The following is a 57671-nucleotide window of genomic DNA, read 5'->3' on the forward strand; positions in this document are numbered from 1 at the left end:
ACGCATAAACATCCTTAGGAACCTTCTTCTTCATAGCCAGCTTCACACAGGACTGGATCCCCTCCATCCCCCGCTTAGCCGCCGCCACATTCCCCAGCGTCAGATTAGAATACCCATACAAAATACACGCCGAAAGCTTCAGCTCAATAACCCTGCTGGACAGATACCCCCTCGTGATCTCACAACACTCCTCCGCCTGCCCCGTAAAATAAAAAAGCTCAGCCCGCGCAATATTCCTCAAATCCACATCCACAAACCCCTCAACAACCTCCCGAGCCCTCCCAGGCTCAAAAGACGAATTCAAAAGCGGCAAAACCACATAATCACACATAAAACCCTCTCCCCTCCAAAACCCAGGCAGCCCTCAAAAAAAAGACCACCCTCAAAACCAGACCAACCCAAACCTCCGAAGCCCTTCACCCAAGCCACACATCAACACACAGCCAAAATCCTTCTCTCAAGTCACACATCAACACACAGCCAAAATCCCTCTCTCAAGTCACGCATCAACACACAGCCGGAGTCCCTCTCTCAAGTCACACATCAAAACACAGCCGGAGTCCTTCTCTCAAGTCACCCAAAAAAGTCACCAGAACTCCGGATATCAATAAATAAATAAATCAGGCCAACCATCTTTTTCCATAATTATAATCCAAAATCCTCCAAAAATAAATTTAAATATTACACAAAAACACTACAATATATCCAAACCAGCCTCTATTCCCCAATCCCCTCACGACAAACCGCAAAAAAACTCACCCCACCCACATCCAGCGCAGCGCCGATGCCACACCATCTCCCAACACACCACAAAGAAACTCAGCCCCTGCAGCCATCCAGTGCAGCACTGATGGCTCACCCCCTCCCGGCAAACCACCACACCTCACACTCCCAAAAACCAGAACGGACAGACTGCCAGCGGGGCGGCTGCATGGTCGAGACCCGGTGCGTCGGAGTAAGCCGCTGGTCATACTTAGCGCCTGGGGCTTCTGACGGGAAGGTACTCTGCGGCCACAAGCCGCAGAGTAAGCCCCATCTGTCTGAGCCAGGTACGCATCAGCGTACATGGCGAGTTATGGGGCGCCCTGCACGGCAGAAGACTCAGGCGCTTAGTATGACCCGGCGAAACGACCGCACCAGGCACGACCATGCAGCCGCCCCGCTGGCAGTCTGTCCGTTCGTCCCTCCCTCCATTCATCCCTCCCACCCACACAAAAAAAGAGCCCCCAGGCCCAAACACCCGGGAACTCTCCCAAAACCAAACAACATCATCTCCCCCTCCGCAGCTTCCTCAGTTCCCTCTCCAACCGATCCGCACGCGCCTTCTCCCTCAACGTATTCACCCTCTCTTCACTCCGCCCCTGTTCAATCCCTTGGCTAATTCCCTGCTCAATCCCTTGAGCGATTCCTTGACTAATCCCCTGTTCGATTCCCTTATTAATCCACATCTGCTCAATCTCAAAACTCTTCATATATGCCACCGTAACCTTTCCATCCTCTTTAACAACCCTGACCATCTCCAGCAACTCCCTCAAAACATCATTTACCGCATTCACCTCCCTGGTATCCTCCAAAAAACGAAGCAGCGCCACCAGCTCCTCAGGCACACCCGCACCATCTCCCTTCGTATTCAGAAAAACCGTCCTCAGCCCATCATCATACTCCATCTCCGGAATCTCCTCACACATATTCCGGATCGTATACACCATCCTCCCCCGATCAAACGGATCATACGAACAGACAAAAATAACAAAAACCCTCTTAAGCTTCCCGAAACCCTCACCCTTCTTCAAACATCGGCTGTCAATGATCGCATGATAAAACCGCACCCGCTTCGGCAGATCCTTCAGACTCACAACATCACCATTATTATCCGGCTCAATATCAAAAACAGAAGGATCCGCCAAAACATCCATCAGCTCCTCCTCAGCCAGAACATCAAGCCGCGCCCCGCGAAAACCCTCATCCCGGCCACCAAAAGCCCTCTGCGCAACAACCCGCAGCCTCCCGATCTCACGCCCCAGCACCACCTGCAGCAGCAACCTGCAAAACCTCTCACCAATACCAGGAAACGTCATCACCGCGTTAAACAAAAAATCATCCAGAAGATTCATATCCTCAAGCCGCTTCCTCTGCATAAGACTCCTCCCTTCACTATAATGGCAAAAGAAAAAACCTCACACAACCAACCGGCTCCTCCCCGCCATATTTATACAACCAACCATATGGGGATCAGATAGCCGAACGGCCCAGAATGTTCCCAGATATGTACCTTCAGTATAACCATCCCACTAGCAAAAGTCAACAAAAACCCTTCGACAAAAACCGCCAATCCCCACACCACCAATACCACATCCCATTGCATCCACCACAGCGCCGATGCCAACTCCCCCCACAACACATCCAGCGCAGCGCCGATGCCACACCACCTCCCGGCAAACCACAAGGAAACTCAGCCTTTGCAGCCATCCAGCGCAGCGCTGATGGCTCACCCCCTTCCGGCAAACCACCACCCCCTCACACCCCCAAAAAACAGAACGGACAGACTGCCAGCGGGGCGGCTGCATGGTCGGGACCCGGTGCGTCGGAGTAAGCCGCTGGTCATACTTGGCGCCTGGGGCTTCTGACGGGAAGGTACTCTGCGGCCACAAGCCGCAGAGTAAGCCCCATCTGTCTGAGCCAGGTACGCATCAGCGTACATGGCGAGTTATGGGGCGCCCTGCACGGCAGAAGACTCAGACGCTTAGTATGACCCGGCGAAACGACCGCACCAGGCACGACCATGCAGCCGCCCCGCTGGCAGACTGTCCGTTCGTCCCTCCCTCCATTCATCCCTCCCACCCACACAAAAAAAGAGCTCCCAGGCCCAAACACCCGGGAACTCTCCCCAAAACGCAAAACTCAAATTTCCAATTATCATCAATCGTTACCAGTTGTCACCAACCATCACCCAACACGCAGCCGAAACTTCTGAATCTCCTTCTCACTGGAAACCCTCTCAATCTCAGCCCCAAGACTCCTGAGCTTCTCCTCAAAATTCTCATACCCACGCTGGATATAAACAATATCATCAACAACCGTAACACCCTCAGCAGCCAGCCCCGCAATAACAAGCGCAGCCCCCGCACGAAGATCCGGCGCACTCACACGCGCCCCCGTAAGCTTCCTTACACCATCAATAATAGCAGAGTTCCCCTCCACCTTAATATTGGCACCCATCCGGGAAAGCTCATCCGCATACTTAAACCGGTTCTCAAAAATACTCTCAGTAACAATACTCGTACCCTCAGCCAAAGCCAAAGTAACCGCGATCTGCGGCTGCATATCCGTAGGATAACCAGGATAAGGCAACGTCTTCACATGCGTACGATGAAGCACATGCGGCGCACGGACACGAACCGCATCATCAAACTCCTCAACCTCACACCCGATCTCCTCAAGCTTAGCCGTAGTAGCCTCAAGATGCTTAGGAATAACATTACGAACAGTAACATCACCACGAGTAGCCGCAGCAGCAAACATAAACGTACCAGCCTCGATCTGGTCCGGAATGATCGAATACTCCGTACGATGAAGCGTCTCAACACCACGGATACGGATCACATCCGTACCGGCACCCTTGATATTCGCCCCCATACTGTTCAGGAAATTCGCCACATCAACAACATGCGGCTCCCTCGCAGCATTCTCAATGATCGTACGACCAGCCGCCATAGAAGCAGCCATCATAATATTAATAGTAGCACCAACAGAAACCACATCCAGGAAAATATGGCTGCCATGCAGATTCTCCGCCTTGGCAACAATAGCCCCATGACAGATATCAACATCCGCACCAAGAGCACGGAAACCCTTCAGATGCTGGTCGATCGGCCTGCTGCCGATATTACATCCACCCGGAAGCGGAACCTCCGCATGCTTATACTTACCAAGCAAAGCACCAAGAAGATAATAAGAAGCACGGATCTTCTTGATAAACTCATAATCCACGCTGAGATTGCCGATAGTAGAACCGTTGATCTTTACAGTAGACTTATCAATACGCTCAACCTGAGCCCCGATCTCGGAGATCGCCTCAAGCAGAACATTGATGTCCCTAACATCTGGCAGATTCTCGATCAATATAGTTTCATCAGTCATAATGGCTGCTGACAATATCGCAAGCGCCGCATTCTTCGCACCCGCAATATCCACTTCTCCAACCAGAGGATTGCCGCCTTTAATCACATACTGTTCCATAACACACCTCTATTATTTACTCCTCTATGAGCAGAAACTTTCTCTGAATTTACTGCAGGAACAAACGTTCCGCAATACCGTTTTTTAGGTCAGTTGTATATTATAACACATATTTCAGATTTGTAAACAATTTATGACGAAAACCTGTCACAACCCATGACCCGAAACACTCCAGCAAACCGTTTCCACAAGCCAACAGTTACGCCTTATCTCCCCTGTTCTTCAGTGCCTCAAGCACAACCTGGAGACTCCCCTCCAGATCCTTATCCTCTTCATCCACCACAATGTCCGCATATTTCTCATACAAAGGAACACGCTCATCATAAAGACTCGCCAGCGTCTGCCCCTCCTTGAGCACAACACCACGCCCCTTAAGATTACCAAGACGCCTGGAAAGAAGCTCCAGCGAGATCTTGAGATACACCACAACACCCTCAGACTTCAGATGCTGCATAGCCTCATCGCAGTAAACCACACTTCCACCGGTAGCGATCACCGTATTCTCCACCTGGATCGAAGCATTCACACGATTCTCGATCGCCTTGAAGCCCTCCGTACCCTCATCCTCGATGATCTTACTCAAAGTCCTCTTCTCCGCCTTCTGGATCAGAAGATCTGAGTCAATAAACTGGTACCCAAGTACCTTCGCAAGTACGACACCGATGCTGCTCTTCCCCGCACCAGGCATTCCTATCAGTGTAATATTATTCATACTGTATCCTTTCATTTTAGCATAACAGCTGCCAAACCTCAACAAACCTTACGGCTCCGCAGAACCTACCGTTTCTCTCTCCCTGCCTTCCCCGACGTCTTCAACTTCCCTGACATCCCTGGCTTTCCTGACATCTTCAATTTCCCTGACATCCCTGGCTTTCCTGACATCTTCAACTTCCCCGCCATCTCTGCCATCTCTGATTCCCTGTCTGATTTCTTATCCAACTTCTTCTGCTTCTTCTGCTGCTTCTTCTTTACACTGTAGCCGAAGGTTCCCACCTTCCGGCCACCCGCCAGATACTCCCCATGGGAATAAACCAGAAGACCCGCATCATTGAGACGAAACCTGTTGTTTTTATCCATATAAGCTTCATCCGCATGGACCGCAAGCACATCAGCAAGAAACATATCATGAGACCCCAGCTCCTTCACCTCACGCACCCTGCACTCAATCGAAACCGGAGCCTCCCCGATCATCGGTGCAGAAACAAACTGCGCTTTCTCTTTCGTAAGGTTCAGCTTCCGGAACTTGTCCACATCACGTCCCGAACGGACCCCGCAGAAATCCGTTGCAAACGCCAGCTTCTCCGTTGTCAGATTGATCACAAATTCACCCGTTTTCCGGATCATATCATAGGAATAACGGGAAGGTCGGACAGAAATATAAGCCATCGCCGGATTGGTACACACCGTACCCGTCCACGCAACCGTTATGATATTATCGTTACCCTCACCATCGGTAACACTCACCATTACAGCCGGCAGCGGATAGATCATGTTCCCCGGCTTCCATAACTGTTTCGCCATTTTCCGTCACCTCTTATGCATAATCGCTGTTCATCAGCTGAGCAGCCTCCATCATAGCCGGGATCAGCTGCTTCTTTCTGGAAACCACACCCGGCAGACTGAAGGTATCTCCATCCGGTTTCCGCTCAAAAGCGATCTCCGCCATCTGCTGGCTGCCCTCCCCGTAAAACAGAAGCTCTGTAGACTCCTCCAGGATATTCGTCAGCATAAAATAAACTCTCGTGATATCATGACGGCCACACTCACTCACCATAAACGGCATCAGCTTCTCCTTGATCTCCTTAAGCTCCTCGCTGTCCATGGAACTGATCTGACCAACACCAAAGGAAACATTACCCTCACCGATAAACTTCTTGTAATCCTGATAAAAAATCTCCTCCGGAGACTTATCCTTCAGATTACTTCCCGCAGAAAACATCTCCCGGGCAAACTCCTCGATCTTGATCCCCGCGATCAGCGCAAGAGCACTGGCAGCGATCTTATCCGTCTGCGTACAGGTCGGTGAACGAAACATCAATGTATCCGAAATAATAGCAGCACAGAGAAGCCCCGCGATCTTTTCCGGGATCTCCAGTCTCTGCTCTCCGTAGATCTCATAAAGGATCGTGCCCGTACATCCCACCGGCTCATTACGAAAAGCAACCGGCGTCATGGTCTGCAAGGTACCCAGCTTATGATGATCGATGATCTCAAGGATCTCCGCCTTCTCGATATTATCAACAGCCTGATCCACCTCATTATGATCCACAAGAACCACTTTCTTTTTATGCATATCCAGAAAATTACGTCTGGAGATCGTACCGATACACTTACCATGAGGATTGATCACCGGAAACGCTCTGTGACGGTTTTTGATCATAACATCCTGGATGTCATCCGTAAAATCCTCGGTATTAAACGTAACCATGTTATCCCGCTTCATAACAAAGCTGACCGGGATACTCTGATTGATCAGACGCGCAATATTAAACGTATCATACGGAGACCGGATGATCACGATATTCTTCTCATGAGCAAGCTTTACAACCTTCTCGGAAACCACGATATTCATCCCCACGATGATACAGCTGACATTCTGGCTGATCGCCTGAAGATGATCCTCCTCACGGTCACCCATAATGATCATATCATTCTCCTCAACGTAGCCCTCCAGCATCTTCGGGTTGGCAGTACCGACAAGCACACGCCCCTTCACAAAATATCCGTGTCCGTTACCTTCCACCACTTCACCGCCAACAGTCTCGGCAATTCTCTGATACTGCGTCCTCGCATTGGAAAGAAGATAACTGTCTGTAGTATCCATATAGGTCTTTGCGATATCACCAATCGTCACAAGCCCCTCCAGACACCCATCCTTATCCCGGATCGGAAGAGAAACGATCCCGTTCTCCTGCATCAGATCCCAGGTATTCTTCAGCGACATATTCTTATCCGCCTGCGGACTGGTCCGGATATCCATATCCTTGACCTGCGTACCGATATTCCCCAGATAAGCCGGCGGCTGTACGCCAAAACGATTCAGCACATACCTGGTCTCCTCATTGATCTGCCCCGCTCTCTTCGGGATATATTTTTTATTCTGCGTAGTTCTGTTTTTAATATCCGCATAAGCAATAGCCGAACAGATGGAATCCGTATCCGGATTCTTATGTCCGATTACAAATATTCTCTCCGGTTTTTTCATACACATCCATCCTTTTTCATCCAAAATAATCATAATTTAATATTTGCAAACAAAGCACCCAGGGAAGTAGTAGCCTCTTCCCCCGACTCCGGAAGCTCAAAAGACTCCTCCTCAACCTCCTTGGCCATCAGATCCGATGCCTCTTTAATACTCAGGCTCAGCTTACCATCCTTGATCGCGATAACCTTCACCTTAACCTTATCCCCAACACTCAAAACCTCAGAAGGCTTCCGGATCCTCCTCTCACAGATCTGAGAAATATGCACCAGCCCGGAAACCCCGTTCCCAAGCTCCACAAAAGCACCATACGGCTGCAAACTCTCAACCGTACCCTCCGTCACAAAGCCAACCTGGATATTGGAAATCTTATTCCTTTTCTCCACCTCAGCCCTCTCACGAAGAATCTCCCTCGCCGAAAGCACCAGCCTCTTCTTCGCCTTATCAGCCTCGATCACCCGCACCTGGATCGGCTTATTCAGAAACACCTCAGTATCCTCAACAAACTCCAAAGCAAGCCTGGATGCCGGAATAAAACCACGGACACCCTCAACGTAAGCAATGGCACCCCCGTTAACGATCCCCTTCACAACAACATCCAGCACCTCACCCGAATTCTGAAGCTCCTTCAGCCTGTCCCAGGCAAGCACATCCGCAGCATCCGCTCTGGAAAGAAGAATATTCCCCTGACCATCATCCCTGCGAAGAACCATCGCCTGAACCTCATCCCCCGGCTGAACAGCCTCTTTAATATTAAACCCCGGCACCCGGGAAAACTCCTCCACCGGAATAAAACCCTCAGCATAAAACTTAAGGTCAAGAACAACCCCCGACTCATCCACACTCACAACAGTCCCTGAGATAATATCCCCCTCATCGATTCTCTTAAAAGAAGCCTCCAGCTCCCTCTCAAAATCCTTCATAGACTCCGCCATATCCAGACCTCCCATTCAAACAAAAACCCAACCACCGCCGCCCCAAACCAGACGACAGCACTATAATCCTAATCATTATAGCATGCACACCCCACCCGCGCTATATTTTTTGCACTGGAAATTTCTTAACCCCTTTGTTTCTCTCCAACACACAGGACGGACCCAGATCAGCCCATTTATCACAACCTTGATGCTTTCTTTGTTTCTCTCCAACGCACAGGACGGACTCAGATCAGCCCATTTATCACAACCTTGATGCTTTCTTTATTTCTCTCCAATGTACAGGACGGACTTAGTACGATTCCAGAATTTCTTTGTAGTGCATCCTTTTTGTTTCTCTCCAACGCACAGGACGGACTGCCGGAGGGGCGGCTGCATGGTCGGGACCCGGTGCGTCGGAGTAAGCCGCTGGTCATACTTAGCGCCTGAGACTTCTGACGGGAAGGTACTCTGCGGCCACAAGCCGCAGAGTAAGCCCCATCTGTCTGAGTCAGGTACGCATCAGCGTACATGGCGAGTTATGGGGCGCCCTGCACGGCAGAAGACTCAGACGCTTAGTATGACCCGGCGAAACGACCGCACCAGGCACGACCATGCAGCCGCCCCTCCGGCAGTCCGTCCGTCCCTCCCCCCATCCATCCCCACCCACAAAAAAAAGAGCCCAAAAAAGGCCCAAAAACGAGGAGTGCCCCGGTAGTGGCTTACCGGGGCGATTATTATGAAAAAAATTGTATGTGTAATGATAATGATACAAATACACACCATTACAGCGTCTTTCGTAACGTTCTTTCGAACTATCCCTATACTACCAGACAAATATGAACAAACAATGAACATCTCGTAAACAATTAGCGCATTTGCACAATTTTTTCCAAAACACCCTCCACTAATTTATAAAAACACCACATTCACAAACAAAACCAAAACCCTAAACATTGTACATATTGTACATCTCAGCCAAACAAACCAACAACAACCCCAACAAAAGAGCCACAACCCTCACCCTCTAACTCAAACTCCATCTAAAACATCATCAAAAACACCAGCCATCACAAACCATCACCGCCGTGAAAGCATCCCCTTAATAAACTCAACCGCCTTCTCAAAAATATTCTTCACATCAGACTTCGTAACACCCATATCCTTCAAAGTACTATAAGCATCACTCACATACCCCTTGATCTGATCATCACTCATCTCGATTCCACGGAACTTACTGATAATATTAACCAGCGAACTCTTATCATCCTCATTAAGACTCACCCCAAAATGATCCGCAGCCTCATCGATCCCCTGAGAAATCTCATCATCCGTGATCTGGTTAGAATCAAAAAGCCCCTTCACATAAACAATGATATCCCCAACCTTATCCGGATCAGAAGCAAGAGACCCAACCTCATTATCCTTCAGGATCTCCTCCGCCTGACTCATAACAGAACTGGAATCAGACGCCATAACCATCATCGGAGATGTACATGAAATAACACCTGCAACAATCAAAGCTGTAAACTTGTTCAATCTTCTCATAATATTCAACCTCCATACGGGCACCCGCCCTTATTAAAAATTGCCTTTTACTATTTTTAACTGTCTTTTACTGCCTTTTTATTACCTCATCATTACCTTTTAACGCCCCTCAGTATACCACACACACCCACCCCTCTGTAAACCGTAATTTTCCCCATTCCCACCCACGCCATTCAGACTTTATGTATATCACCAAAAATATATTCACAATATTTTCATATTTTAAACAAACTTTCCTAACATCTCATCAGTAAAATAAAAAATGTAAATTTTCATTACTTACTTATGTCTGACACCTCAGACATAACCTCCTTTCTATAACAAATATATAGGTCCGGACAGGAACCCTCTCCAACATTCCCGTCCGGAAACGCAAAAAGAACCCGGAACAGCTGCCCGGGCTCTTTTTGCGTTTATCATATATTAATTTTTCTCATCATAAATACAGTTTGCAAGCATCGCAAACTGCTCCAGTGTCAGCGCCTCACCCCTGATATTCAGCGGAAGATCACACCTGTTGAACACATCCTCGATTTCCTCCTTACTCAGGGAAAAATCTCCGGAATTTCTGATCCCGTTCACAAGTGTCTTTCTCCTCTGGTTAAAAGATGCACGGATCAGACGGAACATAAGCCCCTCATCCTTCACATCCACCGGCGGCTTCTCATAACGCGTCAGCTTGATCACCGCACTTCCAACCTTCGGCCGCGGCATAAAACAGTTCGGCGGTACATTCGCAACGATCTCCGGCTTCGCATAATACTGCACAGCCAGGGAAAGCGCACCGTAATCCTTGGTACCGGGACCAACCTGCATACGGTCTGCAACCTCCTTCTGCACCATGACAGTGATCGAATCCACAGGAACATTCTTCTCAAAAAGCCCCATGATGATCGGAGTCGTAATGTAATACGGCAGATTCGCAACCACCTTCACAGGCTTGCCGCCGTTTTTCTCATCCGCGATCCTTTTGATATCCGTTTTCAGGATATCGTTATTGATCACAGAAACATTATCCCAGTCCTTCAACGTATCCTTAAGGATCGGGATCAGTGAACTGTCGATCTCCACAGCAGCCACCTCTCTGGCAGCCTCCGCAAGATACTGGGTCATAGTTCCGATACCCGGACCGATCTCCAGTATAAAATCATCCTTCGTGATACCCGAAGACTCAATGATCTTTTCCAGAACATGCTCGTCGATCAGAAAATTCTGACCAAACCTTTTCTGGAAAACAAAATGATACTTTTGAAGGACTTCAATGGTATATTTCGGGTTACCAAGATAAGGTCTGGCCATATTTTTTACCTCTGCTTTTTCTTATTTTCAGCTGAAATCCTTTTCAAAAAGTACCGTGTAGCCATCACGGTCCACACGCTTCTTGGAACGCTTGAACAATCCGCTCTGAGCTCTCTCCATAGCCTTATCCAGCATGGTCTTCACAGTACCGATGCACATCGGCTGATCCTCCTTCTGGTTGATCCCGATCAGATTATACAGAGCAAGCATGCCCATCTGGTCGATACGGAATCCATTCTCCATGGTATAGACCTTGGCGAAATTAACAAGTTCATCGTTTGTAAATACAGGAATGTTGATCATGGATGTAAACTTCTTCGCAAGCTTCGGATATCTTGCGATAAGCTTACGCATACCGATCTTTTCATCCTCCAGGATCACGATCATTCCCTTTGTGTTTCCGGTCATAGCTTCCTCAAGCTCATCTGCTGTTTCCTGGGAAAGCTGGTTTGCATCCTCGATAACAAGGAAACCGCCGGCAAGCTTGGATACGATCTCCGGAATATCCTTTCCGTTGAGATCATCCGCAAATATATAGGCAACCTTGGAAGCCTCGATATTCAGCTCTTTACAGATTGCCGGGATCAGACTTGAGATCAGTCTCGTCTTACCTGTTTCTCTGCCGCCCATAACGATCACATTTCCGGTCTGGGAGGTCTTGTCTGCTGCGCCCATCTGCACATCGCAGAGTACATCAAGCAGCTGTTCCTTCATTCCGGGAACTGTAACAAAATAGGTGAAAAGCTGCTTCTCTTCATCTGTGAGCTCTTTCTTTCTGGAAACGATCTTTGTAGGATCCTTTTCCGGATGGACCGTAGCGATAAATTTCTCAAGCTGCTCTTCCTCGCTGAGCTCCTCTTCCTCATCGTCCTCTTCCATGGCTTCATCAGAATCATCACCGATGAGACTGCTGATAAAGTCATCCTCGTCATTCTCATCCTGGAAGTCAAAGGCGTCATCACTGTATTCTTCTTCCTCATCAAGAAGATTTTCCTCTTCCGCTGAAGCCACCGGTTCCTCATGATGAAGCTTCGCAGAAGGCTCTGCTGCCGCCTTCTGCACCTGCTCTTCAGATTCCAGTGAAGGAATCTCCGGAAGCACATCCTCTTCTTCCACCGGCTTCTGTACTCCTGACGGACCATTCAGAAACTCTGCTTCTGCAGCCTGAAGATCCTCCTCAGTAACCGGCTCCTCATCTTCATCAAATACGATATCCGGAAGTCTGGTATCGGAAGTCTCCGTTACCTCTTCCTCCTGCTGAGCGGAGATCTGTGCCATGATATCCTCGATATCTGCCGCATCCGGCTCCTCCGGAACAAATTCATCAGCCACAATATCCAGATCCTCAATACCTGCCGGCTCTTCCGTTACGTCGGACTGCTGGACATCCGGAGATTTCTCTTCCTCCGGGATATCGATTCCCTGCTGTGTAGCTGCTGCCAGAATAGTATCCTCCAGGTTGAAGTCCTTATCTTTATCCTTCCCGGACCTGTCACCTACAGATGCCGCAATATCCTCGATACTTCCGAAAATTCCGGACGCATCCGGGATCTCCGCGGAACTGCTTGCATTCTCCGGGTCCACATTGATCATGGACTTCGGGATCTTCAGCTCCGGCATACGGATCGTTGCGGAAAAATCAGGCTTGCCTTCCTCATTGAGCGGAACCCCTGCAGGCTTCTCCTCACTTTCCTCATTTCCGGCAGACTTCTCCTTCATGATCTCTGCAACACTCTGGGACAAAGACATCTCTGTAGCTTTCTCAGCCTCAGCTTCTTCCGCTTCCTGATAAGCCTCTTCTTCCTCTTTATCCTGCTGTTCCTGAGTCTTCAGCTTCATACTTCCGGATGACAGGTTCTCAACACCGGATGCCAGCGGGATCTCATCCGCTTCCTTTCCGGAAAACTCTTCCTGCTCTTCAGAAGGCTCATCCGAAGCTTCCTCACTTCCTTCTGCTGCTTCGATCTCCTCAGAATCTGTAAACTCCTCTGACGGTTCTGCTGCCGCAGCAGTCTCAGCCTCCGGCTCTTCATCCTGCGCAGCTTCTTTTTCCTCCATATCCTCTTCCGCAGATTTCTTATGTCCGCCAAAGATATCACGGAATCCCTTGGAAAGCTTCTCCTGGAATGTCTCCGCACTGTTCAGATCCCGCTCATCATCTACCTGGATAGTATCTGTGACCGGTTTTGCCTCCTCATACTCGCCGGATGCTTCCTTGCTCTCCCTGATCTCCTGCGCCTTTTCCGGCGGGATCAGCTTCGGGATAAAACGCTGTTCGTATTTCTCTTTCTCTTCGCCAGTGAGAACACCCATCCGCTGTTTCAGGTCAAGGGCCTTCATCACATAAGTTCCGTCATTGAACCAAAGGATCATCTCATTGCAGAGATCCAGGCACTTCTGCTTGTCTCCTGCCTTGTAATAGAGCTTGGCCAGCTCATAGGACCAGCGCTCCGTAAATTCCTTCTCCTTATATTCCTCAAGAATACGGATCTGTTCATTCAGAGATGCATTCTTCGCTCTGGCGATCTTATATTTCAGTATATACTGGCTGTTATCATTACCTGCCACTTCTCTGTATTCATCAAAGAATTCTGTGGCTTCACTGATCTGTCCCATTTTCAGGGAAACCTCGATCAGACGGTAAAGTATGTTCTTGCCGATCGGCGCTCTGTGGTAGGCAAGAAGAAAAATTTCCTTGCTCTCTTCATAGCGCTTGTTGGCCGCGTAGATCTCGCCCACTACACAAAGGGTACGGACGTTTTTCACACGACGCCAGTCAATGCTGTCCACAATCTGCATGGCGCCTTTGTAATCCTGGGTCTCGACCAGCTTATTGATCTGTCCCAGCTTAACGCGAAACTCCTCTTTATCCAAAATATTCACCAACTTTCCATAATCAGAATCAGTTTACCATATGCATACGGGCTTGTCAAAACCCTTTAGGCATATAAACATGCCCCTTTACCACCTGAAAAACCCTGTTGATCTTGAACTGATGGCTGACAAAATCATCCAGTCCTGTACAGGTGATCAGAGTCTGTATATCGTGGATGCTTTCCAGCAGATATGTCTGCCTGCTGCTATCCAGCTCCGAAAGAACATCATCCAGCAGAAGCACCGGTGTATCCCGGATCTTTTTCTTCACCAGATAGATCTCCGAAAGCTTCAGGGAAAGGGCCGCAGTCCTCTGCTGCCCCTGGGAACCATACCTCCGGATGTCGATCCCGTTGACCTTTACGCAGAAATCATCTCTGTGCGGTCCCACGGAGGTCAGCTTCATCCGAAGATCTCGCTCCCGGTTCCTGGAAAGCTTATCCTCAAACTCCGCCGCCGTCACACTTGGCTCGTACAGGATCTCCAGCTCCTCGATCCCGCCGGTAAGGCCTTTATGAAGCCCCCTTGCGATCTCGTTAAGCTCCTCCACAAAGGCTTCCCGCTTCCTGATGATCTTCTTTCCGTAATCGACCATCTGCATATCCCAGACATCCAGGGTACCTTTCAGCCCGGGGTTCATACAACAGTCTTTGAGAAGACGGTTTCTCTGGTTCACGATGTGATTGTAGCCGGCCAGCTCCGTGATATAAACACCATCCAGCTGACAAAGCTCCGAATCCAGAAAACGTCTTCTCTCTCCCGGTCCATTCTTGATGATATTAAGATCCTCCGGAGAAAAAAACACCAGATTCACCACCCCCATCAGCTCCCTTGCCTTGCGGATCGGCAGCCCGTTGATGGCAACTCCCTTTGCTTTGTTTTTCCGGAGGTGCATGTCTATTTTGTATGAAAGATCGCCCTTCTTCACCATCATTCGGATATGGGATTCCTCATTCTCAAAGCGGATCATCTCCCGGTCCTTGCTTCCCTTGTGGGATTTGCTGGTACCTGCCAGATAAACCGCCTCCAGGATATTGGTCTTTCCCTGGGCATTGTCACCGTAGAGAATATTGGTGCCCTGATCAAAATTCATCTCCAGCGACTCATAATTCCTGAAATTATTCAGTCTGATGGATTCAATGTACATTCCTTCACCCGATCACATAAATATCTTTTCCATCGTAGGAAATGGTATCTCCAGGATGGATCTTGCGGCCACGGCGGTTCTCCACCTCGCCGTTCACCAGTACCAGACCATCATTGATGGCATATTTCGCCTCAACGCCGTCCTCCACAACACCGGCCAGCTTCAGCGCCTGACCAAGCTTGATAAATTCGTCTTTAATTCTGATCTCCAATTTTTTCTCCTCTTATCTCCGGGGTATTTTCTCCGTCAGATCGATCTTTTCTGATCTCCTGGCGGTATTTAAAATCCCCCCAAAATACAAATTTCACCGGAAGGCGGTAATTTAAATCCCCCCTTCCAGCAGTTTACGCATGAAACAATTCTCAGAACGCAACCGCATTCCTGCACATAATCGGTCAAAAACAGTCACATTACCCCAGGTTTTATCTGGTCTGATTCTGGTTGATGTTTACAGGAAGGATCAGGTAAGTATAGTTCTCCTCATCGTCACGGATAAAGCACGGGGCCTTCGGATTTACAAGATAGATTGTCACGGTTTCATCATCAATAACGCGAAGCGCATCGATCAGGAATTTCGGGTTGAAGCCGATCATGATATCCTTACCCTCTTTTTCAATATCGATTTCTTCATTCATGGAACCCATTGCAGAATCAATGCGCAGCTCCATATCATCGTCTGTGATGTTGATGATGATCGGTTTTTTATCAACCTCACGTACCAGAAGTGTGGCACGGTCAATACAATCCAGGAATTCTTTTTTGTTGATCTTCAGTTTTGTCTCATAATCACTGGAAAGCATCTGGTCAATTCTGAAATATTCTCCCTCGATCAGTCTGGAAACTACCATAGTCTGATCAAATTCAAATAAAATATGGTTTTTTGTAAAGTAAATGCTGACCTGATCATCCACTTCTCCGGAAAGGATCTTGCTGATCTCGCTTAAAGTTTTGCCCGGAACTACCACCTTACGGTCAGAATAATCTTTCTTAAGGGACATTTTGCGGATAGAGATACGATGTCCGTCCAGAGAAACTACCTTCAGACAGTTATTTTTGATCTCAAAAAGTTCACCGGTCATAAGCTTATTGTTTTCATTTACAGCAATCGAAAAAATAGTCTGGCGGATCATTTCTTTCAGTGTGTACTGAGAGATCGTCAGCGGTTCATCCTTCTCGATCATCGGTAAATAAGCAAAATCTTCTCCTGATTTTCCGGGGATATTGAATTTTGCTTTTTCACAGGTAATGGTTGCTGCATATTTATCATCGGTCTTAATGGTAACATCATTATCCGGAAGTCGTCTGATGATTTCATAGAAGATTTTTGCATCAAGAGCAACTTTACCTTTTTCTTCAATAGTACCCTCAACGATCGTTTCAATTCCCAGCTCCATATCGTTGGTGGTAAATTTGATCTGGTTTGTGGTTGCATCCATGAGAATACATTCCAGGATTGGCATTGTGGTTTTTGATGGAACTGCTTTGAGTGCGATACTTACACTTTTTAACAGACTTGATTTGGAGCAGATGATTTTCATAGTGTGTATAACTCCCTTTCTGAACAATTTGTGGTTTTTATAAATATATTTATAGAAAAAATCCGCAGTAACCGCCGTAGGGGGCCAGATTTTGTGAAAAACTCCCGCAGGCCTGATGTTTTCAGGGGTTTTCCGCTGGGACAACTTTGTGTAAAAGTGGTAGTTTCGCATGTGAATAATCCGGGGATAAAATTACCGCCGCGTTTTGGCAAAAAAGTTGTACACATCTCTCCACATACAATCAACACGTTATACACCAGTAATGTGGAAAACTCCACTAACCTTGTGGATTAATCTTCTTTTTCAATATATCAATGGTATTTTTTAAGTTATCGTCGTTCTGCAATTCGTTTTCGATCTTTTCGATACCGTGCATAACGGTGGTATGGTCACGGTTTCCGAGCGCTTTTCCGATATTTTTCAAAGGTGTGGATATGATCTCACGGCAGAGATACATGGAAACCTGGCGGGGCATGACGATCTTGGAGTTTCGTTTGTTTCCGCTTAAGTCCGCAGGTGTGACTCCGTAATGCTCTGCAACAACGGAGATGATGTATTCCGGTGTGATCACTTTTTTCTCATCCGGAGAAATAATATCCTTCAGTGCCTGCTCTGCCAGCTCCAGAGTTACTTCCTTTTTCTCAAGCTTGGCTCCGGCCATGACCTTGTTGAAGGCACCTTCCAGCTCACGGATATTGGATTTGATATTGGTAGCGATATATTTGATAACATCTTCACTGATGTTGTAGCCGTTCATTTCTTCATTTTTATGAAGGATCGCCATTCGGGTTTCGTAATCAGGCAGCGTGATATCCGCAATCAGACCCCACTCGAACCGGGAACGGAAGCGCTCTTCCAGGATTTCCATATCCTTCGGTGGTTTATCAGAGGATATGATGATCTGCTTTTTGGCACTGTGAAGACTGTTAAATGTATGGAAAAATTCCTCCTGTGTGGATTCTTTTCCTATAATAAACTGAATATCATCGACAAGAAGAACGTCGATATTTCTGTATTTTTCACGGAATTTGCTCATTGCCGTGTTATTTCCGTTTCGGATGGTTTCGATCAGCTCGTTGGTAAATTCCTCACTGGTTACATACAAAACATGGCTGTTTTCGTCGTGTTCCAGAATGAAATGAGCGATGGAATGCATAAGATGCGTCTTACCAAGACCGGCTCCGCCATAGATAAACAGTGGATTGTAGGTATCTCCCGGTGATTCGGCAACTGCAAGAGCTGCTGCCTGGGCGAATTTGTTATTACTTCCTACAACGAAGGTGTCGAAGGTGTATTTTGGATTTAAATGCGCCTCTTCGTAACGTGTATCCTGAACCTGTTTATCATAAGAAGTGTTTTTTTCTGTTTTTTTGGGGAGATCTTTTTCCAGAACGAAGCGAACCTCGCATTCTTCCATGCCTGTCAGTACACAGATAGTAACCTGGAGGGGTATTTTGTAGCGTTTACTGATATAATTGACTCCGATCGCTGCCTGCTCAGAGGGAACAACCACTGTTATCAGCTTTCCGTCAACCTCATAAACTTTCAGCGGCTTAAGCCAGGTATTAAAAGGGACATCAGTCACCTCATATTCAGATTTGACAGTTTGCAGGATCTCCTCCCATTTTTCAATAACAGCGTCCATTTTTTCCTCCCATGAGTATTATAATAACCCCAGTCTGCGACTGGAGATAGATATCCTTTTATATATTACAATGAAAAAGGGGTTTTCGCAATGGAAAATCCTTGAGATTTTGGGGAAAAGAATGTGGATACTGTGGGGAAATTACTGTGGATTAGGGTGGATTATTGTGGATAAGAGTCCTGGAGGTTTCCATAAGTCGAGAATTGGTGGAAAATGTGGAAGAATTATGTGTATAAAAAAATCCACCTTAAAAATACCGCAAATAAAGGGTTTTTTTGAAAACGATGTGAACAAACCCTCCGAAAAAGTGGATAGATTTCCGGTCAATCCACAAGTTATCCACAAGTTATCCACAAAATGTGGATAATGTTACGTAAACCATAAGCGCTTTCCACATAAGAGAAAAAAATAAATACCGTAAGATGGGGGTATTTTACAGAACCCTTGATTTTATCGGGTTTTTTGCAATTTTTACTTGACGAAAAGGAGGTTTATTTATATAATTGAAACGATGTTCTGAATGATAAGTTATTTCATAACAATTAAAAATAGATAAAGGAGGTGCTTTACCTATGAAGATGACATTTCAGCCAAAAAAGAGATCCAGAGCTAAAGTTCACGGCTTCAGAGCTCGCATGAGCACAAAGGGCGGACGTAAAGTATTAGCTGCAAGAAGATTAAAAGGAAGAAAACAGTTATCAGCATAAGCTGCAAGACCGCATTTATGTGGTCTTTTCTTCTATCCGGAGAAATATCCGCGCAGACGGAATCTAATTAAGGAGGATTCGTTTGATCAGATCAGAGTCCTTAAAGAAAAATCAAGATTTTAAAGTTGTATATCAGAACGGAACATCGTACGCAAATCGGCTTCTGGTGATGTACGTGCTGAAGAATCAGCACATGAAGAATCGTCTGGGAATATCAGTAAGCAAAAAAGTAGGGAACAGTGTGGTTCGCCACAGACTCACCAGATTGATCAGAGAAAGCTATCGTCTCAACGAAACAGATTTTGACAGTAACCTTGATATTGTAGTAGTAGCGAGAGCCGCAGCCAAGGGCAAGAGCTTTCACGAGATCGAGAGTGCTTTTCTGCATCTTGCAAGAAAGCATCATATAACAGGGAATGAACATGATAAAGAAATTTCTGATTAAGATGATAAGGCTCTATCAAAAATATATATCGCCGATGAAGAGGACGAAATGTCCTTATATTCCCACATGTTCTCAATATGGTTTGGAAGCAATCGAAAAATATGGCGCATTTAAGGGCAGTCTTCTTGCGGCATGGAGGATATTGCGATGCAATCCTTTTTCCCACGGAGGCTATGACCCTGTGCCATGAATTATTTTGTGACTGTTCAGCCTTTTCCCGGGCAGAGCAGTTATCGGAATTTGTAACTGTTCAGTACCTCCGCAGTTAGTGGACGAATGAATAGTTACCGGACTTTTACAATTGAATAAGAAGTCTAGGAGGAAATGAATTTGGAACTGTTTTTAGCAACAAAAACCGGAACTCCTATTATCGGACAGATCGCGTCTGTGATGGGATGGATCATGGATGGCATATATAAGATGCTTGACGGCCTGTTCGGAATCCAGAACATTGGTCTTTGTATCATTATCTTCAGTATTCTTATCTTTGCCTTTATGACACCGCTGCAGATCAAGCAGCAGAAATTCTCCAAGTTAAGTGCGATCATGCAGCCTGAGATCCAGAAGATCCAGAAGAAATATCAGGGTAAAAAGGATCAGGCTTCCATGATGAAAATGAACGAAGAAACCCAGGCTGTTTATCAGAAATATGGTGTTTCTCCAACCGGTAGCTGTGTACAGTTAGCCATTCAGATGCCTATTCTGTTTGCTCTGTATCAGGTTATCTACCGGATTCCTGCTTACGTTGGAAGTGTAAAGAACATTTTTACTGGTGTAGTTGACAACCTGCTAGCTGTAAACGGATACACAGATATCCTGCAGCAGTTTATCAAAGACCATTCCATGACACGAGTGCGTCTCGTTATGGACAGTGCCGGAAATGCTACAAGTAACTCTATTGTTGATTTTCTGTATGCACTTTCTCCTTCCCAGTGGAAAGAGCTGGCAAAGATGGATCAGTTTTCAGGATTTTCTGATGCGATCACAAAAGCATCCGGCAATATTTCCAAGATGCAGGGCTTCTGTGGCCTGAATATCGCAGACCAGCCGCTGTACTATATCATGGAATTCTTCAAAAATCATGGTTCTCTGTTACTTGCGATCGTAGCACTTCTGATCCCGGTTCTTGCATGGGCAACTCAGATGCTGAACCTGAAGCTTATGCCACAGGCTGCAACACAGCCGGCAGACGGAAATGATCAGGCCAGCGCAATGGCAAACTCCATGAAAACCATGAACATGGTCATGCCTCTGATGTCTGCATTCTTCTGTTTCACATTCCCGGTTGGTCTTGGTATCTACTGGATCGCCAGTGCTGTCGTTCGAAGTGCCCAGCAGTTTGCAATCAATCGTCATCTTGATAAGATGAACATTGATGATCTGGTTAATGAGAATATGAAGAAGATCGAAGCGAAGCGTGCGAAGGAAGGACTTCCGCCGCAGAAGATCACCAATCAGGCTCATCAGTCCGCCAAGAATATCAATAAACCTGTGATCAATAAGGGGAACAGCGGAAACAACGGTGCTTCAGACAGAACACAGAAGGTTGATACTGCTTATGAGAAGGCAAGAAGTGCAAAACCGGGCAGCATCACAGCCAAAGCAAATCTCGTAAGAGACTTTGATGAGAGAAATAAGAAGAAATAATCAGGAACGGAGGGGTTCGTAATGGAGGATTACATTCAGTTTTCAGCAAAAACAAAGAATGAAGCTATCACAAAAGCGTGTCTTGAGCTTGGAACTTCCAGTGACCAGCTTGATATTCAGGTTATCAGTGAAGGCAGCTCCGGATTCTTCGGAATCGGCAGCAAACCTGCCGTGATCAAAGTTCGCAGAATCGAGCCAGTTTCTGATATGCAGGAGATCGATGAACTGGTAGAGTCCGTGAGACTGGACGCTATCAAAGAAGAGAAGAAATTAGAAAAGCCTTTTACTCCGGATGTAAAGAAAGAATCTGCACCGAAAGCAGCTCCTGCAGAGGAGAAGAAGCCGGTGAAGAAAGAAGCTGTACAGGTGGAGAAGGCATCCGAAGAAGCACCTGCAAAGGCAGCAGCACCAAAGGAAAGACCTGCAAGGGATTTCCAGGGCAAAGCAAAGCCTGCACGTGAGAAACAGCCAAGAGCTCCAAAGGAGCGTCAGCCGAAGGAAACACGTGAGAGAGCACCGAAGCAGGGCAGACCGATAGAGATCCTCAGCGATCCGGAGAAGATCAGAGAGGTTGAGGAGAGAGCAGTCGTATTTCTTCGTGACGTATTCGGCTCCATGGATCTTGGAGAAGTGGAGATCACATCGAAATACAACACTGCAGACGGTTCTCTGGATGTGGATTTTGAAGGTGAGGATATGGGTATCCTCATCGGAAAAAGAGGCCAGACACTGGATTCTCTTCAGTATCTGACAAGCCTTGTGGTAAACAAAGGCGAGTCTACCTATATTCGTGTAAAACTCGATACCGAGGACTACAGACGCCGTCGTAAGGAAACTCTGGAGAACCTTGCAAGAGGAATCGCCTTCAAGGTAAAGAAAACCAGAAAACCGGTAGTTCTGGAACCGATGAATCCGTACGAAAGAAGGATCATCCATGCATCTCTGCAGGGCAACCGCTATGTAGAGACAGTCAGTGAGGGAGAAGAACCTTACAGACATGTAGTAGTAAAACTGAAACGCAATAATTGATGATCCACCGGTAAAGCTATAAGCCGTATCCCGGAGCGTAAGCTCCGTGGGTACGGCTTTTTTGTATGGAACTGAAAATTAAAAATTATCATTGCAATCTCCGCAACAATTCTTTATAATCATTGAAGAGCAAATAACAAAAGATATTTCTGCAGCGGACATCCGGAATGCAGAGATTAGAGCGTATTTGAAAAATCATTCCCGCAATCTGCACGCCCCACTTTGCGGTATATTTTGCCCGAATTCAGTTGCCGTAGCCCGCTACGGCGCCTTCATCCGGACAAAATCTCCCACAAATTGTGACGCACATCTTGCAGAAAGCCTTTTTCAAACACGCTCTAGCATTATAAATATGGAAACTGACAGAAGATGTTATTCTAGGTGAAAGCGTGAATAACACGTGTTTTTTGCGTGTAAAAAGCTTTTCCGGAGTAACATTTTTGCGTTTAACCGGATGCTTTTATCCGCTGGACCAGGATAAACGGCATGACAGCGATCAGCTGCAGTGTGATATAGCGGATGCTTTTATCCGTTTGACAAAGGAGAGTGAAAAATGGAAGAGACAACGATTGCTGCGATTTCCACAGCCATGAGCGCATCTGGAATTGGGATCGTCAGGATCAGTGGCCCGGAGGCTTTTGAGATCGCATCCGGAGTATACCGTTCCAAGGGTGGAAAAAAATCTCTGAAAAACGTCCCAAGCCACACCATCCATTATGGATATATTTATGATAACGAAGAAATGGTAGACGAAGTGCTGGTCATGGCCATGCGCGGACCACGGACATACACAGGAGAAGATACCATAGAAATCGACTGCCACGGCGGCGTTTTAGCCATGAAAAAGGTACTGGAAACTGTGTTGAAAAACGGAGCCATTATTGCCGAGCCGGGAGAATTTACCAAGCGTGCATTCCTCAATGGAAGGATCGATCTTTCCCAGGCAGAGGCCGTTATGGATGTGATACAGTCCAAAAATGAGTACTCATTAAAGAATTCTGTAGGACAATTAAAAGGCTCAGTCCGAAAAAACGTACAGCAGATCAGAGAAAAACTGCTGTACCATATAGCGTACATTGAATCGGCATTAGACGACCCGGAGCACTATGATCTGACAGGATATTCGGAAGAATTAGAGCAGATCGTAGCAGAAGAAAAAGAAAAAATACAGAACCTGTTAAAAACAGCCGGAGACGGAAAGATCATACAGGAAGGTATCCGGACCGTGATCCTGGGCAAGCCGAACGCAGGGAAATCTTCTCTGCTGAACCTGCTTCTGGGAGAGGACAGAGCCATCGTGACCGATATCGCAGGAACCACCAGAGACGTACTGGAAGAGTATATCAATCTGCATGGGATCACATTAAAGATCGCTGACACAGCCGGAATCCGCCAGACAGAAGACATCGTAGAGAAAATCGGCGTATCCAAAGCCAAGGAAATGGCAGCAGACGCAGACCTGATCCTCTATGTCGTAGATTCCTCCGTACCGTTAGATGAAAACGACGAAGAAATCATAAAAATTTTGCAAGAGAAAAAGACAATTGTCCTCTACAGCAAGACAGACCTTGAATCTGCTATAGATATAGAGGATTTAAAGAGCAGAATAAACCAGCCGGTGATCCCAATCTCCGCAAAAGAAGAAACCGGGATCACAGACCTGGAAGAAAAAATCCGGGAAATGTTCTTCAGTGGGGAGATTGACTTCAATGATGAAGTCTACATCACCAATGAACGCCACAGACAGGAGCTTTTAAAAGCACAGGAAAGTCTTTCTCTGGTAGAAAATAGCATAGAAAGCGGAATGCCGGAGGATTTTTATTCCATAGACCTGACAGATGCATACGAAAGTCTGGGACGGATTCTGGGAGAATCACTTGGGGAAGACCTTGTTAATGAGATATTTTCTAAATTTTGTATGGGGAAATAATAACCGCATGGGCTGCGGAGACCCCGGCCGAATGCCCGCATGGATTGCGGAACTCCGGCCGTATATGCCGCATGGATTGCGGAACTCCGGTCGTATAACCGCATAGATTGCGGCTCCCTGCTGTATGCCACATGGACTGCGGAAGCCCGCAGAGGGTAGATCACATTGGAATGTGAGAAAACCGCAAAGGGGCACAAGGCCGCGCCCCTCTGCACACCCCTGGGCCTTTTTTATATAGTGCAGCGATTGTGGAATGCTGAAAGAAACTAACTTGTGCCTGTATGCTTCTGTACTGGCAATTCAACACTGAGCCGAAATATGGCAGACGGAAGCAGGAATAACCCCGCAGACGTGCATCGCACGTCGAGAACCTCATTACAGTTCCATTGCAACCCCCTCGGCACAACGTTCCGCATCCAATACCGAAGCATACAGACAAAAGTCAACACCGTATCCCACACCACAACGCAAGAACTCCAAAAAAAAAGCCCGAGGGGTGTGCAGAGGGGCCGTGGCTTTACGGCCCCTTTGCGGTTTTCCACAGCTTCCCAAAGCAAAAAAACCAGGCCCTCTGCCAAGAAAGTAAAAATAAAACCAAAAACCAACCACACAATAAACAAAGAAAAAGAAAATCACAAAGAAAAATAAAGAAAAAGAATAAGAGAAAAATAAGAGAAAAATAAAGGAGAAAAAGCATGAAAAATCTGGAACAGTTTTTCGACATCATAGTAGTAGGCGCCGGCCACGCAGGCTGCGAAGCATCACTGGCATGCGCCCGCTTAGGGCTCAACACAGTCATGTTCACAGTCAGCGTAGACAGCATCGCCCTTATGCCCTGCAACCCCAATGTAGGCGGCAGCTCCAAGGGGCATCTCGTCCGTGAGCTGGATGCTCTCGGTGGGGAAATGGGTAAAAACATAGACAAAACCTTCATCCAGTCCAAAATGCTCAACCAGTCCAAAGGCCCTGCAGTCCATTCCCTTCGTGCACAGGCCGATAAACAGGCCTACAGCACAGAAATGAGAAAGACACTGGAAAATACAGAGAACTTAACCATCCGCCAGGGTGAAGTGACCGAGCTTCTGGTAGAAGACGGGCACATCACCGGTGTAAAAACCTTCTCAGGAGCCACCTACCACGCAAAAGCTGTAGTCCTCTGTACAGGAACCTACCTCAAGGCCCGCTGCATTTACGGCGACGTCAGCAACTATACAGGACCGAACGGCCTTCAGGCAGCCAATTACCTTACGGATTCCCTGAAAAAGCTGGGGATCGAAATGTTCCGCTTCAAAACAGGAACTCCGGCCAGAATCGCCGGAAACACCATTGATTATTCTAAGATGGAAGAGCAGTTCGGAGATGAAAGAGTCGTACCGTTCTCTTTTTCCACAGACCCGGAATCTGTACAGATCGAGCAGAAATCCTGCTGGCTGACCTATACAAACGAAAAAACACACGAGATCATCCGTGCAAATCTGGACAGATCCCCCCTTTATTCCGGAATGATCGAAGGAACCGGACCACGTTACTGTCCGTCCATTGAGGATAAAGTAGTCCGTTTTGCAGACAAAAAACGCCATCAGGTATTTATTGAACCGGAAGGTCTTTACACAAATGAAATGTACATCGGCGGAATGTCCAGCTCCCTGCCGGAGGATGTTCAGTACGAGATGTACCATTCCGTACCGGGTCTGGAGAACGCCAGGATTGTAAAAAATGCTTACGCTATTGAGTATGACTGCATCAATCCGCGCCAGCTCTATCCCACACTGGAATTCAAAAAGATCAAGGGCCTTTTCAGCGGCGGACAGTTTAACGGAAGCTCCGGATATGAGGAAGCAGCCGCTCAGGGCCTCATAGCGGGAATTAATGCAGCTATGGAGGTAAAAGGCCGGGAACAGCTGATTTTGGACCGCTCAGAGGCATATATTGGCGTTCTCATCGATGATCTGGTAACAAAGGAGAACCATGAGCCGTACCGAATGATGACAAGCCGTGCTGAGTACCGTCTGCTCCTCCGCCAGGACAACGCAGATCTTCGTCTTCGCAAAAAAGGCTGGGAGGTTGGCCTGATCGATGATGAGACATACCATAAATTACAGGAAAAAGAACGCCGGATACAGGAAGAGATCGAGAGAGTGGAACATGCAACCGTAGGTGGTTCTGCAGAGGTACAGAGCCTTCTGGAATCTCTGAACAGTACCCTTCTGAAATCCGGAACCACCATTGCAGAGCTGATCCGTCGGCCGGAGCTTAACTATAAGGTGCTTGCACCCATCGATAAAGAAAGACCGGAGCTTCCGGAAGATGTATGTGAGCAGGTAGAGATCAACATCAAATATGATGGCTACATCCGCCGCCAGATGAAGCAGGTAGAGCAGTTTAAGAAACTGGAGCAGAAAAAGCTTCCGGAAGACATTGATTACGAAGATGTAGGAAGCCTCCGCATTGAGGCACGCCAGAAGCTGGAAGCCTACAGACCGGTGTCCATCGGCCAGGCGTCCCGTATCTCCGGTGTATCCCCGGCTGACATTTCCGTGCTTCTTGTATATCTGGAAAGCAGATCCGGACATAAACACGGATAATACAAAGAATAACAATAAAACACAGAAAATAAGAGAGGAAGCTGCATGTACAATTTAGAAATCCTGGAAAAAGGCTGCGAGGAGCTTGGGATCACACTCAGTGACACGCAGAAAAACCAGTTTATCCGGTTCTACGAATATCTTGTAGAAAAAAACAAAGTCATGAACCTCACCGGTATCACAGAATTTGACGAGGTTCTCGTGAAACATTTCCTGGACAGCCTCTGCTGCGTCAAGGCTGTAGATATGGGTAAGATAAAAACCGTTATGGACATCGGAACCGGCGCCGGATTCCCGGGTGTTCCCCTGAAAATAGCCTTCCCGGAGGTGGAAGCCTGCCTTCTGGACTCACTCAATAAAAGAGTAAAATTCCTGGAAGAAACTTTTGCGCTCCTGGACCTGGAGGGGATTTCCGCCATTCACGGAAGAGCTGAAGAATATGCAAAAAACAAAGCCTACAGAGAAAAATATGATCTCTGCGTATCCAGAGCAGTATCCGGACTTGCAACCCTGTCTGAATACTGTCTCCCGTATGTAAAAGTCGGAGGGCTTTTTGTGTCCTATAAATCCGGTTCTGTAAAGGAAGAAGCAGAAGCAGCAGAGAAAGCGGTAAAGATCCTTGGTGGAAAGATCAGGGATATTCAGTACTTTGACCTTCCGGGCTCTGAGATCGGCCGCTCCCTGGTCATTATCGAGAAGGTAAAAAATACCCCGGGCAAATATCCGAGAAAAGCCGGAACACCGCTCAGAGAGCCACTGGCATAAGATACCTCCTGTCGAACAAAGTCAAATCTGTCCGACAGGAGATTTTTTTGTCCGGGAGTTTCACAAAATTATCACAAATTTATCCTACTTTTATCACAAATTGCTTTTACACTATAATCCGATAGAGATGCCCCTGGATTCCCCCATTCTCTGTTTCATCCAGGGGCATTTTCTATTGGTATTGAAAAGACGCCAGAGTCAAGGGCTTCAGTTTCAGGACCTTTTGCCTCTGGCATCTTATAAAATGGGAAATCGATAATTAAAAAAAGTATTTCCCTGAGAATAAAAGGAGGAGAGTAAAGTGATCGAAGTAAGTAATCTGGTCAAAAAGTATGGCGATCATACTGCGGTTGACCATCTTTCCTTTCAGATCGAAAAGGGGAAAATTTACGGATTCCTGGGCCCCAACGGTGCAGGAAAATCAACAACTATGAACATGATCACAGGATACATTGCTTCCACAGAAGGAAAAGTGATGATCGATGGTTATGATATTCTGGAGGAACCGGAGGCAGCCAAGAAATGTATCGGCTATCTGCCGGAAATGCCGCCGCTCTATTTTGATATGACTGTTCTTGAGTACATGAAATTTGCGGCTGATCTGAAAAAAATCCCAAGAAACCAAAAAGACAAGCAGATAAAAGAAGTCATGGATATGGTAAAGATCACAGACATGAAAGACCGTCTGATCAAAAACCTTTCCAAAGGTTATCGCCAGAGGGTGGGCCTTGCACAGGCGATTCTGGGATATCCGGAGGTGATCATCCTGGATGAGCCGACAGTAGGACTTGACCCGAAGCAGATCATCGAGATCCGTGACCTGATCAAAGGCCTGAAGCAGAAGCACACGGTTATCCTAAGCTCCCATATCCTTTCCGAGGTAAGAGCAGTATGTGATTATGTTCTGATCATTTCCCATGGAAAGCTGGTAGCCAGCGATACACCGGATAATCTGGAACGTCTGGCAGCAGGCTCCAACAGCCTCCTTATGAAGGTAAAAGGCGAGAAAGACACGATTCGAAAAGCTCTGGAAACGATCGAAGGCGTAACCGGGGTGGAAATGTCCTATGACAGCGATGAAAAATTGTGGAAAACAAAACTTTCCATTCAGGAAAATGTGGATATCCGTGAAAAAGTCTTCTACGCTATGGCAAAAGCGAACTGTCCGATCTACGAGATGCAGGTTAAGAGAGTTTCCCTTGAGGATGTATTCCTTGAGCTTACCGAAGGAGAGAAAAAATCCGCCGGAAAACCGGAAAGCTCACAGTGGAAACCGGTAGAAGACAGATCATTGGAAGAAGAACAAACGCAGGAAGAAAAAAACGGGGAACCAGAGAAGGCTTCTGATGAGAAAGAGGGGGATCAGTCATGACAGCGATTTTTAAAAGAGAACTGAAAAGCTATCTGACCTCCATGGTTGGATATCTCTTCATATTTTTTGTCCTGGTGCTGACCGGAATTTATTTTTCCGCATATCAGCTTTCAGGCGGCTATTCAAAATTTGAAACTACCTTAAGCGCACTGACCTTTGTGTTCCTGATCGGTGTGCCGATCCTTTCCATGCGTGTACTTGCAGAAGAGCGCAAGCAGAAAACGGATCAGCTTCTTCTGACCGCACCGGTATCTGTATGGGATATCGTATTTGGAAAATATCTTGCACTGGTAGCTGTGTTTGTCATTCCGGTCGTGATCATGTGCGTTTATCCTCTGATCATGAGTAAGTTCGGAACGATTTCCTATGCTTCCGCATACACCGGGATCCTGGGATTTTTCCTTCTGGGATGCGCGAATCTGGCGATCGGTGTATTTATGTCAGCGCTTACAGAAAGTCAGGTAATTGCAGCAGTACTTACGTTTGTATTCCTGTTCGCCTTCTATATGATGAACGGAATTTCCTCATTCTTTTCACAGACCTCCATGTCAACCGCAGTGGCATTCGGACTTCTGATCGTGGCGATCGCTATCATCATTTATACAATGATCAAAAATGTCCTGATCTCTGTAGTGATCGGAGCTGTGGGAGAGATTGCCCTTGTGATCGTATACGTTGTAAAATCCAGTATTTTCCAGGGCGGTATCCAGAAGGTACTGAACGTATTTAACCTGAGCGGACATTATGATAATTTTACAAACGGCGTGTTTGACGTGACAGGAATCGTTTATTTTATTTCTGTTATTGCGATCTGCCTGTTCCTTACCATGCAGTCCATTCAGAAGAGACGTTGGAACTAGGGGGTGAAGGGAAATGAAATTCAGTGAGAAATTTAAGAAAAATAAAGGCGAGGCAGCCGTACCGGAGACAGCACAGGACTCCGGCAAAAAGAAACATAAACCGGATCCGAAAAAGCTGGTAGGCACCATCAGCAAAAAACATATCAAAAATGGTTCCTACAGCATGGCTATGGCAGCTGTCTTTATCGTGATCGTGGTTGTGATCAACATGATCGTCGGTGCGATCCCATCCAAATATTCACAGCTGGATGTAAGCTCATCCAAGCTTTACACCATTGGTGATGAAACAAAGAAGGTACTGAAGGCACTGGATAAGGATGTTACCATTTATCAGATCGCGGCAAGCGGTTCTGAGGACGACACGATCTCCAATCTGCTTTCACGTTATAAAGATGAGTCCAAGCATATTAAAGTTGAGGTGAAAGACCCGGTTGTAAATCCGAAATTTGCATCGGAATATACAACCGATGATCTTGCGTCAAACAGCCTGATTGTAGTCTGCGGCGACAGAAACAAGGTTATCAATTACAACGATATGTATTCCTCTTCAGTAGACTATAATACCTGGCAGCAGACTACTACCGGATTTGATGGAGAAGGACAGATCACAAGTGCGATCGGCTATGTGACATCCGAGGATCTTCCGATCATGTACACCTTATCCGGACACGGAGAAAAAGATCTGGATTCCAGCTTTAAAGAAGATATCCAGAAAGCAAATATTGATATCAAGGAGCTGAACCTTCTCACAGAGGGAAAGGTTCCGGATGATGCAGACTGCCTGATGATCGTATCTCCGACCAGCGATATTTCCGAGGAAGAAAAAATAGAGCTCCTGGATTATCTGGAGGCAGGCGGAAAAGCTATGATCTTCTCGGATTATACACAGGATGATCTGCCGAACTTTGATGCGGTTCTTGAAAACTATGGTGTAAAGTGTGCCGAGGGAATCGTATTTGAGGGTGATAATCAGCATTATGGAATGCAGATGCCATATTATCTTGTACCAACAGTCAACAGCACAGATGCAAGCTCTGAGACAGCTTCTGCGGGCTCCTACGTACTGGCACCGTATGCGCAGGGCATTCAGAAAACAGATGATGTGAGAGATACCGTAACCATCGACAGTATCCTGACAACCTCTGACAAGGCTTACTCCAAAACAAATATGCAGAGCAGCAATATCGAAAAGGAAGACGGAGATGTAGACGGACCGTTTGATCTTGGTGTTGCCATCACTGAGAAACTGGATGATGATAAGGAAACACAGATCGTTTACTACTCCACAGCAAATCTGATGGAGAGCCAGGTGAACCAGATGGTATCCGGCGGAAATGAAAAGCTCCTTCTGGAGTCCTTAAACTGGATGACCAGCACAGACGACAGTAATTCCGTTTCTATTCCATCCAAGAGCCTTGAGTCCACAAGCCTGACAGTAACCGATTATGATGCAGCCTTCTGGAAGATCTGTACCATTGGTCTGATCCCGGGAGTGTTCCTTGTTGCAGGATTCCTGATCTGGCTTAAGAGGAGAAAAGCATAATGAAAAAATCGACCAAACTTGTTTCAGCAGTTGTTGTTCTGGCAGTTCTCGGCGGCATTTATGTGGGACTGAACACCTACGTATCCAAAGAAGAAAAGACAGAGAGCAGCAGCGAAGAGGAAAGCAAAACAGAAGTGTTTTCCGTGAAAAAGGATGACATTAAATCCCTGGAATTTATCGTAGACAAGAAGGAAGTGACCTTTGAGAAAAAAGATGATTCCTGGGTGAAAAAGGATGAGACTGCTTTTCCTGTAAATCAGACAACTCTGGATTCCGCAGCTTCCGCCATCGAAACGGTGGAAGCGGACAGAGTTCTGGAGGATGTGGAGGATCTTACGGAATACGGACTGGATTCCCCATCTAACACAGTAACTATTGATACCGCTGATGGGACAACGAAATTCAACATCGGAGATGAGAATACGTCTACGAATCAGTATTACATTTCCAGAGATGATGATGACAGCACGGTATATGTAGTGGCAGCGGACACAGTGTCTCCGTTTATGAACTCCCTTTACGATTACGCACAGGGAGAAGATTTCCCGACAATTGATCCTTCCACAGTGAAAAAGGTCCAGGTCAGCGAGGATAAAGCTTCCTATGTCCTGGAAGAAAATTCCGACGGAGCTACCTGGGATGTTTCCGGTGACGGAAACAGCGATAAAGAGTCTGCCGATACAACGGCAGCAGGAAATGTAACCTCCGGACTTGGAAGCTTTGCATTTGACCAGTTTGTAAACTACAATGCAGAGGATCTTTCCCAGTATGGCCTTGATAAGCCCTATGCGACGATTACAGTGGATTATCAGGAAAAGGTGAAGAATGACAGCACAGACAGTACAGAATCCGGAGAAAACGATTCTACGGCCTCTGAGAGCGATTCTGAGAGCGGCGACAGCGCTGACACGGACAGCAGCTCAGAAGATGCAGACAGCAAGACAACCACAGTGGATAAACAGCTTGTCATTTATGTTGGTGATGAGGCAGGAGATGGCAGCAGATATGTAACGGTAGATAACAAACAGATCTATACAATGTCAACGGATACACTGAGTGCAGTTATTGACAAGACGCCGTCAGATCTCTGGTCACTGATTGTCAATTATCTGTCTGTAAAAAATCTGGATCAGCTCCAGGTTACTTACGGTGAAACAACAAGTACTGTAAATGTTTCACGTGAAACATCCACAGATGATGACGGAAACGAAAAAGAAACAACAACCTATCAGCTGGATGGTAAGGAAATAGAAAGTACAACCTTTACCACCTTCTACAACAAGCTGATAAACATGGCAGGACAGAAGAGACTGACAGACGCTTATACACCGGCTGCAGATCCGGAGATGACCGCTGTATTCACAGACTCTGACAAGAACCAGACAACCGTTACCTTCTACACATATGACACAAACTATTATGCAGCTGTCGTTGGAGACAAGGTATTTCTTGTAAACAAAATGACAGTAAAAGAAATGTTCAATGCATATGAAACCATGGTAAACGGTGAAACAGAGACAGAAGCCACAGCAACACCAACCGCTGAGGCGGAAAAATAAAATATTAAGAAAATAAATAAAAACACCTCGGAGATCCGCAAACAATAAGGTGATCTCCGAATATCCGTTTGATGATCAGATATTCGGAGACACCACACAGATCAGGATTTTCCGGGGTGTTTTTATGTTGCTGTTATTTTACGGTCCTTACAGATGAATACGGTCCGTATATTTTTTTACCGTTTGTGATGCGGTATGCGCGGATACGGTATTTAGTTCCGGTTTCCAGGTGTTCATGTGACCGATTTCGGAAGAAAAACTTCCATCGGAGTTAATCTGATAAAAAGTAAGTTTAAAGCCATCGGTAACATACCAGGTTGCTTTTCCATTGAAAACCGCAGGCTTGCAGTCAGAAAGAGATCCGGTTTGTGAGTAGATCTGAGAAGTCATATTGCCGCTTCTTCTGAATCTGACAGGAATGTCTCTGAACTGAAATCTGCTGCATAGGTCAGGCACGGTGTACTGGCGATCATGGCAGTGGAGATCATAAGGGATAGCAGTTGGGTTGTTCTCTTTTTCATAGATTTCCTCCTTATGTATGCGTGAATTTTTTTGTTGCATGTAAGTCTCTTGTGTATGCGTGAATTTTTTGTTGCATGTAAGTCTCTTATGTATGCGTAGATTTTATGTTGCAGGTAAGTTTTTGTAATTGTCGCAGCTTGATTTGCGTAACTGTGCAGGGATTTACCTGATCAGATCTAACCAAATGAGGATGCTTTTATCCGCTTGATTTTCTGTAACTGCTATAATTGTAGCGTGGAGAATTGACGAGGACAATATAAAAAAACTGTACAGAAGCTCATCTGAGCAACTGTACAGTTTTAATTTTTCTATATCTAACAGAAGGTTCGGGGGAGCTTCTGTCAGTAACTAAGTATTATGCAAGACCTCTTTCTTCCAGCCAGTCGAAGAGAACAACTTTTTCTGCTTTCTTTCTCTTGGTCATGTGATTGAACTGAAGGATCGTCAGGATCGTGAAGATCACTAACAGTGCAGCCATTACAATAATGGAAGTGGTAATGCTCCGGCCACCGCTGATCGTTGCACGGAATGCATAGACCGTATAAGTAAACGGAACGTATGCATGGATCTTTGCAACGAATGAAGGTGAAATCTCAACCGGATAAGTTCCGGCAGATCCTGCAAGCTGAACGACCATGAATACCAGCATCAGGAAGCTTCCTACTTTACCAAGAGTAATGTTGAAGAAGTACATGATAGAGGTAAAGGTCATTGATGTCAGGCAGGCGAAGAGTACGGTTTTGCCCATCTCTGCAGGTGTGAATCCGTTAAATGCACGTAACAGCAGGATCAGGCAGATTCCCTGAAGGATCGCTACCGGATAAAGGACGGAAGCCTTGCTTGCCCACCATGCGAAACCGGATTTCAGTTTGCCCTTATACTGAGCCAGAGGATACATCAGGCAGAATGCCAGTGCGCCGACCCAGAGGCCTACAGACATCATGTAAGGTGCCATTGCGTGTCCGTTATTCGGGACATCGGTAAGTTTTGTTTCATCGTTTACAACAGGAGTTGCGAACATTTTGATCGTTTCATCACTTGCTGAATTGTCTTTTACAGTGGTAGCTCCATCGCTGAGGCTTGTGGTCAGTGTCTTGGAACCGTCCTTCAGTTCTTTCATACCGCTTCCAAGCTTCTTGGAGCCATCATACAGCTGAGAGGAACCGCTCTGGATCTGGGCAGCGCCATCTGCAAGCTGTTTTGCACCATTGTTAAGTGTGCTGTTGTTGCTTACAAGCTTCTCGGTACCGCTGAGAAGTGTTGAGGTACCGTTTGCTAATGTCTTAGTTCCGTTTGCAAGAGTAGTAGCACCGCTGGAAAGGGTCTTGGCTCCTGTTGAGAGCTTTTTGGTACCGTCTGTAAGAGCGGAGCTGTTTTCGGAAAGCTTAGCAACACCATCGGTGTAGGTTGTGATTCCGGTTGTCAGTGTTCCGGAACCATCGGCTAATGCTTTTGTTCCATCTGCAAGAGTAGCAGCACCGCTGGAAAGAGCCTTGGCTCCTGTTGCCAGTTTCTTGGTGCCGTCTGTAAGAGCAGCACTGTTTTCGGAAAGCTTAGCAATACCATCGGTGTAAGTTGTGATTCCATCTGTCAGTGCCTTAGAACCATCTGCCAGCTGACCTGCACCGGATTTGATATCCGGAAGTGCGTCAGTGATCTGTTTGCCGGCTGTTTTCAGATTCTTTGCACCGTTGTTGAGCTGCTTATCATAAGATGTCAGTTGGTCAAATCCATCGTTCAGAGCTTTGATTCCTGCTGCTGCAGCCGGGAAGGCTTCGACTGTGCCGTCTTCCAGAGACTGAAGTCCTGCGGAAACGTTCTTGGTTCCTGTGTTTACAGCCTGTGCACCCCGATACAGCTGGGTAACACCTGCAGAAAGCTGAGCGATCAGATCTGTAGGAAGCTGACTTGTAGCTGCAGATAACTGCTCTGCACCTGCGCTCATGGTTGTGGCACCTGCACTCATCTGGTTTGCACCATCTGTCATGGTTGTGGCACCCTCAGAAAGTGTGCCGGCACCCTGAGTCAGTCCTCCGGAGATCTGAGTCAGTCCGGAAGCTGCTTCGTTAAGCTTGGAAGTAACAGCATTCAGATTTTCCTGAGTAGAAGAGAGCTGACCGGATACACCAGCTGCAAGCTGTGAAACCTGATCAGAATAGCTGCTCATGTAAGAACCGTCCACGCCAGTCATTCCACCGGCTACGCTGTTTAAAGCGTTGATCACATCATTCAGAGCTGCTGCGGAAATGGTTCCGTCCTCAGAAGCGGTTGCCTGAATCGCCTGAAGCTGTGCTGCTAAATCGGTCATTGTCTGTCCGGCAGTACCGATCTTGGTATTTGCATCAGTAAGTGCTTCCGTTGTCTGCTGTCCGTATCCTGTAAGGATGCTGCTGACCTGATCACCTACCTGTGAGAACTGTGTGCCTGCATTCTGGAGAGCAGGGATCAGACTGTCTGTGATACTGCTGCTGGTCTGACTTGTGATGCCTGCGGCCTGAGTGATATATCCGGCTGCGTTGTTGATTCCGTCTGCGGCATTGTTCATACCAGCTGCAGCACTGTTCATACCAGCTGCGGCTGTGTCCATACCATCCTTTGCGGAAGTAAGGCCGGCTGCAAGCTTGTTGATGGATTCCTGTGTTGTTCCCTCTTTCAGAGCAGAAACCTTATCGTTCAGGGATTTCAGTCCGTTTTCCAGCTGCTGTGTTCCGGATATCAGTGACTGTGAGTCATCGGTTCCTTTGGTAACACCGGTATTCAGCTGAGAGATACCATTGGAAACTGTTGTGAGTCCGTCTTCAAGTTTTGCAAGCTCTTTGGCACCGGCTGCGAGTTTGCCAGCACCAGCCACATAGGTGGTGGTTCCATCTGCAAGAGTGTCAGCACCAGCTACATACTGTGTTGCTCCGTCGGAAAGAGTATCAATACCTGCACTTAATGCATTTGCACCGGATTCCAGGCTGCTTGCGCCGGATTTCAGTGTATCAGAATTTTTATTAAGCTCATCCACACCAGCGGTGTACTGCTGAACACCTTCATCCAGAGTATCTACACCGGTTGTCAGCTCAGGAACCTTTTCTGTCAGAGCTGCAACGCCGCTGTTCAGCTGGTTTGCACCGGATTCCAGGCTGCTTGCACCGGATTTCAGTGCATCAGAATTTTTATTAAGCTCATCCACACCAGCGGTGTACTGCTGAACACCTTTATCCAGAGTATCCACACCGGTTGTCAGTTCAGGAACCTTTTCTGTGAGGGTTGCAACGCCGCTGTTCAGCTGATCTGCACCATCGTCCAGGCTCTTTGCACCATCGTTAACCTTTGCAACACCATCGGTGTAGGTCTTAAGACCTTCGGTGAGACTGTCAGCACCGCTTACGAAAGTAAGAGTACTGGTGGAAAGCTTCTTAAGGTTTTTGGTAATTGTTTTGTTACCATCAGCTGCTGTATTCAGTCCGTCTTCGATCTTTCCGGATCCGTCTGCAGCTTCCTGCATTCCGTCACCTGCTTCTGAGATAGAATCAAAAACGGTTTCTGTATAGGTTTCCGTCACCTTGGAAGCAATGTTATCACGAAGCTTCAGCATTGCTGTTTCACTGAGCTTGGAGGCAATATAGTTGGTTCCAGGGTTTGTCTCATAGGATAGCTCCATTTGCTTTGGATCGTTGTCCATTACAGTGGCTGCGTTTGCGGAGAAATTTTCCGGAATTTTGATAACCATGTAATAGGTTCCATTGGCCAGACCGTCCTCTGCTGTCTTGCTGTCTACAATGTTAAATGCCATTGAGTCGTTGTCTTTCAGCTCATCCGTCATGTCCTTACCTATGCTTAAGGTCTTGCCATTATACTCGACAGGTTTGTCTTCGTTTACCACGGCCACTGGCAGGCTGTCTACGTTTCCGTAAGGATCCCACATGGATTTCAGAAACAGACCTGCATAGATGATCGGGATTACGATAATGGCGATTACGACGATAAGCATGAGCTTGTTACGAAGTAAGCTTTTCCATTCGTTTTTGATCATATTACCTATCCCTTTCTTATTAAATTGTATTATCAAACATAGTTGATTAATCAAACTTTATTCCAGTAATGGTGACGAGATCTATTAATAGCTTAATACTCCATTATCAAACAAAGTGTTGATTTTCTTTACGTGATGTATTATACTAAACACATACCACAGATACAACCATTAAATATTTACTGAATGTATATTAATAGACGGAAATGATGGAAGTGTCTATTACAAATAAAAAACTGCATAATAGACAAAAAGTACTTTATTTACTTTGAATTTATGTGCAGTTGGTAATATTAAATACAGACAGGATTCCTATGTTTCAACACAAATATGCAGCAGATATCTGGTATCGTGTAGGCCGGCGTCGTTAACAATTTTGATCTTGTCAATTCTTAACAACAGCAGATATCTGGTATCATGCAGATCGGCGTAGAGAAAGCGAATGCTTTTATTCGTTTGAAGATGCATTATGCATTTTGTATGACCGTTGCAGAGTATCGTAAGTAACAGGTGATTGAGGCGGAGGAAACGTGCTTGCTTTTTTGAATTGCAGGGGGGAATTAAGATGGCGGAAAAAGTTGACAGAAGAGTACGTAAGACCAAGGCACAGTTGCGAGCGGGGCTTGCCCGTCTTATGCAGAAGAAGAGTATTAAGGAAATTACGGTAAAGGAACTGGTGGAAGAAGTTGATATCAACCGCTCCACATTTTATCTTCACTATACAGATATCTATCAGATGCTGGAATCCATAGAGGCTGAATTGATGGAGGAAATCACGCATCTGGTGGCAGACTATCCTCTGGATCCTCTTAATAATAAGGAGAGCTCGTATTCTTTTATTGAGCAGATATTTACGATCCTGGATCATAATAAGGATATTTGTATCGCACTTCTTGGAAAGAATGGAGATATGGCTTTTGTGAATCGTATAGAAAAACTGATCGCAGATACGGTGCTGCATCGCTTGTCAGTTCGTCTTCCGAAGGACAACCGTGATATTGAGTATGCGTATGCGTTTTGTCTGAATGGATGCGTGGGAATGATCAAGACATGGCTGTCTTCTGAGAATCAGGAGAGTACACAGCATATGGCAGAGCTGACACATAAGCTGATCGATAATACAACACACATGTATCTGGAGCAGGCACTTAGATAAGAGAAATGTCCGGATGCATGCTGTGAGTCTGGTAAAAAATAAAGAGTATTGTTTCACGTTTGTTTGAGGGAAAACTCATGTTTCACGTGAAACAGTACTCTTTTTTATTGGCTTTTTGTTGGCTTATAGCATTTCCACAAATTACTGTATGGAGCTCAATGGCTCCGAACATGAACAATGTACTTTTGATGCGTTGATTTCCAAAATTACTATAGATAAATTTTGTTTTTGTTGCCGGATCATAAGTTGTTTTTACAGGAAAATAGCTACCTGTTCCAGGAAATGTTCCGGATCTTCCAGATGAGGAAGATGTCTGGTTTCCGGGATCACAGCGGTTTCAATGGAAGAATTCAGCTTCTGGTATTCCTCTGCGATAAGAGAAGCGGAAGCTTCTTTTTCTCCGGAAATAATATAGATGCATGCATTGGAAGATTCTACGGCATTATTAATGCTGATATTCAGGTATTTGCCAATGTAGCTGGAATACAGATATTTGGCGTTGGAACCGCCCTTGTGAGCGGATTCATAATAGGTGTCTACCAGCGTATCTGTTACATGGAAGGGATTGTAGAACAGCTTTTCCATAAACAGACTGCTGATGGATTCGCGGGAAGCTACCATATGATAGATCAGAGTTCCGAAAATCGGAAGCTCGATAAAATACTTAAAGAGCTTGTTGTCTTTACAAGGTGCCTGCTTCAGAGAACTGAAGCTTGGTGGATTGACCAGCATGATCTTGCGGAAATGGTCAGAATTGTTACGGTAAGCCATGATCGCAAAAGAACCTGAGAAACCACTGGCAATAACATCGGTTTCCTCACGAATCACATTCTTGGCAAAATCACAGAGTAACTGAGCAAATACAAAATTGGTATAAGTAATATCCGGTTTTTCGGAACGTCCACATCCAAGAAGATCAATGGTGTAAACTGTATGTTCGGTTGCGAGCTGCTTCTCTATGGCATTCCATTCATAACCGGAAGCACCTGGCATGATATCATGAATAAGAAGAATAGGGGTGCCACCATGTCCCTGTTTTGTATAAAAAATCTTTCCAAAACGCCAGCCATAGGTTTTGCTGTGTGGCTGTTCCAGCATATCTTTAAGCTGAGATGTGGCATCTATGAAACGGTTAGCAATATGAATAACACCTGCGGCAGTTCCGACTAAAGCTGCAAGAGTAAGTAGTCTGTGTCCATTTTTCTTCATTAAAAAGCCTCCTGGAATTCGTAAAAATAATCAGGGCAGATGTAACGTAATTCAGGTATCTGATCTGATTTTTTCTGAATATTTCTTTGCTTTATTATACGACAGGAACGAAGAATTTACAATGCTTTTGTAGGAACCCTAACCTTGTTATTGTATGCTGATGCTACTGTCCATTCTGTTCTTGGCGATGATCGCTAAGTTGCTGTTCGTTCTGCTTTCAGTAACGCGCTTTGCAATGCAAAGAATTTATGTTGATCGCATAAATTGGTGCGGTATGGTCTCGGGCTTTCTGCGACCTTCGTTTATAAAAAAAACTTACGGAATATTATCAGTGAACAGTAGCATCGCCAATACGCTTCATGATACATAGAAATCAGATTTCGAACCGAATCAAGTAAGTCCCCTGCTTTAATTGCGAAGAGAAATAAGCAGAGGGTGGGGACTTACCTGTATCAGGAGAAGGAAAAGCTCCTTCTGATAAACTGCGAAGCAGTTATTTGGTTATGAGCAAGTAGCGAAGCGGATGCTGTTATCCGCTGGAATGCTTTTATACTTCAGTAAAATACCAAGTGTTTCACGTGAAACATTGGACTTGTTATCCGACAGAGCTGATGCTATACAGGATTGCCGAGGATGATGTTGATAAGAGTTTTGTTCAGCATCAGTGTGCGGTTCCATGGATTGAGAATTACTCCCTCAACAGACGGCTCTTGCAATGCAGAAGCAAAAATCTTATCAATATCTGCGGTAAATGTGGACATGATCTTATCACTGCCTTTTAATTCTTCGTCGAAGCTGGTAAATGCAGCCCACCATTGCTTTCCATCGTTGGTTTTGATCGCATGAAGAGAAATTTTTCCATCACCTTTTGGAGGTTCTACAGCAATGATCAGCTGTGCCTGCTCCTGCATTCTGTGACGGATCACGGTGAGAGTATGAGCAAGCATTTCTTCGGTTGCTTCTTTTTGGAGTGCTGCAATGGCAGTTTCGATCTTTTCATTGCCATTTAAAGTCTTGTCTAATTGTTCTTTATAGAAATCGTTGCGATTATTTGTGGTGTTCATGTATAAAATATTCCTTTCGATCAGATGATAGATGATTAGTATATCGTCTTTGAAACAACTATGCCAATCACTTATCTGCGAATTCAATCGCACAGGTCTAAAAGCCTCAGCATAGCCCGCTGCGCCTGCGCTTTTTATACCTGCACACTCGAATCCACATCTTACGCGATTGGTATAGTTATTTACGAAACGATGTACTAGACGCAAACTGCAGGGAGTTTGCGAATGCTTTCTTTATGGATTATAGCATTTCAGGGGAAAATGAGGCAAGAGAAGAAGCGTTTTTAACCGAATCAAGTAAGTCTCCTGATTCAATTGTGAAAAGCAATAAGCAGAGGGTGGGGACTTGCTTGTATCAGGAGAAGTGAAAACTCCTTCTGATAAACTGAGAGGCAGTTATTCGGTTATGAGCAGGTAGCGAAGCGGATTGCGAATATCCGCTTGACACGAATCAAGTAAGTCTCCTGATTCAATTGCGAAAAGCAATAAGCAGTGGGCGGAGACTTGCTTGTATCAGGAGAAGCACTGGCTCCTTCTGATAAATTGCAAAGTAGTTATTTGGTGTAGAATTGCGTAGAGAATGCTTTTATCTGATTGATCCAAAGTTGGGTAGATATGTTTGTGTACTTGAAGGTAAGCTACCAGATACGGTCATCAGTATTTCCTATGAGTTCCGGTCAGATGCTTTTATGCACTGGACGGGAAATTAATAAGTTAAGCGAATATAGTAAAAAGATATAATTATATAAAAAAACGGAGAGTAAGGCGAAAAAATAAGGGGGATTTTATAGAGTGATATAAGAGACTGTTTCTGCGAAGCTCACAGCATGATAATGATAATAAAACGACTACAAAAATAATTAAAACACAAATACTAAGTACAATAAAAAAGACTTTATAGAAGAAAATGCTGTATAATAAATAGAAATAATAGGATATTTACGAATGAAAAAGTAATAAAGTACGAATTATAGTACTTTTAATAATAAAGTACAATAAAATGTACTTTACATAAAAAGTAAATATAAGACTCTGTAAAATACAGAAATGTGCGCCTGCACACATGCGCTAAAAAGAAAAATATCATAATATGATAAAAATAAAATATAGATCGGTCTCTACTTTAAACGCGTAAAATGATGCTTGATCGAATAAAGAAAGTCGTCTGCGTTGATTATGAAAAACAATAAGCTGTGGGTGGAAAATTACTTGTATTATTCCTGATAAACTGTAAAAAAGCTCTTCGGTGTAAAACTATACACCGAATGCAGAGAGTTTTATCCGCATGATTGGGATAAAAGGAAGACAAGGCAGCGTTTTTTCGGATTGATTTAGAAGAAAAAAGCCTATTAAGTGAAATTTATTTTATACCAGTTCCATGCCGGAACCTTGTTCAGATATATTTTATATTGGGTATTACAAAAAGAAACTATGCTTGAAAAAACCTTCAGTTAACATGCACATAACGAATATATAACAGGATTGGAAGAAAAATGAAATAAATGCGTAAATCTTTCGTGAACATAATAAAATAAACAAAAATCGAAAATTCTAGTTTCGTAATATTATATTTTTTGTCGAGAGCTATATGCATTTCACACTATAAAAACACTCTGAAAAAAAAGAAGTTTCCATTTGCTATATATAGATGTTTTTGCGAAGTATAAAGACAACAGCCACATTATTTTGTGGATGGAGTTTCTTGTACTTTTTACATGCTTCCGTGATACAGATAATGCCAGAGAGAATATATTGGAGTATTTTTTTTGACATTTCACATTGATTTTATAATGTATTCGTAACTGTTCAGTACCTTTGCAGTTACAAGTCAAACCGTATCCTTGATCGATTTCGTTGATGGATTTTTTAACGGGATCAAGTAAGTCCCCTGTTTCAATTATGAATATTGGTTTGATAATCTGTCTTCGGATGTTTCACGTGAAACATCCGAAGACAGATTAAGAATAAAGAGTCATAACCCATCTTTGACAAGTGCAGAAATAAAAAACAGCTGTAGTTCGTGCTTATGTGTTTTATGGTAGGTTTAATATAGATTTTAACCAGATCAAGTAAGTCACCTGCTTCAATTGCGAACTGCAATAAGCAGCCGTTGGGGACTTGCCTGTATTAGAAGGAAACTACGCTTCTCCTGATAAACTGCGAAGCAGTTATTAGGCTATGAGCAGTAACGAAGAGTATGCTTTTATCCGCTTGAACTAAAAAACGTTTCACAACAACGATAACTCATAGGCGCTTTACGGTAGCGATGATATAGTTTTTAACCGAATCAGGAGATACCATGCTTCGATTGCAATAAGTAGCGGTTGGGGATTTGCTTGTATCAGGAAGAGTATAAGCAAATCTTGATAAACTGCGGAGCAGTTATTCGGTGTAGGGCTGTGTAGCAACTGCGGATGCTTTTGTTTGTTTGACGCGAATCAGGAGATCCCCTGATTTTCTGCTTCAATTGCAAGAAATGATAAGCAGTGGTTGAAGAACTGCTTCTTATCAGGGAAGGGCAGCTTGTATTCCTTTTGGTAAATCGCGAAGCAGTTATTCAGTGTAGAACTGCGAATGCGTTTGCGGATGCTTTTATTCGCTTGATAATAATAGTAATGTTTTTGGTGTTCAGATAAAATTCGAAAATGCTATAAATGCTGTAAAAGCAAGGGATTTTGATGTCTATGTAGCAGTATGCAAGGTTCCATAAAAGATAATATATCTATACCGAGAAAATAGAATAATTTTCAAGATTATGATAAATCAGAACAATTTCAGCAAAATATCTATAAATGGAAACTTCATTTCTCGGTACGTTTTTATGGCGTAAAATATATAGTCTGATTGGTAACAAATAAAACTGGAAGTTTATGCTGAGTTGATGGACTTTATAATCGATGTACTGTTACTGTCAAACTTCTGTTTAGTCCGGAATGAGTTTGGGTATACTACACAATAAATAAAATAATTCAAAACCTATTTTCTATTGTTTCACGTGAAACATTATGTGGCAGTTTAAAAATAAAAGTGTTATAATGATATCCAATGAGTAAAAATCCCTTAAAAAAATAAAAAGGAGGGGTACAATGGGACGAATCATTGCAGTTGCCAATCAGAAAGGCGGGGTTGGAAAATCAACGACAGCCATCAATCTATCGGCCTGCCTTGCTGAAAAAGGGAAAAAGGTTCTTGCCATCGACATTGATCCGCAGGGAAATACGACCAGTGGACTTGGCGCAGACAAGAATGCAGTAGAAAACACCCTTTATGAGCTGCTGCTTGGAGAAGCAGAGACCAAGGATACCATTATAAAGAACGTTGTAGATAATGTTGACCTGATACCATCGAATATGAATCTTTCCGGTGCAGAAATTGAACTGGTTGATCTTGAGGATAAAGAATTTATTCTGAAAAAGATCACGGATAAACTTCGCCGGAAATATGATTACATAATCATGGATTGTCCGCCGTCACTGAGTATGCTTACAATTAATGCTTTGACAGCCGCAACCTCCGTTCTGGTGCCGATTCAGTGTGAGTATTATGCATTGGAAGGTTTGTCACAGTTGATACATACCATCGAACTGGTAAGAGACCGATTGAATAAGATATTGAAGATCGAAGGCGTGGTCTTTACTATGTATGATGCCAGAACAAATCTGTCACTTCAGGTTGTAGAAAATGTAAAAGAAAACCTGGACCAGAATATATACAAAACGATCATACCGAGAAATGTACGACTTGCAGAGGCACCAAGCTATGGAAAACCGATCAATCTGTACGATTCACGATCTACAGGAGCAGAGAGTTATCGCCTCCTGGCAGAAGAAGTTATAGGCAGGGAGGGCGAGTGATGGCTGGAAGAAGAACAGGAGGCCTTGGAAAGGGTCTTGACGCACTGATCCCGAACAAAGCAGGCGGTCCGTCAAAGGAACCTGCAAAAAAGACAAGATCTGCAGTTGTAAAAAAAGACAAACCAACTGAAAAAGATAATCCGGCCGCAGAACGACTTGTGAAAATTTCCAGCGTAGAACCAAATCTGAATCAGCCCAGAAGACATTTTGATGAGGATGCGCTGCTGGAACTTTCGGAATCCATTAAACAGTACGGTGTTCTTCAGCCGTTGTTGGTATCCGATAAGAAGGATTATTTTGAGATCATTGCAGGTGAACGCCGCTGGAGAGCTGCCAAGATGGCAGGGCTCAAGGAAGTTCCTGTTGTTGTAAAAGAGTTTACAGACCAGGAAATCGTAGAAATTTCCCTGATCGAGAACATTCAGCGGGAAGACCTGAATCCTATAGAGGAAGCGATGGCATACAAACGTCTGATGGAAGAGTTTCACCTGAAACAGGATGAAATCGCAGACAGAGTTGCCAAAAGCAGAACTGCAGTAACTAATTCCATGCGTCTTCTGAAGCTTTCTTCAAAAGTTCAGGAAATGGTAATTGCAGATATGATCTCAGCTGGTCATGCGAGAGCACTTCTGGGAATTTCTGATGAAGCTCTTCAGGAAACAACAGCCATGAAGGTTTTTGATGAAAAACTCAGTGTTCGTGAGACGGAAAAACTTGTAAAGAATCTGGTTTCTCCTGCGAAAAAAGTAAAAACAGAGAGAAACACAGCAGAAGATGCCATTTATGAGAGCCTGGAAGAAAAAATGAAAGGTATCATGGGAACAAAGGTATCCATTCAGCGAAAGAAAAACAACAAAGGTAAAATTGAAATTGAATATTATTCCAGAGATGAACTGGAGAGGATCATTGATCTGTTCGAATCTATCAGATAGGAGGCAAAATGAGCGGGATTTTTGAAAGCATGGGAATTGATTCCGGGATTGTGATCGTTGTTTTGCTGATCCTTACCATCATTCTTCTGATTAATGTGGTGAGTAGCAATATGCGTCTCAGTCGTTTGGAACGGAAGTACAAGATGTTTATGAGAGGCGGAGATGCACAGTCACTGGAAAAAGTTTTTGTAAGAAAATTTGCACAGATCGATCGGCTGTATGAAGCAAAGGAAGATCATGATCATGACATCAGCTTTATCAAAAAAAATATGAATGTAATGTTCAGCAAATATGGCGTTGAAAAGTATGATGCATTTGATGATGTAGGTGGAAAACTCAGCTTTGCACTGGCGCTTCTTGATAAAAACAATACAGGTCTGATCTTGAATGCGGTTCACAGCCGCGATAACTGTTTCCTTTATTTAAAGGAGATCGTAAAAGGTGAGTCTTATGTTGTACTTAGTCAGGAAGAAGTGGAAGCTTTGAGAAAAGCAGTAAACTTTGGCCTTGGTGAAATTGAGAAGGAGTAAAAAACTGCAAAGAGTAAGAATATTTTTAATACAGGAGGAATATCATGTTAGACATTAAGTTTGTGAGAGAGAATCCGGAGGTTGTAAAGCAGAATATCCGCAATAAGTTCCAGGACAGCAAACTGGAGCTGGTTGACAAGGTTCTCGAACTTGATAAAGAAAACAGAGAGATTAAGCAGGAGGTTGAGGCTCTCCGTGCTGAGAGAAACAAGATCTCCAAACAGATCGGTGCTCTTATGGGCCAGGGAAAAAGAGAAGAGGCAGAAGAGGTTAAAAAACAGGTTGCTGCATCCGGAACTCGTATTGAGGAACTTTCTCAGAGAGAGAAAGAGGTTGAGGAAGAGCTTCTGAAAGATATGATGGTGATCCCGAACATCATCGATCCTTCTGTACCGATCGGTAAAGACGACAGCCAGAACGTAGAGATTGAGAAATTTGGTGAGCCGGTTGTTCCGGATTTTGAAGTTCCGTATCATACAGATATCATGGAGAATTTTGATGGAATCGATCTTGACAGCGCAAGACGTGTTGCCGGTAACGGATTCTATTATCTGATGGGTGATATCGCACGCCTTCATTCCGCAGTAATTTCCTATGCAAGAGATTTCATGATCAACCGGGGATTTACTTACTGCGTACCGCCTTTCATGATCAGAAGCAACGTTGTTACAGGCGTTATGAGCTTTGCGGAGATGGATGCTATGATGTACAAGATTGAGGGAGAGGATCTTTACCTGATCGGAACAAGTGAGCATTCCATGATCGGTAAATTCATTGACCAGATTATTCCGGAGGAAGAGCTTCCGAAGACACTTACAAGCTATTCTCCGTGCTTCCGTAAAGAGAAAGGTGCTCATGGACTTGAGGAGAGAGGTGTTTACCGTATTCATCAGTTCGAGAAACAGGAGATGATCGTTGTTTGCAAGCCAGAGGAGAGTAAGATGTGGTTCGACAAGCTGTGGCAGAATACAGTAGATCTGTTCCGTTCTCTTGATATTCCGGTTCGTACGCTTGAGTGCTGCTCCGGTGACCTTGCTGATCTTAAGGTAAAATCCCTCGATGTTGAGGCATGGTCTCCACGTCAGAAGAAATACTTTGAGGTAGGAAGCTGCTCCAACCTTGGAGATGCACAGGCACGTCGTTTGAAAATCCGTGTAAACGGCAAAGATGGCAAGAAATATCTTGCTCATACATTAAACAATACAGTAGTAGCACCTCCGAGAATGCTCATTGCTTTCTTGGAGAATAACCTGAATGCAGATGGATCTGTAAACATTCCAAAAGCTCTGCAGCCATATATGGGTGGTATGACAAAGATTGAGAAAAAGACACGCGCGTAAGAGAAACGCAGGCTTTTTCAGGGAGGTGTTCTTGTGCACAGTTATTTAAAGACCGTTGGTTTTTCACAGATTACCAGAAGAAGTGAAATAAAAGAGATCATCCGTGATGTGATCGCAAGCTACGATGAAAAGGTTTGCGTGGAAAATCATCCGGAAGGCGTCTTTGTACAGTTTTCCAAGAATTATGGCTGTGACTGTGGAATCAGCGTTTGTGGTCAGTACGATGAGAACGGTGAGTTTCACGTGGAATATTATTTCCCATTTTTCAGGGGAACAGGAATCACATCCAGGGAAAAAGTGACTGTTGAACGTCATACAGATAAGGAATCTTATGCAGGAGCATGTGATGATTTGCGTATTGGCATGACTATGATCTTTTATCTGCAGAATCTGGCAGAATATATGCAGGAGAAATACAAAGGCCTGAAAGACCCGGGAGACCGTCCGGTGACGGTTTCCGGTCTGGCTTCTGAGGGAAAGATCCTGTTTCCGCTGCAGAAGGATAAGGAAGAGGTAAAGGTGGAGAGAGAGCTTTCCAAAAACAGGACTAATCTGATCGCAGCAGCGCGTAATGGTGATGAGGAAGCTATGGAGAGCCTTACAATGGAGGATATGGATACTTACTCCATGATTTCCCAGAGAATTGTTACAGATGATGTTCTCACGATCGTGGACTCTTATTTCATGCCTTATGGAATTGAATGTGATCAGTATAATGTTCTTGGTGAGATTCTGGATATCATGAAATTTAAGAATATCCTGACAGGTGAAGAAATCTGCCAGATGACTATAGAGAGCAATGATATACAGTTTGATATCTGCATCAACAGCAAAGATCTTCTCGGTGAACCGGCAGTTGGACGCCGCTTCAAAGGAACAATCTGGCTGCAGGGTCAGCTGCACTATTAAGTTTTCGAATTTAGAATTAATTCTTGTAATTTCAAAATAAATATAGTAAAATAATAGTTGTGAAACTTTTGGAAGTGTTCGAAATGTTTCACAACTATATATGTCCATATAGTTCAGCTGGATAGAGGGTTCGCCTCCTAATTGGCAGATGGTTCGTTTCCAACACTAAGGGTTCAGTTCTAAAATATTAGCACAGCGCAATATCTGAAAAACGCTGTAAATACAAGGGTTGTAATGGTTAAATATAACCGTTATAATATATAAAGTGTCTCTGTAGCTCAGTGGATAGAGCGATGCCCTCCTAAGGGCTAGGTGGAACAAACGCCTTTTGATATGATAACTAGATAAAATTGAATAGATTTTTAAGAATGTCCCAGTACCTCAGCAGGATAGAGGGTTCGCCTCCTAAGCGAAACGTCGCAGGTTCGACTCCTGTCTGGGACGCCACAAACTCCGCTGAAAGCCTTATTTTACAAGGTTTTCAGCGTTTTCTTATTTATGGCTTTCTATTTACGCTGAATATGATTTGTTTTCAATCAATCATTTTTTATTCGATATTTTTTAAGACTTTTAAGGAAATAGGCTTGCTAACACTTTTTTATTTTTGAAGAAAAATCGCTGGTTTTTTTGAAATTTGCTAACACTTTTGAAATTCTATCTTTGAAGTGCCTGCTTTAAAAATTGCTCTTTCATTTCTGGCGATAAAGATTTAATCAGTTCCAATAATGCCATATCACTATCGGTTAAGTCGGTATCTTGCTTTGGATTGTCTGTATCATCATTAAGCGTAGAATAAAATTCTTTATCCATTTTTTGTGCATTGGTAACTATTCAGTACCCCGTTAAGTACATCTTAATTTTTCGGCAAAACAGAGAAAATAAAATTTCTGTTTCGTCATCGTTTTAGTGTAAAATGTGGATAATTTTTCAGTTTGGTTGCCAAGTGCTTTGGGTTTGTGGATTTCTGAAACATAACTCCTTAGTTTTACCCAGATAACAGCATTTTTGTGGATTTTATCCGGGTGTTATCAGCATTTAATCTCTGATTTTTTCTGGTTATCCACCGTCATTTTGACAGTATGCCAAAATCTTACGATTCGCTTTTTATCCCATTTTCCGTTAAAATAGAAGTATCAAATTTTAACGGAAGAAGGTGGTCTGATTGACAAAAGATGAAATGAATAAGCAGTTATTACAGCAGGTTAATTCATTAACATCAACTGTAGATTCTCTGAATGCTACAATCAATGCGCAGACACAGTTAATCGCTCAACTCAATCAGACGATACAGGAACTAAAGGAACAGCTTAATAAGAACTCCAAAAACAGTTCCAAACCACCTTCAAGTGATGGTTTCAAAAAGCCTGCCCCAAAGAGTCTGCGAAAACCATCTGGCAAAAAGGTTGGTGGACAGAACGGACATCAGGGGACACATTTAGCGGTAATAACAGCTCCGGATAAAATAGTCACACATATGCCTTCTGCATGTGAAGGATGCCCACATTATCAGATATGCAAGGGCACTGCATGCATTGCAGAGAAACGCCATGTTATTGATGCGGTTGTTACAGTCAATGTAACGGAGCATCAGGCACTGGGACTTCCAATCTGTATGCTGTATGGAGATACACGCAGAGGTGCTTTCCCTTCTGACGTAAAAGCAGCCGTACAGTATGGCGAAAACCTTCAGTCACTAGCTGTTGCGCTAAATATCGTAGGTGCAGTCAGCATCAAACGCACCCATGAGATTCTTTCCGGAGTATTTAACATTCCAATTGCAACAGGAACGATCAGCAGCATGGTAAAAAGATGCGCTGACAGTCTGAGTGAAACAGTAGGTAAGATCAAGGATAAAATGATTGGTTCCGCACTTGGACATTTCGATGAAACAGGAACCAGAGTGGATAAAAAACTCTGGTGGGTTCATGATGCCTCAAATTGTGAATACACCTATCTTGATATCAGTCCCAAACGTGGAAATGCCGGTATGGAACAATGCGGTGTTCTCCCGGAATTCAAAGGGATTGCCATGCACGACTGCTGGGCTTCCTACTGGAATTATCCGGATATTCAGCATGCAGTCTGCTGTGCCCATCTTCTCCGTGAATTAACGGGGATTGATGAAAATCATTCTGAACAGAAGTGGGCATCTGCATTTATAGACCTTTTACTGGAAATGAAAAAGGTCAAAGACAAATCTGTAGAGAAAGGTAAGGACTTTCTGAGCTATTATCACTATCATAAGTTCGATAAAAAGTATGATGAACTTATCGAACAGGCCCGGAAGGAAAATCCACTTCCCAAAACCGCGGAGAAAAAACGTGGCCGGAAGAAAAAAGGAAAAATCCTTGCCCTTGTAGAACGCCTTGCGAATTACAAGGCCTCAGTCTGCCTTTTTATCCATAACTTCAATGTCCCGTTTGATAACAACCAGGCAGAACGTGATCTTCGGATGAAGACCAAAGTATCCGGATGCTTCCGAACTGAGGAGGGTGCCAGAGATTATCTGAAAATCATGTCCTACGTAGGCACGGCACATAAACAGGGATACAATGCTTACGAAGCTATCAAAAATGCGATCACAGGTCACCCTGATTTCATCTTTGAGTAAAGCTAGTTCTGAATAGTTACGAGAGAAAACTATAAAATTGTGTTACAGAAGCTATGGAAAAAAGAGATTTGGAAACATTGTTATTTTTACGAGTTGCTTATGAAACAGGAATTCGCGGGAATGATATATTAAAGATGGACATGTCTTGTATGAAGGGACGTCAGATCCTATTAGCTGAAGGGAAAAGAGGACTTGAATGCTTATACCAGCAGCTAAACGGAAATTATCCAAAAGTATCGCGACAAACCTTGCGTGTGATGGAAGTATTGTATAAAAAACAAGGGAAGTTTTTCAGCGCTTCACGAGAATATTATGTGCGAAAAATATATCGCCTTTGGGAACAGTCACCGTTTTGTTTTCATGATCTACGGCGAAGTAGAAAATTGTTGGAAATTTACTTATTGGAAGAGCAACGGAATACCGTTGATGCAGCAATATACGCTGCAGAACGGGAAGTGAGTGCTGGAGAAGAACTTTTAGATGCAGCCGAAGTTATGCAAAATTTGAGAGAAAAACATTTATGAGCAACGGAGTGTGCCAGGTGGTATTTCTGCTTCTAAATACATATTTTTTATGAAAAGTGAAATAATAAATAATGGTAGCATTTCGGCAGTAAAGTTGAGTTACTGCCGAAATGCTATTGACTTTTAAAAAGAGAAAGGCATATAATGATGATAGCAAAACGGCAATAAAATCAAATTACTGCCGAAATGCTACGATAAGGTGGTGGAAAATATGTGTTGGACAGATTACCTGAATAACAGAGTTGGCTTTAACAGAACAGATTTAAGAGATGCTTTTGTATCAGATGGAATTTGTATGAGTCCTTCTGTATTCAAAAAAGAATTAAATAAATTGTTGGATGAAGGAAAAATTGCTCGTGTAGGAAGAAACGCATACTGTATTCCTGTAAATGAGGAAGCCAGTTATGATTATACTTATTCACAGCTTGCTGAAGATGTTGCAGATATAATGAAGACGAATCATCCTTTTTTGGAATTTTCGATTACAGAGCTTATCCAGATAAATGAATTTGTGAACCATCAGATTGCACATAATATTCTGTTTCTTTCAGTAGAGGATGATCTGAAGGAGTTTGTTTTTGAGACTTTAAAGGAAAAATATCCGGGAAAAGTATTACTGAATCCGAGTGTGGAGTTATTCCATCAATATTGGTCAGAAAATATGATTGTCATCCAGAAATTAACCACAGAGGCACCTAGAAGTAAAAAGGAACCTTGGAAAGCAAGACTGGAGAAACTGCTTGTGGATCTATTGACGGAATCCTTATGGCTTGAATCTATTGGAGAGAGCGAACTTCCAACAATTTACGAGGATGCATTTTTACGGTATATCATAGATGAAAGCTGCCTTTTCCGCTATGCGGCTCGTCGCAATGCTGAGAAAAGAATACGAACATTCATTGCAGAACAAACAACGATAACATTACGAATAAAGAGGTAAGAATATGCTCAAAAGAGAAAATTTTACAGAGGAACATATCCGAAATCTTCAGCAGAGCAGCCGCAGGGATCCGGTCCTTTTAGAACGGGCAGTCTACGCATTTGGTTTACTGGAAGCCTTGGCGCGTGTAGAGATGCCGTTCATCTTTAAAGGTGGAACCTGCCTGATGCTTCTTATGGATTCGCCGCGGCGATTATCTACGGATATTGATATTATTGTGCATCCGGAGACAGACTTGGATGATTATTTGAAAAAGGTTTCGGAGATTTTCCCATTCCGGGACATGGAAGAGCAAAAGCGAGTTGGGAAAAATAATATCGTAAAGAGGCATTTTAAATTCACTTACGACTCTCCGATTAACCAGAAACCATTTTATATTTTGCTGGATGTACTATTTGAAGAAAACCATTATGCTGAAGTAGTAAGGAAAGAAATCAGGAACGATCTGTTACTGACAGAGCCTAAGTATCTTCCCGTAGAACTTCCAAGCGCCGATTGTATACTGGCGGACAAATTGACTGCTTTTGCCCCACATACAACAGGAATTCCATTGAATGTGGGGAAAGATATGGAAGTGATGAAACAGTTTTATGATGTCGTTTCACTGTTGGAGATTTTTACGGACAGCAGTAAAATCCTTCCGACGTACCAGCGTATTGCTCAGGCAGAAATCGCATACAGAGGCATCAATGCTACGGCACAGGATTGCCTGTGGGATACCTTTGATGCTGCATTTAGTATCGCATCGCGTGGAAAGATAGGTGCAAAGGAATATCCGCTTTATGTCAAAGGGATTCGTGATCTGCGAGGACATATTTATGCAGAAAATTACAGCCCGGAAATTGCTGCTGTACGAGCTGTAAGAGTCATGTATCTGGCTATGTGTCTGCTGACAGGAAATACATACAAAAAGGTAGAAGATGTCAATGAAATGAGTGATAAAAAGTTGATGCATAGTGAACTGGCTTCATTGAAATATTTGAGAAAGGTCAATTTAGAAGCCTATTCCTATCTGGTTCTGCTTGACGAAATATTGGAAATAAGATAGTTGTTGAACACAAAAAATATTATACAGACATGAAAAGAGCCGTCCATCTGGGCGGCTCGAAGTATTTGCAATCATCAATTTTTATTAGACATAAGAACATCAACGGTTCGTAATGTTTCAATTAAAGATAGGATCGCATCTGAGTTTTGTTGAAACTGTGTTTGAAAATCTTCTGTAATCTCATAGTTCAGATATAGTGAGATCAGGATTGCATTCCATATTCGGAGCATGATCTTACCCGGTACACTTTTTTCCAACAAGTGCAGATGTTTGCAAAGTGTTGCCTGCGTTTTGGTCCAGGTAAAGAAATAGTCATCTTTTAGCGGAATGTTAAAATTACGGAACCATTCTTGAACGGTATGGGTTTCTGTTGCATCTCCGCAATCTGGATTAGTAAACACGTATCCTACCGACATTTCTTCCACATTTTTCGGGAAATCACCATTATCAGGAAGTGCAAGATACCGACCAATCGGAAACATAGCACAAACTGCAGGTTTTACATCGTGTACCAAACATTTCCGATCTTTTAATAGTGGGCAGCGTTGGACACTTCCTCGTGGTTTCAGTCGAACTATTGGGAAACGGGAGTTAGATCCAATATAAGTTTCGCAATATTGTTCAAAGGCATCTTTTGGTGTAATCTGAAATTTTTTTGCTATGTTAAACAGATCCTTTGGGGACAAGAGAATATCCTCCTGGTGGATGCAGCACTTTCCGCACTGAGTGCAATGAAATGTAAATGTATCATTGAGACCGATTTCTATGTATCCTAATTGTTCTTTTAGTTCATTTATTGCAGTCATACTCATTCTCCTTAAAAAAATTTGTAAAGATATTATTATTTTATAGCTGGGCACATTGCTTTTTCATATTCCAGAATTTGCTCCCATGTCAACCATTCTGGTTTTCCATCATCAGGAAATTCTTTCCCGAGTTTTTTCATGGCGGCAATTTGTTTTTCTTCATCCAGATAATACAGACGTCCAGTACAACGGTTTCCGTAATTCAAGTAATACTCACAGTCGCTTTGTAAACGGCTAAGCATCATGTACTGAAATTCATAAGGATTTTTCGGTTTATCTGTTAGAATTTTAAATGGTTTCCGGATAGGCATATCCGGTTCTCCATCAAATTCATTTCCAACTGCGGAGTGTAGGTGAGGAATTTCAAAGTCACCAAGTTCTACATCTTTCCACAACTTCCCATACTGATCCTGGTATACCGGGCGAGCCCATTCATCTGTACCAATATAATGAAGAAGACGAGTGGGTTCTTCCGGAATAAGAATCAGTTCATTCGGGGACATGATTACTTCATCTAAAGCAAGCTCATCCAGTTTTTTTGGCATATTGTAAAGGGAAGAGAAACGTTCCTCTAGTTTCTGAATTTCTGCTTCAGATTCAGGAAAATCAAAGCTGCAGTGAATATCAGGTGTCAGATTGTCGGTTTCTTTATCTTCGCCGGTATGAATTTCCAAAATCACACCTGACAATCCTGCGTAATCGCTGTTGGAAGTAGTCTGTACACGCTGACCGATTTTAAATGCAAAAGTAAGCACATTTCTGTTTCCCTGGAAGTGCCAGATCTATTTCATCATAAGAGGTAATTTGCCGAATGAGTTTATTCTGAAATACCTGAAGTCTGGCACCTAAGCCGATAATAACACCGCTTCGCACAGTATCACTGGCTTGCTTGTAGATACAGTAGGGAACTTTCGCTGGATGGGATACCGGAAGCAGATCGAACAGGCTGTTTAGTTCTTTTTCTGAACTCATAGTCAATAATTTGTAAACCTGTCCGATATTTTTTGCTTCTGCAGGAAATCCTTGATCCACATAGAGGACTAAGGCTTTTAGCAGATTCATCTCCGCATTATCCCAGAAATGATCTCCTTTTCCGGAACCCGTATTCTGGATAATGACATCTGCAAATACTTGAGCCATCGTTTCCTGTCCGTTGATTTCACCCAGACAATTCCAACTGTCGGAGTTTTCCGGATTGACCAGATTAAATGCTTTCACTGTATAATCTTCATTTTCCAAATAAACAGACATACTTTCATAGAGTTCGCTTTTGGGATCAGTAATGATTAAACTTTCTCCTCTGGCAACACACTGGAAGATCATATTGCGGGCAAAGGCGCGGCTTTTCATACTTCCGGATGCACCGTAGACAGCAATGTTTCTATTTAGCCGCGTTTTGTTTGGAAGACATACAGCTTTCCCATTCAGTTTTCCCAGAATGGTTCCCTGATTTTTCCTTACATCTCCAGCTAATTCCAAAACTTTAAACATTTCATCCGATGTCATAAATCCGGAAGTGCCGTAGGTTCCCTGCGTGGAGTAATTAAAATTTCGGTCACGATCACTGATTTCTCCATTTCGATCATTTCCCATTCGCATCAGCAGGAAGGTAATCAGTCCAAATACAGTCAGACACAGAAAAATCCCATACAGATTGTACGGAAGATTTGGATTGCTGCCAGCGTTCTGCCAAGTATTGATAACTGAAGAGTGGATTGCCGGTTTGATTTCTGAAGTAAACAACCGGACCGGAATCAGAACAACGTACAGACGGATCATTATAGACTGCATGGATCCAAAGATCCAGAAGAGCATCCATCTCGGAACATTTTCCCATGTGAATCAGCTTATGAACATTTGTGATTGGAAAGAAGAAAAATCCAATGTCTTTTTTGCAGGGAAAATTGTAGGAAAGCGCTGTATTGTCTTTGGGCCAGTCTACGATCTTGTATCTGATGATGCGATTTTTCTCATGCAAGGTGTAAGTCAGGAAATTTTGTTCTGCCAAGGTATCCAGAACAGAAAGAACCTGGTGCTGAAACCGGAAACGGAACTGATGCTGCAGTTCTTTCAGTGTGCAGCTCCATTCTCCCGGAGCAACATTATAGGTCAGATGTTCTATGTTACGGTAGGATGAAGAGTAGTTTGCATAGGAGCAGAGAATCAGGAAATAAAAAAGACAGGAACTTCCGTTTGTACGAATGTTTCTGTCCTTGATGAGCGTTTGTATAAATTCCCGGTAAATCCGGCAGCGTGGAAAATCCACAATTTGTTTTAATTCTAATTGGTAATCCATAGATAATAATTCCTTTCTACTAATTGCATAATAAGGTTTATGTGTGGTAAAATGCTTTGTAAGAACATATATATTTTTAGAAATCTAATGACGTCCAGTAAGGGAAAAATCTGCTAAGTGCTTGGTGGCTGAACGCAGTTCAAATCAAAATACTGCTAACTAAATGCTAAGTACACAGTAGAATGCGTTAGGGAATGAGATGGAATTTGAGGCTATTCCATCCTGGTGAAATCCAGGAAATTAGGGACTTCGCAGGGTATGAGAGGAGCTTAGGTGATACGTTAGTTAATTTGGTTGCAAGTTCTCCTAAGCGTGGGGTCGGAGGTTCAAATCCTCTCTGGGACGCCAGAAAGCACCGCTGCAAGCCTTTTTTCGGGGTTTGCAGCGTTTTTTTGTTCCTACTTCTCCCGGTAATTTCACTTCCGTTACCGGGAGATTTTTATGCGCCGCATGATGTATATATGCTAATTGGACTCGAACGCTTTTCAGAAATTTGCTAAGAAAATTCTGCGTTTTGCTAATTCGATTTTTCGGATCACTTTGCCGGGGCTTGCGCCGCTATCAGGGCTGCGAGCGCACTTGCCAGTTCCGGCGACTTCTGAAGCTGCGCCACAAGGCTTTCAAGGTCCAGGGGCACAGGCTCCGATTTTGTCGGTTCTTCCGGCGGACGGACATTGCGGAGATCAGGCTTGGCATAGAAAGTAGTCTCGAATTTCTGAGCATTGACCTTTCTATCCTCGTCCAGAATGTGAGCATAGATACTGGTTATCATGTCGATCTCGGCATGGCCTGTATCGCCCTGGGTGGCTTTCAGATCGCCGTGGTTGAGTTTCAGTTTGTAGGTGGTACTGGAATCGGTTTTCGGCTTTTTCAGAACAATTCTTGTGCTGGTGTTCGGCATGAGCGGAGTGAAGATGTAATAGATATCCTTCTCACCCAGCGTTTCAATCGCCCGTTTGGAAGCCCTCGTCAGCTCCTTGTCGATGTAGACATAGGCGTTATCCGCCGCAATATCTTCATCGGAAATATGGACGTTCTCCCAGGTCAGCCCCAGGATTTCA

Annotated in this window: 46 protein-coding genes, 1 tRNA gene and 4 pseudogenes (2 of these 51 cut by a window edge); 26 read left to right on the forward strand and 25 right to left on the reverse strand. The window is 44.3% G+C overall.

Going from position 1 to position 57671, the window contains the following annotated elements; all coding sequences use genetic code 11:
• The 14 genes and pseudogenes from V9W66_RS09785 to dnaA form a co-directional block, all read right to left on the reverse strand.
• Positions 1-331, reverse strand: partial view of a helix-turn-helix transcriptional regulator gene (locus V9W66_RS09785; RefSeq protein WP_144092181.1) — the 5' portion only. The gene continues 671 nt to the left of window position 1, outside the view; the window shows 331 of its 1002 coding nt (coding positions 1-331); its start codon is at positions 329-331; its stop codon lies beyond the left edge, outside the window.
• Between the two features lie 937 nt (positions 332-1268).
• Positions 1269-2138 (reverse strand): Rpn family recombination-promoting nuclease/putative transposase, encoded by an 870-nt coding sequence (locus V9W66_RS09790; RefSeq protein WP_144092179.1) that lies wholly within the window; start codon positions 2136-2138, stop codon positions 1269-1271.
• Positions 2139-2946: 808 nt separating this feature from the next.
• Positions 2947-4239, reverse strand: a complete 1293-nt coding sequence (locus V9W66_RS09795; protein WP_021651440.1) for a UDP-N-acetylglucosamine 1-carboxyvinyltransferase — start codon at positions 4237-4239, stop codon at positions 2947-2949.
• Between the two features lie 199 nt (positions 4240-4438).
• Positions 4439-4951, reverse strand: coding sequence for a shikimate kinase (locus V9W66_RS09800; protein ID WP_059086952.1), 513 nt, complete (start codon positions 4949-4951; stop codon positions 4439-4441).
• Between the two features lie 218 nt (positions 4952-5169).
• Positions 5170-5760: pseudogene (locus tag V9W66_RS09805) on the reverse strand (flavin reductase family protein); the annotation flags it as partial.
• A 13-nt stretch (positions 5761-5773) separates the two neighbouring features.
• The gene (locus V9W66_RS09810) at positions 5774-7444 is read right to left on the reverse strand and encodes a putative manganese-dependent inorganic diphosphatase (RefSeq protein WP_144092175.1); all 1671 of its coding nucleotides are present in this window, start codon (positions 7442-7444) and stop codon (positions 5774-5776) included.
• 29 nt (positions 7445-7473) lie between these two features.
• Positions 7474-8376, reverse strand: coding sequence for a 30S ribosomal protein S1 (locus tag V9W66_RS09815; RefSeq protein WP_144092173.1), 903 nt, complete (start codon positions 8374-8376; stop codon positions 7474-7476).
• A gap of 1059 nt (positions 8377-9435) precedes the next feature.
• Complete coding sequence (locus V9W66_RS09820) at positions 9436-9903, reverse strand: DUF1002 domain-containing protein (RefSeq protein ID WP_144092171.1); 468 nt, start codon at positions 9901-9903, stop codon at positions 9436-9438.
• 423 nt (positions 9904-10326) lie between these two features.
• Positions 10327-11202, reverse strand: a complete 876-nt coding sequence (rsmA, locus tag V9W66_RS09825) for a 16S rRNA (adenine(1518)-N(6)/adenine(1519)-N(6))-dimethyltransferase RsmA (RefSeq protein ID WP_144092169.1) — start codon at positions 11200-11202, stop codon at positions 10327-10329.
• Positions 11203-11229: 27 nt separating this feature from the next.
• On the reverse strand, positions 11230-14076 hold the full coding sequence (locus V9W66_RS09830; RefSeq protein WP_144092167.1) for a hypothetical protein: 2847 nt from the start codon (positions 14074-14076) through the stop codon (positions 11230-11232).
• Between the two features lie 55 nt (positions 14077-14131).
• A complete protein-coding gene (recF, locus tag V9W66_RS09835; RefSeq protein WP_144092165.1) occupies positions 14132-15223 on the reverse strand; it encodes a DNA replication/repair protein RecF in 1092 nt (363 codons plus the stop codon).
• 4 nt (positions 15224-15227) lie between these two features.
• Positions 15228-15434 carry an RNA-binding S4 domain-containing protein gene (locus V9W66_RS09840; protein WP_021650164.1) on the reverse strand — a complete coding sequence of 69 codons (207 nt, stop codon included), beginning with the start codon at positions 15432-15434 and terminating at the stop codon, positions 15228-15230.
• Positions 15435-15645: 211 nt separating this feature from the next.
• Entirely contained in the window at positions 15646-16761 is a 1116-nt protein-coding gene (gene dnaN / locus V9W66_RS09845; RefSeq protein WP_144092163.1) for a DNA polymerase III subunit beta, read from the reverse strand.
• Positions 16762-17038: 277 nt separating this feature from the next.
• A complete protein-coding gene (dnaA, locus tag V9W66_RS09850) occupies positions 17039-18406 on the reverse strand; it encodes a chromosomal replication initiator protein DnaA (protein ID WP_144092161.1) in 1368 nt (455 codons plus the stop codon).
• Between the two features lie 109 nt (positions 18407-18515).
• On the opposite strand from dnaA, the gene V9W66_RS09855 reads away from it, so the two are divergent.
• From V9W66_RS09855 to jag, 6 genes are all read left to right on the forward strand, one after another.
• Complete coding sequence (locus V9W66_RS09855; RefSeq protein WP_144092159.1) at positions 18516-18773, forward strand: hypothetical protein; 258 nt, start codon at positions 18516-18518, stop codon at positions 18771-18773.
• Positions 18774-18978: 205 nt separating this feature from the next.
• On the forward strand, positions 18979-19113 hold the full coding sequence (rpmH, locus tag V9W66_RS09860; protein ID WP_005423866.1) for a 50S ribosomal protein L34: 135 nt from the start codon (positions 18979-18981) through the stop codon (positions 19111-19113).
• 82 nt (positions 19114-19195) lie between these two features.
• Positions 19196-19558: a ribonuclease P protein component gene (rnpA, locus tag V9W66_RS09865; protein ID WP_021650160.1), complete on the forward strand. Its 363-nt coding sequence runs from the start codon at positions 19196-19198 to the stop codon at positions 19556-19558.
• Positions 19536-19748, forward strand: coding sequence for a membrane protein insertion efficiency factor YidD (yidD, locus tag V9W66_RS09870; RefSeq protein WP_015526553.1), 213 nt, complete (start codon positions 19536-19538; stop codon positions 19746-19748). The genes rnpA and yidD overlap by 23 nt, the downstream gene beginning before the upstream one ends.
• Before the next feature lie 140 nt (positions 19749-19888).
• The gene (yidC, locus tag V9W66_RS09875; protein WP_330575187.1) at positions 19889-21205 is read left to right on the forward strand and encodes a membrane protein insertase YidC; all 1317 of its coding nucleotides are present in this window, start codon (positions 19889-19891) and stop codon (positions 21203-21205) included.
• Positions 21206-21226: 21 nt separating this feature from the next.
• Complete coding sequence (gene jag, locus V9W66_RS09880) at positions 21227-22234, forward strand: RNA-binding cell elongation regulator Jag/EloR (RefSeq protein ID WP_144092155.1); 1008 nt, start codon at positions 21227-21229, stop codon at positions 22232-22234.
• An 88-nt stretch (positions 22235-22322) separates the two neighbouring features.
• Here the strand turns inward: jag and V9W66_RS09885 are convergent.
• A pseudogene (locus V9W66_RS09885) lies at positions 22323-22544 on the reverse strand (DUF6783 domain-containing protein).
• Here V9W66_RS09885 and V9W66_RS09890 point away from each other — a divergent pair.
• The 8 genes and pseudogenes from V9W66_RS09890 to V9W66_RS09925 all read left to right on the forward strand — a co-directional run.
• Positions 22482-22619 (forward strand): annotated as a pseudogene (locus tag V9W66_RS09890) (DUF6783 domain-containing protein); the annotation flags it as partial. The pseudogenes V9W66_RS09885 and V9W66_RS09890 overlap by 63 nt on opposite strands.
• Positions 22620-22787: 168 nt before the next feature.
• A complete protein-coding gene (gene mnmE / locus V9W66_RS09895) occupies positions 22788-24164 on the forward strand; it encodes a tRNA uridine-5-carboxymethylaminomethyl(34) synthesis GTPase MnmE (protein WP_015526550.1) in 1377 nt (458 codons plus the stop codon).
• Between the two features lie 695 nt (positions 24165-24859).
• Positions 24860-26749, forward strand: coding sequence for a tRNA uridine-5-carboxymethylaminomethyl(34) synthesis enzyme MnmG (gene mnmG, locus V9W66_RS09900; RefSeq protein ID WP_015526548.1), 1890 nt, complete (start codon positions 24860-24862; stop codon positions 26747-26749).
• 45 nt (positions 26750-26794) lie between these two features.
• Positions 26795-27514, forward strand: a complete 720-nt coding sequence (rsmG, locus tag V9W66_RS09905; protein WP_144092153.1) for a 16S rRNA (guanine(527)-N(7))-methyltransferase RsmG — start codon at positions 26795-26797, stop codon at positions 27512-27514.
• A 301-nt stretch (positions 27515-27815) separates the two neighbouring features.
• Positions 27816-28886 (forward strand): ABC transporter ATP-binding protein, encoded by a 1071-nt coding sequence (locus V9W66_RS09910; RefSeq protein WP_144092151.1) that lies wholly within the window; start codon positions 27816-27818, stop codon positions 28884-28886.
• Entirely contained in the window at positions 28883-29746 is an 864-nt protein-coding gene (locus V9W66_RS09915; RefSeq protein WP_144092149.1) for an ABC transporter permease, read from the forward strand. The genes V9W66_RS09910 and V9W66_RS09915 overlap by 4 nt, the downstream gene beginning before the upstream one ends.
• A gap of 13 nt (positions 29747-29759) precedes the next feature.
• On the forward strand, positions 29760-31289 hold the full coding sequence (locus tag V9W66_RS09920; RefSeq protein WP_144092147.1) for a GldG family protein: 1530 nt from the start codon (positions 29760-29762) through the stop codon (positions 31287-31289).
• The gene (locus V9W66_RS09925) at positions 31289-32848 is read left to right on the forward strand and encodes a DUF4340 domain-containing protein (protein ID WP_144092145.1); all 1560 of its coding nucleotides are present in this window, start codon (positions 31289-31291) and stop codon (positions 32846-32848) included. Before V9W66_RS09920 ends, V9W66_RS09925 begins: the two co-directional genes overlap by 1 nt.
• 147 nt (positions 32849-32995) lie before the next feature.
• Here V9W66_RS09925 and V9W66_RS09930 read toward each other — a convergent pair whose 3' ends face one another.
• The 3 genes from V9W66_RS09930 to V9W66_RS09940 all read right to left on the reverse strand — a co-directional run bounded on the left by V9W66_RS09930 (position 32996) and on the right by V9W66_RS09940 (position 37391).
• Positions 32996-33238: a hypothetical protein gene (locus V9W66_RS09930; RefSeq protein WP_144092143.1), complete on the reverse strand. Its 243-nt coding sequence runs from the start codon at positions 33236-33238 to the stop codon at positions 32996-32998.
• On the reverse strand, positions 33235-33369 hold the full coding sequence (locus V9W66_RS09935) for a hypothetical protein (protein WP_279231144.1): 135 nt from the start codon (positions 33367-33369) through the stop codon (positions 33235-33237). The genes V9W66_RS09930 and V9W66_RS09935 overlap by 4 nt, the downstream gene beginning before the upstream one ends.
• 356 nt (positions 33370-33725) lie before the next feature.
• Complete coding sequence (locus V9W66_RS09940; protein ID WP_144092141.1) at positions 33726-37391, reverse strand: YhgE/Pip domain-containing protein; 3666 nt, start codon at positions 37389-37391, stop codon at positions 33726-33728.
• A gap of 565 nt (positions 37392-37956) precedes the next feature.
• On the opposite strand from V9W66_RS09940, the gene V9W66_RS09945 reads away from it, so the two are divergent.
• Positions 37957-38547, forward strand: a complete 591-nt coding sequence (locus tag V9W66_RS09945) for a TetR-like C-terminal domain-containing protein (protein ID WP_144092139.1) — start codon at positions 37957-37959, stop codon at positions 38545-38547.
• A gap of 252 nt (positions 38548-38799) precedes the next feature.
• Here the strand turns inward: V9W66_RS09945 and V9W66_RS09950 are convergent, their stop codons facing one another.
• Both V9W66_RS09950 and V9W66_RS09955 read right to left on the reverse strand, forming a co-directional pair.
• Positions 38800-39756 carry an alpha/beta fold hydrolase gene (locus V9W66_RS09950; RefSeq protein ID WP_144092137.1) on the reverse strand — a complete coding sequence of 319 codons (957 nt, stop codon included), beginning with the start codon at positions 39754-39756 and terminating at the stop codon, positions 38800-38802.
• A 614-nt stretch (positions 39757-40370) separates the two neighbouring features.
• Positions 40371-40820 carry an SseB family protein gene (locus V9W66_RS09955; RefSeq protein WP_044962418.1) on the reverse strand — a complete coding sequence of 150 codons (450 nt, stop codon included), beginning with the start codon at positions 40818-40820 and terminating at the stop codon, positions 40371-40373.
• A 3086-nt stretch (positions 40821-43906) separates the two neighbouring features.
• On the opposite strand from V9W66_RS09955, the gene V9W66_RS09960 reads away from it, so the two are divergent.
• The 6 genes from V9W66_RS09960 (at position 43907) to V9W66_RS09985 (ending at position 48832) form a co-directional block, all read left to right on the forward strand.
• A complete protein-coding gene (locus tag V9W66_RS09960) occupies positions 43907-44674 on the forward strand; it encodes a ParA family protein (protein ID WP_144092134.1) in 768 nt (255 codons plus the stop codon).
• Positions 44674-45606 (forward strand): ParB/RepB/Spo0J family partition protein, encoded by a 933-nt coding sequence (locus tag V9W66_RS09965; RefSeq protein WP_022426830.1) that lies wholly within the window; start codon positions 44674-44676, stop codon positions 45604-45606. The genes V9W66_RS09960 and V9W66_RS09965 overlap by 1 nt, the downstream gene beginning before the upstream one ends.
• Before the next feature lie 8 nt (positions 45607-45614).
• Positions 45615-46136 (forward strand): DUF4446 family protein, encoded by a 522-nt coding sequence (locus V9W66_RS09970; protein WP_144092132.1) that lies wholly within the window; start codon positions 45615-45617, stop codon positions 46134-46136.
• 44 nt (positions 46137-46180) lie between these two features.
• Complete coding sequence (serS, locus tag V9W66_RS09975) at positions 46181-47476, forward strand: serine--tRNA ligase (protein ID WP_015526534.1); 1296 nt, start codon at positions 46181-46183, stop codon at positions 47474-47476.
• Between the two features lie 33 nt (positions 47477-47509).
• On the forward strand, positions 47510-48385 hold the full coding sequence (locus V9W66_RS09980) for a DUF3881 family protein (protein WP_144092130.1): 876 nt from the start codon (positions 47510-47512) through the stop codon (positions 48383-48385).
• 370 nt (positions 48386-48755) lie between these two features.
• Positions 48756-48832 (forward strand) — tRNA-Arg (locus tag V9W66_RS09985).
• Positions 48833-49039: 207 nt separating this feature from the next.
• Here V9W66_RS09985 and V9W66_RS09990 read toward each other — a convergent pair.
• Complete coding sequence (locus V9W66_RS09990) at positions 49040-49195, reverse strand: hypothetical protein (protein ID WP_243121565.1); 156 nt, start codon at positions 49193-49195, stop codon at positions 49040-49042.
• 352 nt (positions 49196-49547) lie between these two features.
• On the opposite strand from V9W66_RS09990, the gene tnpC reads away from it, so the two are divergent.
• The 4 genes from tnpC (at position 49548) to V9W66_RS10010 (ending at position 53508) form a co-directional block, all read left to right on the forward strand.
• A complete protein-coding gene (gene tnpC / locus V9W66_RS09995) occupies positions 49548-50996 on the forward strand; it encodes an IS66 family transposase (protein ID WP_186289962.1) in 1449 nt (482 codons plus the stop codon).
• A 53-nt stretch (positions 50997-51049) separates the two neighbouring features.
• Complete coding sequence (locus tag V9W66_RS10000; protein ID WP_144092128.1) at positions 51050-51520, forward strand: hypothetical protein; 471 nt, start codon at positions 51050-51052, stop codon at positions 51518-51520.
• A 211-nt stretch (positions 51521-51731) separates the two neighbouring features.
• A complete protein-coding gene (locus V9W66_RS10005) occupies positions 51732-52460 on the forward strand; it encodes a DUF6577 family protein (RefSeq protein ID WP_144092126.1) in 729 nt (242 codons plus the stop codon).
• A 4-nt stretch (positions 52461-52464) separates the two neighbouring features.
• Positions 52465-53508, forward strand: a complete 1044-nt coding sequence (locus V9W66_RS10010; protein WP_144092124.1) for a nucleotidyl transferase AbiEii/AbiGii toxin family protein — start codon at positions 52465-52467, stop codon at positions 53506-53508.
• Between the two features lie 74 nt (positions 53509-53582).
• Here V9W66_RS10010 and V9W66_RS10015 read toward each other — a convergent pair whose 3' ends face one another.
• The 3 genes and pseudogenes from V9W66_RS10015 to V9W66_RS10025 all read right to left on the reverse strand — a co-directional run.
• Positions 53583-54314 carry a YkgJ family cysteine cluster protein gene (locus V9W66_RS10015; RefSeq protein WP_144092122.1) on the reverse strand — a complete coding sequence of 244 codons (732 nt, stop codon included), beginning with the start codon at positions 54312-54314 and terminating at the stop codon, positions 53583-53585.
• Between the two features lie 35 nt (positions 54315-54349).
• Positions 54350-54859, reverse strand: a complete 510-nt coding sequence (locus V9W66_RS10020) for an LPD11 domain-containing protein (RefSeq protein ID WP_334296090.1) — start codon at positions 54857-54859, stop codon at positions 54350-54352.
• Positions 54860-55052: 193 nt separating this feature from the next.
• Positions 55053-55982 (reverse strand): annotated as a pseudogene (locus V9W66_RS10025) (type IV secretory system conjugative DNA transfer family protein); the annotation flags it as partial.
• Positions 55983-56103: 121 nt separating this feature from the next.
• Here V9W66_RS10025 and V9W66_RS10030 point away from each other — a divergent pair.
• A complete protein-coding gene (locus V9W66_RS10030; protein WP_186289961.1) occupies positions 56104-56451 on the forward strand; it encodes a hypothetical protein in 348 nt (115 codons plus the stop codon).
• A gap of 694 nt (positions 56452-57145) precedes the next feature.
• On the opposite strand, the gene V9W66_RS10035 is transcribed toward V9W66_RS10030, so the two are convergent.
• On the reverse strand, positions 57146-57671 hold the end of the coding sequence (locus V9W66_RS10035; protein WP_186292801.1) for a tyrosine-type recombinase/integrase. 638 nt of this gene lie beyond the right edge of the window; 526 of the gene's 1164 nt are visible here — the last part of the coding sequence; the start codon falls outside the window, past its right edge; the stop codon is at positions 57146-57148.

It is taken from the genome of Blautia massiliensis (ex Durand et al. 2017) (assembly GCF_051861785.1).
Taxonomy (GTDB): domain Bacteria; phylum Bacillota; class Clostridia; order Lachnospirales; family Lachnospiraceae; genus Blautia_A; species Blautia_A luti_A.

Excerpts from the sequence above, each read along its gene's own strand:
- V9W66_RS09915 (WP_144092149.1), top strand. The coding sequence starts at position 28,883 with ATGACAGCGATTTTTAAAAGAGAACTGAAAAGCTATCTGACCTCCATG.
- V9W66_RS09955 (WP_044962418.1), bottom strand. The coding sequence starts at position 40,820 with ATGAACACCACAAATAATCGCAACGATTTCTATAAAGAACAATTAGAC.
- V9W66_RS09965 (WP_022426830.1), top strand. The coding sequence starts at position 44,674 with ATGGCTGGAAGAAGAACAGGAGGCCTTGGAAAGGGTCTTGACGCACTG.
- V9W66_RS09815 (WP_144092173.1), bottom strand. The coding sequence starts at position 8,376 with ATGGCGGAGTCTATGAAGGATTTTGAGAGGGAGCTGGAGGCTTCTTTT.
- mnmG (WP_015526548.1), top strand. The coding sequence starts at position 24,860 with ATGAAAAATCTGGAACAGTTTTTCGACATCATAGTAGTAGGCGCCGGC.
- V9W66_RS09970 (WP_144092132.1), top strand. The coding sequence starts at position 45,615 with ATGAGCGGGATTTTTGAAAGCATGGGAATTGATTCCGGGATTGTGATC.
- rsmA (WP_144092169.1), bottom strand. The coding sequence starts at position 11,202 with ATGGCCAGACCTTATCTTGGTAACCCGAAATATACCATTGAAGTCCTT.
- yidD (WP_015526553.1), top strand. The coding sequence starts at position 19,536 with ATGATAAAGAAATTTCTGATTAAGATGATAAGGCTCTATCAAAAATAT.
- V9W66_RS10020 (WP_334296090.1), bottom strand. The coding sequence starts at position 54,859 with ATGCCAAAAAAACTGGATGAGCTTGCTTTAGATGAAGTAATCATGTCC.
- V9W66_RS09925 (WP_144092145.1), top strand. The coding sequence starts at position 31,289 with ATGAAAAAATCGACCAAACTTGTTTCAGCAGTTGTTGTTCTGGCAGTT.
- V9W66_RS10005 (WP_144092126.1), top strand. The coding sequence starts at position 51,732 with ATGTGTTGGACAGATTACCTGAATAACAGAGTTGGCTTTAACAGAACA.
- V9W66_RS09950 (WP_144092137.1), bottom strand. The coding sequence starts at position 39,756 with ATGAAGAAAAATGGACACAGACTACTTACTCTTGCAGCTTTAGTCGGA.
- V9W66_RS09990 (WP_243121565.1), bottom strand. The coding sequence starts at position 49,195 with ATGGATAAAGAATTTTATTCTACGCTTAATGATGATACAGACAATCCA.
- mnmE (WP_015526550.1), top strand. The coding sequence starts at position 22,788 with ATGGAAGAGACAACGATTGCTGCGATTTCCACAGCCATGAGCGCATCT.
- V9W66_RS09790 (WP_144092179.1), bottom strand. The coding sequence starts at position 2,138 with ATGCAGAGGAAGCGGCTTGAGGATATGAATCTTCTGGATGATTTTTTG.
- rsmG (WP_144092153.1), top strand. The coding sequence starts at position 26,795 with ATGTACAATTTAGAAATCCTGGAAAAAGGCTGCGAGGAGCTTGGGATC.
- V9W66_RS09810 (WP_144092175.1), bottom strand. The coding sequence starts at position 7,444 with ATGAAAAAACCGGAGAGAATATTTGTAATCGGACATAAGAATCCGGAT.
- V9W66_RS09920 (WP_144092147.1), top strand. The coding sequence starts at position 29,760 with ATGAAATTCAGTGAGAAATTTAAGAAAAATAAAGGCGAGGCAGCCGTA.
- recF (WP_144092165.1), bottom strand. The coding sequence starts at position 15,223 with ATGTACATTGAATCCATCAGACTGAATAATTTCAGGAATTATGAGTCG.
- dnaN (WP_144092163.1), bottom strand. The coding sequence starts at position 16,761 with ATGAAAATCATCTGCTCCAAATCAAGTCTGTTAAAAAGTGTAAGTATC.
- V9W66_RS10015 (WP_144092122.1), bottom strand. The coding sequence starts at position 54,314 with ATGACTGCAATAAATGAACTAAAAGAACAATTAGGATACATAGAAATC.
- V9W66_RS09960 (WP_144092134.1), top strand. The coding sequence starts at position 43,907 with ATGGGACGAATCATTGCAGTTGCCAATCAGAAAGGCGGGGTTGGAAAA.
- V9W66_RS09800 (WP_059086952.1), bottom strand. The coding sequence starts at position 4,951 with ATGAATAATATTACACTGATAGGAATGCCTGGTGCGGGGAAGAGCAGC.
- V9W66_RS10000 (WP_144092128.1), top strand. The coding sequence starts at position 51,050 with ATGGAAAAAAGAGATTTGGAAACATTGTTATTTTTACGAGTTGCTTAT.
- V9W66_RS09820 (WP_144092171.1), bottom strand. The coding sequence starts at position 9,903 with ATGAGAAGATTGAACAAGTTTACAGCTTTGATTGTTGCAGGTGTTATT.
- V9W66_RS09795 (WP_021651440.1), bottom strand. The coding sequence starts at position 4,239 with ATGGAACAGTATGTGATTAAAGGCGGCAATCCTCTGGTTGGAGAAGTG.
- serS (WP_015526534.1), top strand. The coding sequence starts at position 46,181 with ATGTTAGACATTAAGTTTGTGAGAGAGAATCCGGAGGTTGTAAAGCAG.
- V9W66_RS10030 (WP_186289961.1), top strand. The coding sequence starts at position 56,104 with ATGGATCCAAAGATCCAGAAGAGCATCCATCTCGGAACATTTTCCCAT.
- V9W66_RS10010 (WP_144092124.1), top strand. The coding sequence starts at position 52,465 with ATGCTCAAAAGAGAAAATTTTACAGAGGAACATATCCGAAATCTTCAG.
- rpmH (WP_005423866.1), top strand. The coding sequence starts at position 18,979 with ATGAAGATGACATTTCAGCCAAAAAAGAGATCCAGAGCTAAAGTTCAC.
- V9W66_RS09930 (WP_144092143.1), bottom strand. The coding sequence starts at position 33,238 with ATGACTTCTCAGATCTACTCACAAACCGGATCTCTTTCTGACTGCAAG.
- V9W66_RS09940 (WP_144092141.1), bottom strand. The coding sequence starts at position 37,391 with ATGATCAAAAACGAATGGAAAAGCTTACTTCGTAACAAGCTCATGCTT.
- dnaA (WP_144092161.1), bottom strand. The coding sequence starts at position 18,406 with ATGGACGCTGTTATTGAAAAATGGGAGGAGATCCTGCAAACTGTCAAA.
- V9W66_RS09945 (WP_144092139.1), top strand. The coding sequence starts at position 37,957 with ATGGCGGAAAAAGTTGACAGAAGAGTACGTAAGACCAAGGCACAGTTG.
- jag (WP_144092155.1), top strand. The coding sequence starts at position 21,227 with ATGGAGGATTACATTCAGTTTTCAGCAAAAACAAAGAATGAAGCTATC.
- V9W66_RS09935 (WP_279231144.1), bottom strand. The coding sequence starts at position 33,369 with ATGAAAAAGAGAACAACCCAACTGCTATCCCTTATGATCTCCACTGCC.